The sequence below is a fragment of the Streptomyces sp. BBFR51 genome (genome assembly GCF_044591655.1).
Taxonomy (GTDB): domain Bacteria; phylum Actinomycetota; class Actinomycetes; order Streptomycetales; family Streptomycetaceae; genus Streptomyces.
In genome coordinates, this window is record NZ_CP172448.1 from 3633009 (window position 1) to 3689133 (window position 56125).

A 56125-nucleotide genomic window follows, 5' to 3' on the forward strand; every position below is an offset into this window, starting at 1 on the left:
GGCCAAGGCGCCAGCCGTGGCGCCGACGTCCACCTCGGCCCAGACCGTCAGCCCTCCACCTGTCCGCCGCGTCCCCGACCTGGCGGTCAGCGCATCGATGATCAACAGACCGCGCCCGCCTTCGCACTCCGCCCCGGACCCACCGGCCGACGCGCAGATCTCCGGCGTATCGCCGCTCCTGCCGTCGTCGGTCACGCCGTCTGATCAGGGACCGCTACACATGAACAAGAAGGTCGACCTCACCAACGCCTCCTGGGCCAAGGGCGGCCTGAGTGACGGAGGCGACAACTGCCTGGAGGTCGCCTTCGTCGACGGTGTAGTCGCCATGCGCGACTCCAACGACATCGGCGATCCCGACGCCCCCGCACTCATAGTCTCCGAGGCCGGCTACCGAGCCTTCGTCGGAGGCATCGGCAAGGGCCGGCGCAGCCTCCTGCTGCCGTAACACGTGCCGCTCGCGCAGAACCGCGGCGGTGAGGGCAACGAGTGCGTCGAGGTCGCTGCCCACAGCTCATGGGTAGGCGTACGCGACTCGAAGTCACCTTCCATCCGTCCTCGAAAGACCTCGGCCTGCGACGACGACTGGCAGCAACTCAACCGCCCGCAGCACCCGTCGGCGCAAAACCGGGGCTACCGGGTCACTCGTCCGGGGCCAAGGAAAGCAACCGTACCGGGCGCCCTTTCCAGTCCGCAGGACTGGTGGTCGCCACAACGGCGCCGTGCGGGCGCTCCTCCGACGGCTGGGCAACATGCTGCGTGTGCGGGAGCCCCCACCCGTCCGCACCGGTCAGGCTCAGCGCGGCGCTGAGGTCCAAGGAGAGGATGTCCACCGCCGGAAGCTGTGCGACGTGCTCAGCCAGCCCCGGATATCTCCGGTCGGCCTCCACCAGCGCGCACGCGGCCGCGTAGAGACGCGTCCCGGGGCTACTGGTGGCCTGGTAGACCAGGCGGGACACCAACGGATTGCCTCGCAGGGAGACCAGCGCGCCGGTGTCCAGCACGATGTGCAGATCGTTCACGCCGTCGTGGCCTCCGCGATACGACGAGCGAGGACCGCATCCGCCTCGGTATCGGGTACGGCAGGGTCGTATCCGGTCCACTCCTGGAGAACCTGCCGCGTGCGCTCGGCTTCCTCGGCCCGCTCGGCCGGGGTCCTGACCGTCTCCGCGAGCCGGTCGAGCCAGGCACGCAGACTCATCCCCTCGGCTTCGGCAACGGAGGCAAGTCGGTCGCGGGTCTCGGACCGGGCTCGGATGGTGGCGTCTGACATGCTCTGCCGCTCCATGTGTGTAGGGCTGTATCCAGGCTCCCCATTCTATCCGTGTACGCACACGTACACGTACACATCACCCATGGTCGGCATCAGAGACGGCCCGGGTCTCCTTTAGGCCACCAAACGGAAACATCCGTACCGCTGGTCACTCCCTGCGCTTAGAGTGCAACCACAACTGCTTCTGAACGCGTTCAAGAAGGCGGGCGGAAGGTCTGACGGGGAGGGGACTGCCGATGGGCAGGGGGGTGAAGGTCGCCGTCATAGGCGGGGTGTTCGCCGTGATGGTGGGCGGTGCCGGGTACGGCGCCTACAACGTGGTGTCGGCGCTGGACGACGGCGGGGGCTCGGGGTCGTCGGAGGCCAAGAGCGGGCCGCCGAGCGGGGACGAGGTCGAGGAGACGACGGAGAAGTTCTTCACGGCCTGGGAGAAGGGCGACGCGACGACGGCGGCGTCCTACACCAACAACGCCTCGATCGCCGGGACGTTGCTGACGGCCTACGCCGACGAGGCGCACATCACCGGCGTCGAGATCACGCCGGGCACCGCGGCCGGTACCGCCGTGCCGTTCACGGTGAAGGCGAAGGTGTCCTACGAGGGCACGACCAAGCCGCTGACGTACAAGAGCAAGCTGACGGTGGTGCGCGGTGAGAGCAGTGGGCGGGCGTTGGTGGACTGGGAGCCGTCCGTCGTCCACCCGGATCTGAAGGACGGGGACACCCTCGTCACCGCGGAGTCGGCGACCCCGCAGATCCAGGCCGTGGACCGGGACGGCGCCGTGCTGACGAAGGAGAAGTACCCCTCGCTCGGGCCGGTCCTCGCCAAACTCCGGGAGAAGTACGGCGACAAGGCGGGCGGCACCCCCGGCGTCGAACTGGCGGTCCGCCACACGGTCGGGGACGCTCCCGACACCCCGCTGCTGACCCTGACCGAGGGCGAGCCCGGGAAGCTGAAGACGACGCTCAGCGCGAGCGTGCAGGCGGCGGCCGAGAAGGGGGTGAAGCGGTACGGCGAGTCCTCCGTGGTCGCCGTGAAGCCGAGCACCGGTGAAGTCCTGGCCGTGGCGAACAACCGCGCGGACGGGTTCAACGCGGCCTTCCAGGGCACGGTCGCCCCCGGGTCCACCATGAAGATCATCACCGCGGCCATGCTCATCGACAACGGGGTGACCTCGATGAACGGCCCGGCACCCTGCCCCGAGACGGCGACCTGGCAGAGCCAGACCTTCCACAACATCACCACCATGAAGCCCAACATGAGCGCCACGCTCGCCAACACCTTCATGCGCTCCTGCAACACCGGCTTCATCAAGCTCATCGACGAGAAGCCGCTCACCGACTCCTCGTTGACCGAGGAGGCCCAGGAGCGCTTCGGGCTCGGGCAGAACAACTGGCAGACCGGCATCACCTCCTTCGACGGCAAGGTCCCCGCCGTGAGCGGCCCCGACCGCGCCGCCAACGCCATCGGCCAGGGCCAGGTCCAGATGAACCCGCTGAACATGGCCTCCGTGACGGCGACCGCCATCACCGGCGACTTCCGCCAGCCCTACCTGGTGCCGTTCGACCTGGACGACCGGAAACCGGCCACCGCCAAGGGGCTGCCGCAGGGCACCGTCGACCAGCTCAAGCAGATGATGCGGCTCACCGCCACCCAGGGCACGGCCGTGAACGCCATGTCCGGGCTCGGCGGCGACATCGGCGCCAAGACCGGGTCGGCGGAGGTCGACGGACAGACCACCTCCAACAGTTGGTTCACCGGCTTCCGGGACGACGTCGCGGCGGCGGCCATGACCGAGGAGGGCGGCCACGGCGGCGACGCGGCCGGGCCGATCGTCGCAGACGTGCTACGAGTCGGCGGCTGAGGCGGACCAGTGGCCATGGGTGGCCCTACTGTGGTCGCCGTTGCCTGAAGCATCCGACGCTGAAGGCACCGAAGGCACCAATGTCACCGAAGTCACCGAAGTCACCGAGGAACGGGACGCAGTGGGCAGCAGAAGGGGCGCCGCCGCCGAGCGACGCAGGACGAAACCCGCCGTGATCGGCAGTGTGGCCGCGGTGGTCGTGGCCGGTGCCGGGTTCGGTGCCTACGCGATGTACGGCGGCGACGCGGGCGGTGAGGACACCGCGCGGACGAAGTCCGCGGCGGCCGCGGAGAAGGTGAAGTCGGGCCCCCTGACGGCCGCCGAGGTCACCACCACGGCACAGCGGTTCCTGACCGCCTGGCAGAAGGGCGACGTCGCCGCCGCTGCCGCCGCGACCGACGACGCCGAGGCCGCGAAGGCGCTGCTCACCGGTTACGCCAAGGACGCCCGCGTCAAGGACGCCACCTTCACCGCGGGCACCCCGGCCGCGGAGAAGGTCCCGTTCTCCGTGAAGGCCACCGTCGCCTACGAGAAGGCGACCGAGCCGCTGGCGTACGACAGCGCGCTGACCGTCGTCCGCCGGGCCGGCGACGGCGAGCCCCGCGTCGACTGGCACGCGGCCGTCGTCCACCCGGACTTGGAGGACGGCGACAAGCTGGTCACCGGGGAGGCCGGCGACCCGCCGGTCAAGGCGCTGGACCGGGACGGCGCGGAGATCACCGCCGCGAAGTACCCGTCCCTCGGCACCGTCCTGGACGGCCTGCGCGACAAGTACGGCAAGAAGGCCGGCGGCACCCCGGGCGTCGAGCTGCGCGTGGTGCGCGGCAAGACGGCCGAGGACGCGAAGGGGGCCACGGACTCCGAGTCCGGCGCCGCCTCCGACAAGACGCTGCTGGAGTTGCGCGAGGGCACGCCCGGCACGCTGAAGACGACCCTGGACCCGGACCTCCAGGCCGCCGCCGAGAAGCAGGTGGACGGCAAGAAGGGGGCGTCGGTCGTGCTGCTGCGCGCTTCCACCGGCGAGGTCCTCGCCGCCGCCAACGGCGGGCACGGCTTCAACACCGCCTTCCAGGGCTCGCTGGCGCCCGGCTCCACGATGAAGGTCATCACCGCCTCGATGCTGCTCGAGAAGGACCTGGCGTCCGTGAACGAGAAGCACCCGTGCCCCAAGTACTTCACCCACGGCGGCTGGAAGTTCCAGAACGACGACAAGTTCGAGATCAAGGACGGCACCTTCAAGGCGAGCTTCGCCCGCTCCTGCAACACCGCCTTCATCAGCCAGGCCCCGAAGCTGAAGGACGACGACCTGACCCGGCAGGCCAAGGAGGTCTTCGGGCTGTCGATGAACAACTGGACGGTCGGCGTGCCCACCTTCGACGGCAGGGTGCCCGTGGAGAGCCAGGCCCAGATGGCCGCCGCCCTGATCGGTCAGGGCGGCGTGCGGATGAACCCGCTGAACATGGCGTCCGTGTCGGCGACCGTGAAGTCGGGCAGCTTCCACCAGCCGTACCTGGTCGCCCCGTCGGTCGACGGGCGGGCGCTCGCCACGGCCTCCCGCACGATGTCGGGCGAGACGCTCGGCGCGCTGCGCGAGCTGATGTCCTACACGGCGGCGTACGGCACCGCCGCGGAGGCGATGGCCGGCGTGAGCGGTGACGTCGGCGCGAAGACCGGCTCGGCGGAGGTCGACGGCCAGGAGAAGCCCAACGGCTGGTTCACGGCGTACCGGGGCGACCTGGCCGCGGCGGGCGTGGTCCAGCAGGGCGGGCACGGCGGCGACACCGCGGGCCCGATCGTCGCGGCGCTGCTGAAGGCCGGCGGCTGACACCCGGCGATCCGGATGTGCGCGGCCGGTGGTTCAGTGGGCCACCGGCTGCGCGGCCGACTTGTAGGTGCGGCGCAGGAACCGGATGAGCGCCTTGGTCTCGAACTGGACCACCGAGCAGCCCTGCGGGGAGTGGAACTCGACCACGGCCTGCACCCGCCCGCACGGCCACACCCGCACCTCGCCGCTCCCGGCGGGCGCGCGCAGGCCCTGTTCCAGCAGTGCGCGGTCGAAGGTCCACTCACGGGAGCCGGGCGCGCGGCCCCGTGCGGGCAGTGCGACGCACACCGCTCGCGGGTCGCGGTCGGGGTCGTAGCGCAGTACGACGGGTATCGCCCCGCCGTCGTCCTGGTCGGGAAGGTCCGCGTCCGTCAGGATGTGGGCTCGTACGTACTGTTCGACTACGGACATCGGATCGCCCCTTACGCTGTGCCACCCGTACGAAAGCTGTGCGTCCACCCCCACTCCAATGTCCCATATTTTCGCAATCACACCTTCTCGGGAGCGGGCTATCTCATCCGTGAGATAACGAGCACCTTGCTCTTGCGAGAGGTTCGCAACAAGCCTCTATCATCGAACGGTGCATGTACCTGACGGATTCATCAACGCCCCGACCTCCGCCGTGACCGGAGTCGTCGCCGCCGGCGCCATCGCGGTCAGCCTGCGCGGCGCGCGCCGCGAACTGGACGAGCGGACGGCTCCCCTGGCGGGGCTGGTGGCGGCGTTCATCTTCGCGGTGCAGATGCTGAACTTCCCGGTCGCGGCCGGGACCAGCGGACATCTGCTCGGCGGCGCCCTCGCCGCCATCCTCGTGGGGCCCTTCACCGGGGTCCTCTGCGTCTCCGTCGTCCTGCTCATGCAGGGCATCCTCTTCGCCGACGGCGGCCTCACCGCGCTCGGCGTGAACATCACCGACATGGCGATCGTGACCACGGTCGTCGCCTACGCCCTCTTCCGGGGCCTGGTGAAGGTCCTGCCGCGCACCCGCCGCTCGGTCACCGTCGCCTCCTTCGTCGCCGCGCTCGTCTCCGTCCCGGCCGCCGCCCTCGCCTTCACGCTCCTGTACTGGATCGGCGGCACCACCGACGTCTCCATCGGCAAGGTCGCCACCGCGATGATCGGCGTGCACGTGCTGATCGGCATCGGCGAGGCCGCGATCACCGCGCTGACCGTCGGCGCCGTCATCGCCGTACGCCCGGACCTGGTGTACGGGGCGCGCGGGCTCCAGCAGCGGCTCAAGCTGCGGGTGAACGGCGAACTCGTCGACGCACCCGACGCACCCGGCGCCCCCGGCGCCGAGCCGTCCCCCGCCCCCGCGCCCGTCGCCGCCCGCTCGCACCGCAAGGTGTGGATCACCGGCCTCGTCGCCTCCCTGGTCCTCGCCGGCTTCGTCAGCTTCTACGCCTCCGCCAACCCCGACGGCCTGGAGAAGGTCGCCACCGACAAGGGCATCGACAAGAAGGCCGAGGAGCACGCGAACGCCGACTCCCCGCTCGCCGACTACGGCGTCGAGGACATCACCAACGCCCGCCTCTCCGGAGGCCTCGCGGGAGTGATCGGCGTCGGCGTCACCGTCGTCGCGGGCAGCGCCGTGTTCTGGGCGGTGCGCAGGCGCCGCGGCGAGGACGCCTCCCCGACCAACACGGAAACGACCGTCTGACGTGGGCGCCGGACACGCCCACCGGCTCTACCGGCACGGGCACTCCCCCGTGCACGGTCTGCCGCCGCACACCAAGCTCGCCGCGGTCTTCGCCTTCGTGGTCGTCGTGGTGTCCACGCCGCGCGAGGCGATGTGGGCCTTCGGGCTCTACGCGCTGCTGCTCGGCGCGGTGGCGTACGCGGCCCGTGTCCCGGCACCCTTCCTGCTCAAGCGGCTGCTGATCGAGGTGCCGTTCGTCGCGTTCGCGGTGCTCATGCCGTTCGTGGCGGAGGGCGAGCGGGTCGACGTCCTCGGCATGTCCCTGAGCGTCAACGGCCTGTGGGGCGCCTGGAACGTCCTGGCCAAGGGCACCCTGGGCGTCGCCGCCTCCGTGCTCCTGGCCTCCACGACCGAGCTGCGCGAACTCCTCCTCGGTCTCCAGCGGCTGAAGCTGCCCCCGCTGCTGGTCCAGATCGCGTCGTTCATGATCCGGTACGGGGACGTGATCGCGGACGAGATGCGGCGGATGCGGATCGCCCGGGAGTCGCGCGGGTTCGAGGCGAAGGGCGTACGGCACTGGGGCGTGCTCGCCAAGTCGGCCGGGGCGCTGTTCATCCGCTCCTACGAGCGCGGCGAGCGCGTCCACCTGGCCATGGTCAGCCGCGGGTACGCCGGTTCGATGCCGGTGATCGACGAGGTGACCGCGGACCGGGCGCAGTGGTCGTACGCGCTGGCCCTCCCGTGTGCGGCGCTGGTCGTGTGTCTGCTGGGATGGACGCTGTGACCGACCACCCTGTGACCAGCAGCCCCGTGACCGACGCACCCGCCTCCCTCGACGTCTCCGGCCTCGCCTTCGCCTACCCCGACGGGCACCAGGCCCTGTTCGGCGTGGACTTCTCCGTCGCGCGCGGCGAGCGGGTCGCGCTGCTCGGTCCGAACGGTGCGGGCAAGACGACCCTGGTCCTGCACCTCAACGGCATCCTGACCGGCGGCACCGGCACGGTGACGGTCGCCGGGCTGCCCGTGGACAAGCGGAACATGGCGGAGATCAGGCGCCGGGTCGGCATCGTCTTCCAGGACCCCGACGACCAGCTCTTCATGCCGACCGTGCGCGAGGACGTGGCGTTCGGACCGGCGGCGGCCGGGGTGAAAGGGGCGGAGCTGGAGGCCTGCGTGGACCGGGCGCTCACGCTGGTCGGCATGGCGGAGTTCAAGGACCGGCCCCCGCACCACCTCTCCTTCGGCCAGCGGCGCCGGGTGGCGGTGGCGACCGTGCTCGCCATGGAGCCGGAGATCCTGGTCCTGGACGAGCCCTCCTCCAACCTCGACCCGGCCTCCCGACGCGAACTCGCCGACATCCTGCGCGACCTGGACGTCACGGTGCTGATGGTCACCCACGACCTGCCCTACGCCCTGGAGCTGTGCCCCCGCGCCCTGATCCTCAGCGACGGCGTGATCGCGGCGGACGGCCCGACGGCGGAGCTGCTGTCGGACGACGCGCTGATGCGCGCCCACCGCCTGGAACTGCCCTTCGGCTTCGACCCGCGCTCCGTGCGGGCGAGCGGCTGACGACCGGCTGCGGAATCGCGGGCGGTCGGTGGCGGTTGCACCCACTGTCACTGGCGATCGGAAGGGACGTACGAAAAGTGGACGCGGACGTGGACGTGCACGGCACGGTGGCCGAGGGCTTCGAGCCGGTGAGGGACGCGTTCGCACGGAACTTCACCGTGCTCGGCGAGCGGGGCGCGGCCGTCGCCGTCTACCGGGACGGGCGCAAGGTCGTCGACCTGTGGGGCGGCACCAGGAACGTCGATGACACGGCCGGCACCGAGCCGTGGCGCCGGGGCACCGCCCAGGTGGTCCGCTCGGCGACCAAGGGCGTCGCCGCCGCCGTACCGCTGCTGCTGCACCGGCGCGGGGAGCTGGACCTGGACGCGCCGGTGGGCGAGTACTGGCCGGAGTTCAAGGCGCGCGGCAAGGAGCGGGTGCTGGTCCGGCACGTGCTGAACCACCGGGCCGGGCTGCCGGTCCTGGACCGTCCGCTCACCCCCGAGGAGGCCCTCGACCCGCTGCGGGGCCCCGCCGCGGTCGCGGCCCAGGCGCCCGTCTGGGAGCCGGGCACCGACCACGGCTACCACGCGCTGACGTACGGCTGGCTGCTCGACGAGCTGGTACGCCGGGTGACGGGCGGGCGGGGCGCCGGGGAGTGGATCGCGGAGGAGATCGCCCGGCCGCTGGGCCTGGACCTGTGGGTGGGGCTGCCCGCGGCGGAGGAGGCGGCGGGCCGGGCCGGTCGCGTCGGACGCATCGAGGACCCCGAGCCGTCGGGACCGGCGAACGGGCCGCGCCTGCGCCCCAAGCGGTCGGTCACCGAGGCGTACGAGAACCCGGACTCCCTCACCCGCCGGGCCTTCGCCGCGATCACGCCGTTCCCCGACCAGAACGACCCGGTGTACCGCGCGGCCGCCCTCCCGGCCGCCAACGGCATCGCGACGGCCGACGGGCTGGCCCGCTTCTACGCGGCGCTGATCGGCGAGGTCGACGGGGTGACGCGAAGCGTGCGGCTGTTCGACCCGGCGACCATGGAACGGGCCCGTGCCGAGGAGTCCGCGGGGCCGGACCGGATCCTCGTCGTGGGCACCCGCTTCGGCCTCGGCTACATGCTGCACGGCAGCGCGTCCCCGTTCCTGGCCCCCGGCTCCTTCGGCCACCCGGGCCGCGGCGGCTCCCTCGGCTTCGCCGACCCGGAGTCCGGGATCGCCCTCGGCTATGTCACCAACGGCTTCCGCAAGACCGTGACGGCGGACCCGCGGGCGCAGGCGCTGGTGCGGGCGGTACGGGCGTCGCTGGGCCGGACCGGCCGCTCAGACGTTGATGGGGTGTGAGGTCCTCCCCGACGCCGCGTCGATCTCGTCGTGCGCCTTGGTGAGCAGCAGCATCGCCAGCTCGTTCAAGGCGCGCGCCCCCGCGACCTCCTCACCGACCCGTGGCTGCTGTGAGTCGACCCGGTGCCGGCTGGCGTGGCCGTGCGCGCGGACCTCGCTGCCGTCGGGGAGCCGCACCATCGCGGCCGCCCGCGTGTGCTGGTCGTCCTCCGTGAACTCCAGCTCGACATGCCATCCCACTGCGGTGTGCATCATGACGATCACCTCCGGAAACACCTGCTTCCAGGGTGCGCCCGGCGGCCGTCGTACGCACCATCGCGGCACGGCGGCGTGGGCGCGGCGGCGTCCCGGCTATCCCGTGTGCAGCATCAGCCCGATCCCGACGACCAGGAGGCCGGCCGCCGCGATGCGGGGCGCGCCGAACCGTTCCTTGAAGAAGAGGGCCCCTATCGCGGCGCCGACCAGGATGGAGGACTCGCGCAGGGCGGCGATGGGCGCGAGTTCGGCGCGGGTCTGCGCCCACAGGACCAACGCGTACGCGGTGACGGACAGCGCCGCGCCCAGCAGCCCGAGCCGGGCGTGCGGCCGCAGCAGCGCCCAGGCCGTCCCCGCGCGGTGGCGGTACAGGAAGTACGCCGGGAGGACCGTCCCCTGCACCGCCATCAGCCAGGCGATGTAGCCGAGGGAGGACCCGGAGGCGCGTACGCCGAGGCCGTCGACGACCGTGTACGCCGCGATGGTCACGCCGGTCGCCAGGGCGGCGCCGATGGCCGTCCAGTCGGGCCGGCGCCCGCGCAGTCCCCACAGGGCGACGCCGGTCAGTCCCGCGCAGGACACCAGGATGCCCCCGGTGGCCCAGCCGTCCGGCACCTCGTTCGCGAACACGGCGGCCAGGACGGTGACCAGCAGCGGCGCGCTGCCGCGGGCGATCGGGTAGGCCTGGCCGAAGTCGCCCAGCCGGAAGGACCGCATCAGCAGCGCGTAGTACGCGACGTGAATGGCGGCGGAGACCAGGAGATACGGCCATGCCCCGGACGCCGGGAACGCCGTGAAGGGCAGCAGCGCGAGCCCGATGAGCATCCCGCCGCCCGAGATCAGCGCGAACCCGGTCAGCTTGTCGGTGATCCGGTGGGCGATGGCGTTCCAGCTGGCGTGGGTGACCGCCGCGAGCAGGACGGCGGCGGTGACCAGGGGGGTCACTCGGAGCGCTCGCGCACGTCCACGAGGGTGGCGCCGGCGGTGGCGACGAGGTCCTTGGGCTCCATCGGGAAGACGGCGTACGGGGTGCCGGCGGCGGCCCAGACGACCTCGTGGGCGAGCAGGGACCGGTCGGCGAGCACCCGGGTCCTGCTCCGGTGTCCGAAGGGCGGCACCCCGCCGATCGCGTAGCCGGTCGTCTCCCGTACGACGTCGGCCTTGGCCCGCGTGACCTTCCCGGCGCCGAGTTCCTCCCGGACCCGGTCCAGGTCGACGCGGGAGGCGCCGTCCATGAGGACGAGTACGGGCACGCCGTCGGCGGCGAAGATCAGCGACTTGCAGATCTGGCTCAGCTCGCACCCGATCGCGGCGGCGGCCTCGGCGGCGGTGCGCGTGGCCTCGGGGAAGCGGCGGGCCCGTCCGGCCAGGTCACCGAGCCCGAGTTCGCTCAGGGCCGCGGCGAAACGGGGATGGGCGGCGGAGGCCTCGGAGGCGTCGTCGGTCGTCGTCATGGAGGGCACCGTAGCGGTACGTGTAGCCCGCATGCGACCCGGTTACGGGGCCCGCGCACAGGGCCTCGCACAGAGGAAAGCCGGTGAGGGCAGCCCCGTCCCCACGGAACCCTCACCGGCTGGTCTGTTGTCCTCCGGTCAGGAGGTGCGTCAGGCGCGGTGCGTCAGGCGCGCGCCAGCTCGCGGTCCTCGTCGGGGTCGGCGCCCCGCTCGTCGGCCGTGCGCAGCCCCTCGCCCTCGACGTCCACGTTGGGCAGGGCGCGGTCCAGCCACTTCGGCAGCCACCACGCCTTCTTGCCGAGCAGGGCGAGGACCGCCGGGACGATGGCCATGCGGACGACGAAGGCGTCGAAGAAGACGGCGATGGCGAGGCCGAAGCCGATCATCTTGACCATCGACTCGCTGGAGCCGATGAAGCCCGCGAAGACCGCCATCATGATCACCGCGGCGGCCGTGACGACCCGCGCGCCGTGCTTGAAGCCGGTGACGATCGCCTGGTGGGGCTTCTCGCCGTGGACGTAGGCCTCCCGCATGCGGGTGACCAGGAAGACCTCGTAGTCCATGGCCAGGCCGAAGACCACGCCGACCATGAAGATCGGCATCATCGACATGACCGGGCCGGTCTCCTCGACGCCCATCAGGCCGGACAGCCAGCCCCACTGGAAGACCGCGACGACCGCGCCGAGCGCCGCCATGACGGAGAGCAGGAAGCCGAGGGCCGCCTTCAGCGGGACCAGGATAGAGCGGAAGACCACGATGAGCAGGAGGAAGGCCAGGCCGACGACCAGGACCAGGTACGGCACCAGCGCGTCGTTCAGCTTCTCGCTGACGTCGATGTTCATCGCCGTCGAGCCGGTCACCAGGGTCTCCGCGCCGGTGTCGGCCTTGATGTCGCCGCCCGCGTCGCGGATGGAGTGCACCAGGTCCTCGGTCTGCACGGAGGACGGCTTGGAGTCGGGGATCACGGTGATCGTCGCGGTGTCGCCGCCCTTGTTGGGTGCGGGCGGGGCTACCGCCACGACGCCGTCGAGGTCCTTGATCTGCTTCTCGACGTCGGTGAAGGCGTCCTTCGGGGCGTCGCTGCCCTTGGCGTCCACCACGACCATCAGCGGGCCGTTGAAGCCGGGGCCGAAGCCGTCCGACAGGAGGTCGTAGGCGCGGCGCTGGGTCGTGGACGTCGGCTGGGAGCCGTCGTCGGGCAGGCCCAGTTCCAGGGAGGACGCGGGGATCGCGGCGGCGCCGAGGCCGATGACGCCCAGGAGGAGGACGGCGAGGGGGCGGCGGACGACGAAGCTCGCCCAGCGGGTGCCCAGGTTGGCCTTGGGCTGTCCCTGCCCCTGCCCCCGTGGCTTCTCCTGCGCCTGCGGCTTCTGCGCGCCCTTGCGGGAGCGGCCGAGGAGCTTGCCCTTCGCGCCGGCGGGCTTGACCCTGCGCCCGGCGTAGCCGAGCAGTGCGGGGATCATCGTCAGGGCGATCAGGACCGCGACGGCGACGGTGCCGGCCGCCGCGATGCCCATCTTGGTGAGCATCGGGATGTTGACGACCGCGAGGCCCACCAGGGCGATGACCACCGTGAGGCCGGCGAAGACGACCGCGGAGCCCGCGGTGCCGACCGCCCGTCCGGCGGCATCTTCGCGCTCGCGTCCCTCGGCGAGTTCGGCGCGGTAGCGGGAGACGATGAACAGGGCGTAGTCGATGCCGACCGCGAGGCCGATCATCATGGCCAGGATGGACGTGGTCGAGCCCAGTTCGAGCGCGCTCGCCAACGCGGTGATCGAGGAGACGCCGATGCCCACCCCGATCAGGGCGGTGAGCAGGGGCAGTCCGGCCGAGACCAGCGAGCCGAAGGTGATGACGAGGACGACGGCGGCGACCGCGATGCCGATGATCTCGGTGGCGCCGGTCTCCGGGACGGCCTGGAGCGCGTCACCGCCCACCTCGACGGTCAGCCCGGCGTCGCGCGCCTGCTGGGCCGCGTCCTCCAGGGCGTCCTTGGTGGACTCCTCCAGCTCCATGCCGGAGACGTCGTACTTCACCGACGCGTAGGCGATCGTGCCGTCCTTGCTGACGGCGTCGCCCGTGTACGGGTCGGCGACCGAGGCGACCTCGGAGCCGTCCGCCAGTTCGTCGACGGTCTTCTCGACGGTCGCCTTGTTCCCGGCGTCCGTCATCTTCTCGCCGGACGGTGCCTTGAAGACGACGCGTGCGGTCGCCCCGTCGGCACTCTGGCCCGGGAAGCGCTGTTCCAGCAGGTCGAAGGCCTTCTGGGCCTCCGTACCGGGGATGGAGAAGGAGGAGTTGCCGGCGGGCGGGGCGCTGGCCGCGCCGACGCCGGCGAGCGTCAGCAGGGCCACCCAGATCAGGGCGACGAAATGCCGTCGGCGAAAGGCGAGCCGGCCGAGTTTGTAGAGGAACGTGGCCACGGGGGCGTACTCCCGGTCAGGTCGTGGGAATTTCAGGGCAGGGGTGATCGGCCCGACGACGTTGGGGGTACCGCCCACGCCCTTAAGGCAGTGGGGGAGGTGACGTCAGATGGGGCTCAGGTGGGGCTCAGGTGGGGCGTGGGGATGTCAGTTGGTGGAGGCGCCGAGTGCGGGGAGGATCACGGCGTCGATGTAGGACGTGAGGAACGCCCGGGTCGGTGGCTGATCGTCCAGCAGCGTGCGGGTGGCGAAACCGCCGACCATCATGTGCACGAGGAAGTCCAGCGCCGGACAGTCCGCTCTGATCTCACCGCGGTCGACGGCGCGTTGCAGCACTCGCTGGAACTCCACCATCTCCGGTTCGATGAGCTGTTCCCGGAACGCCTGGCGAAGGTCCGGGTTCTGGTGCAGCGCCATGGCGACGCCCCGCATCAGCGCGGAGTTCTGCTCCATGGTGCAGTCGTCCTCACGCGCCATCAGGGCGTGCAGGTCACCGCGGAGCGAGCCGGTGTCGACGTCGCCGATCTCGCCCGGCTTGTTGTGCCGCATGGCCTTGACGACCAGATCCGGCTTGCCGCCCCACTGGCGGTAGAGCGTCGCCTTGCTGGACCGCGTGCGGGCGGCCACGGCGTCCATCGTGAGGGCGTCGTAGCCGACTTCGCGGAGCAGGTCGAGCACGGCCTCGTAGAGCTCGGCCTCGCGCTCGGGAGTGATCCGACTGCGGCGCGCGGTGGCGGCCTCCGTCATCTCGCTCACTCCTCTTCGTCCCACTCAGTCAGAACGACATCGTTTCGTACAAGACGAATGTACCCCACCCCCTAGCGAAACGAAACGGTTTCGTTCGTGTTCTGGGTCACGGTTGTCGGTTACGCATAAGTTGCCGGGGTCCGGGCCCCGGCAAAGCATGGGGCGGGTGAGTTATCTGCGCCTTCCGCACCTCAGTGGCGACCAGCTGTGCTTCGTGGCCGAGGACGACCTCTGGCTCGCCTCCCTCGACGGTCCGGGCCGGGCCTGGCGGCTCACCGTCGACCGCACCAAGGCAGGCCACCCGCGCTTCTGCCCCGACGGCCGCCACATCGCGTACACCAGCTGGCGCAGTCTGGTGCCGGAGGTCCACCTCGTGCCGGTGGACGGCGGCCCCGGCCGGCAGCTCACCCACTGGGGCGGCTTCGACACCCGGGTCTGCGGCTGGTCGCCGCCCGACGCCGACGGCACCACCGCCGTCCTCGCCGTCGCCTCGCACGGCGAGCCCTTCTCCCACCTCACCTGGGCCTACAAGGTCACCCCCGACGGCGACCCCGGCCGCAAGCTGCCCTGGGGGCCGGTCACCGACATCCAGGCGGCCGACCTCGACGGGGAGCGCAGGACACTTCTCCTCACCGGCACCCCGCCGCACGAGCCCGCCGCCTGGAAGCGCTACCGGGGCGGTGCCACGGGCCGGCTCTGGCTGCACGGCGAGCGGCTCCTTCCCGACCTCGGCGGACACCTCGCCGCCCCCATGTTCGTCGGCGAGCGGATCGCCTTCCTCTCCGACCACGAGGGCGTCGGCAACCTCTACTCCTGCGCCCACGACGGCTCCGACCTGCGCCGCCACACCGACCACGACGCGTTCTACGCCCGCAACGCCGCGAGCGACGGCGGCCGGGTGGTGTACCAGTGCGCGGGCGACCTGTGGATCGTGGACGACCTCGCCTCCGGCTCGGCGCCGCGCCGGCTGGACGTGCGGCTGAGCGGTCCACGCGCGGGACGGCGTACGTACCAGGTGCCCGCCGCGCAGCACGTGGGCGGCATCTCGGTCGACGAGACCGGCCGCGCGAGCGCCGTCGTCGTACGCGGCAGCCTGTACTGGCTCACCCATCGCGACGGCCCGGCCCGCACTCTCGCCGACACCCCGGGCGTCCGCGTGCGGCTGCCCGAGATGCTCGGGGCCGGCGGGCGGATCGCGTACGTGACGGACGCGGAGGGCGAGGACGCCGTCGAGATCTCCCACCTGCCCCGCGCGACCGGACGCCGCGCGGCCCGCCGGCTGGCCTCCGGACGCCTCGGCCGCGTCCTGGAGCTGGTCTCGGACCCGGCGGGCGACCGCCTCGCCGTCGCCTCGCACGACGGTCGGCTGCTGATCCTCGACGTGACGGAGGAGGACACGGAGGCCGCCCTGGCACTGGACCCGGAGGGTGCGGGGGGCGACGAAGACGCCGGTGACACCCGGACGACAGGAGACGTCGAAGACACCGGCAGCGCCGCAGGCGAGGTCACCGAGTTGATCCGGTCGGTCAACGGGCCCGTGCGCGACCTCGCCTTCTCCCCCGACGGGACCTGGCTCACCTGGTCGCACCCCGGCATCGGACGCTCCCTGCGGCAGATCAAGATGGCCCGGATCGACGGGCCGGAGGGCACACTCGTCGTCGACGTCACCAACGGCCGCTTCGAGGACGAGAACCCGGTGTTCACCAGGGACGGCCGCTACCTCGCCTTCCTGTCCTGGCGCGGTTTCGACCCGGTGTACGACGTGCACACCGGGGACCTGTCGTTCCCGCTGGGCTGCCGCCCCTACCTGGTGCCGCTGTCCTCGGCGACCCCCTCCCCCTTCGCGCTCAACCCCGAGGGCCGCCCCGCGGCCGGCGGCCTGGACCCGCTCGAGGACGAGCCCGGCGACGGCGGCGCGGTGACCGTCGAGGTCGAGGGTCTGGAGAACCGGGTGACGCCGTTCCCGGTCACCGCCTCCAAGTACTCGGCGCTGTGTCCGGTCGCGGGCGGCGGCCTGGTCTGGCTGCGCTGGCCGATCTCGGGCGCCCTCGGCGAGACCTTCGCGAACCCGGCGGATCCGAGCGAGCGGCCCACGCTGGAGCACTTCAACCTCGCCAAGGCCAAGAAGTCCGAACTCGTCGACCACCTGGACTGGTTCCGGGTCAGCGGCGACGGCAGCCGCCTGGTCGTGCTCGACGAGGGCGACCTGCGCGCCGTACCGGCGACGGAGGTGGGCGACGGCGACTCGACCACCTGGATCGACCTGCGGCGCATCCTGCACGAGGTCGACCCGGCCGCCGAGTGGCGCCAGGCGTACGACGAGGCGGGCCGCCTGACCCGCGCCTACTTCTGGGACCCCGGCATGTGCGGCATCGACTGGGACGCGGTACTGGACCAGTACCGCCCCCTGGTCGAACGGGTCGCCTCCCCCGACGAGTTCGCCGACCTGCTGCGCGAGGTGCTCGGCGAACTCGGCACCTCGCACGCCTACGTCACCGCCGCCCGGCGCAACGAGGGCCCGGCGCACTACCAGCGCTGGCAGGGCCTGCTCGGCGCCAACTTCGCCTGCCGCGACGGACAGTGGCTGGTCCGGCGCATCCTGCCGGGCGACTCCTCCGACTCGAAGGCCCGCTCCCCGCTGGCCGGCACGGGCATCCGCGACGGGGCCGTACTGACCCACGTCGACGGCCGCCCGGTCGATCCGGTGGCGGGCCCGTCGCCGCTGCTCGCGGGCGCGGGCGGCACGACGGTGGAGCTGACCTTCGCGCCGTGCGAGGGCGCCCGGGGACCGTCCCGCAGGGTCGCCGTCGTCCCGCTCGTGGACGAACGGCCGCTGCGCTACCAGGACTGGGTGGCCAAACGCCGCGAGGTCGTACGGGAGTTGAGCGGCGGCCGGTGCGGCTACCTGCACATCCCCGACATGGGCGGCTCCGGCTGGGCGCAGTTCAACCGCGACCTGCGCATGGAGGTGTCCCGGCCCGCGCTCATCGTGGACGTGCGCGGCAACGCGGGCGGGCACATCAGCGAACTCGTCGTCGAGACGCTGACCCGCACCATCCTGGGCTGGGACCTCACCCGCGACGCCCAGCCGGTGTCGTACGCCTCCAACGCGCCGCGCGGTCCGGTCGTCGCGGTCGCCGACGAGGCGACGTCCTCCGACGGCGACATGATCACGGCCGCGTTCAAGCTGCTGCGCCTCGGCCCGGTGGTCGGGCAGCGCACCTGGGGCGGCGTGGTCGGCATGACCGGCCGGCACCGCCTCGGCGACGGCACGGTGATCACGGTGCCGATGAACGCGGCCTGGTTCGACGCGTACGGCTGGTCCGTGGAGAACTACGGCGTCGCCCCCGACGTCGAGGCGCTGCGCACGCCGCTCGACTGGGCCGAGGGCCGCTACCCGGTCCTTGACGAGGCGGTCCGGCTGGCGTTGGAGCTGCTGGAGATCAACCCGCCCGCCACGCCCCCCGGTTACGACGCCGTACCGGACCGGTCCCGCCCGCCGCTGCCGCCCCGGGCATGAGAAAGGGCGCCCGCCGTGCGAACGGTGGGCGCCCCTTCAGTTCTTCAGCGGCGGCGCGTCAGGCGTCGAAGCTCTCCTCGAAGCGCTCGTCCGCGTCCCGGCGGCGCGAGGACGGGTCCCGCTCGTCCGCCTCCCGACGACGCGAGGACGGGTCGGCCTCGTCCTCGTCGCGACGACGGTCGCGGTTCTGGAACTGGTCCTTGCCCTGCTCGGCACGCTGCTTGCCCTGCTGCTGCATGCGCTCGGCCTTGTCCTGGAACTGGTCCTTCATACCCATGTGGGTTCACTCCTGTGGTGATCGGGCCCGACCGGATCGGCCGGGCTCGATCAGATTCACATGAGCCGTGACCGTGCGCATGTCGATCACTTACGGACTGTAGTCGTGCTGGTCCGGCCCTGTTCGTCGGCCGCTCCGCCGGCGCCGACCAGGCCGATGCGCAGGCCGTTGAGCCGGTCCCCGAAGCGCCGCATCTCGCGCTGCCCGACGGTGCCGATGACGGCCGGCAGATACCCGCGCACGCCCTGCATGCCGCGCAGCCACCGCTGCCCGTAGACGTGGGCGGAGCGGCGCTCGATGCCCTCCACGAGCCGGTCGACCGCCGGGCCCAGCGGATAGGTCTTGTTGGCGGGCCAGGGCAGCCGCTGCCGCAGTTCCCGCATGACGTCGTCCTGGTCGGCGCCGCGCACCATGTCGGTGTCGGTCCACGACAGATAGCCCACGCCGACCTTCACGCCGCGGTGGCCGACCTCGCCGCGCAGGCTGTGCGCGTACGCCTCGACGCCGGACTTGGAGGCGCAGTAGGCGGTCATCATCGGCGCGGGGGTGATGGCGGCCAGCGACGCGATCTGGAGCAGGTAGCCGCGGCTCTCCAGCAGCGCCGGCAGGAAGGCGCGGGCGGTCACCGCCGACCCGATCAGGTTGACCTCGATCACCCGCCGCCAGGAGCCGGGGTCGGAGTCGACGAAGGGGCCGCCGCTGGCGACGCCCGCGTTGGCGACGACGATGTCGATCCGGCCGAAGCGCTCCTTGACCTCGGCCGCCACCCGGGCCATCGCCTCGTGGTCGGTGACGTCGGCGTGCCAGTGCTCGCTCTCGCTGTGCAACCGGGCGGAGACCTGCTTGAGTTCGTCGGGTTCCAGGCCGACCAGCGCGACCTTCACCCCGCGCGCGGACAGCTTGCGGGCCAGCAGTTCCCCCACGCCCCGCGCGGCTCCGGTGACGACGGCGACCCGCCCTTCCAGGCTCACCCTGCTCATGCGCTCTCCTCGGCGTGTACGGCACGCTCGTCGCGTGCGCTGGATATGTGGGCGGCGGCGAGGGCCCGTATCTTCCCGGTGACCAGCTCCGGCGCCTCCACCGGCGTCATGTGTCCGACGCCCGGGAGTTCCGTCAGGCCCACGCAGTGGGGCAGTGCGGCGGCCAGCGCGCGGGCCTGCACCGGCGGGGTCAGCCGGTCCGCCGTGCCGACCACGACCTCCACCGGCATCCGCAGCTCCCGTACGCCGTGGTCGAGGTCGAGCAGGTCGAGCACGTGCGACCAGCCGTGGCGCACCCGGCGCGGGCAGGCGTGCACGATCCGGGCGCAGGCCTCGATCATGTGCGGGCCCGAACCAGCGCCCATCGTCCCGTACTTGAGGACCCGGCGCGCGAGAGGCGTGACCGGTCCGAGGGGTGCACGGGAGCCGAGGACCCGCCGGGTCAGCCAGGTGCGTACCCGGCTCTCCCGCAGGGGCACCACGGTGGCGGAGGCGACCAGCCGCGAACTGCCCGTGCTGCACAGCAGAACGGCCGCCACGTGCTCGCGCACCGCGGGCCGGCTCGCGGCGGCCATCAACGTCATCCCGCCCATGGAGTGCCCGGCGACCACGGCCCGTTCGCCCGGCGCCAGCGTGGCCCGCAATACGGCTTCGAGGTCGTCGGCGAGCGGCTCGGTGCCGTAGGCCGGGTTCGCCGGGCTGCGGCCGTGGCCGCGCTGGTCGTAGGCGACGACCCGGTGATCGGTGGCCAGTTCGCGGATCTGCGCCGCCCAGAAGGCGGTCGAGCAGCACCAGCCGTGCGAGAGGACGACCGCGGGCGCGTTCTCGGGGCCGTGTACCTCCACGTGAACGCGGGCGCCGTCGGCGGCGGTGACGGTCAGCTCGTGGGCGGGGACGGGCGGGGCGTAGGGCCCGTCGGCGACGTGCAGCAGGCGGCTCACGCGCTCACCTCGGCGTCCGCGTCCGCGTTCGCGCCGGTGGCCTTCGCCGGGGTGGGGGCCGGGCGCAGCACCTCGTACTCCGCGAGGTCCACGCGCCGTGTCGCGCGCCGGAACTCGGACGTGGTGCCGGGCCAGACGGTGGTGTTGCGGCCGGCCGCGTCCAGGTACCAGCTGGTGCAGCCGCCGGTGTTCCACACCGTGCGCTTCATGCGTTCCTGCACCCGGTGGTTCCAGTTGCGCACGGCGGCCGGGCGGGCGTCCAGGGCGGTGCGGCCGCCGAGGACGTTCAGCTGGCGCAGGTAGTCCGCCATGTAGTTCAGCTGGGACTCGATCATCAGGATCATGGACGAGTTCCCGAGGCCGGTGTTGGGCCCGATGACCGTCATGAAGTTCGGGAAGCCGGCCGCCGAGCCGCCCCGCAACGCCTCCATGCCGCCCTTCCATGCCTCGGCGAGGGTCCGCCCGTCCGCGCCCACGACGCGCTCGGCGATGGGCATGTCGGTGACGTGGAAACCGGTGCCGAAGATGATCGCGTCTGCCTCGGCCTCGGTGCCGTCGGCCGCGACGAGCGTCGAGCCGCGCACCTCGCTGAGCCCGCTGGCGACCACGTCCACATTGGGCTCGGCGAGCGCGGGGTAATAGGTGCTCGACAGCAGGATCCGCTTGCAGCCGATGCGGTAGTCGGGGGTGAGCTTGGCGCGCAGGGCCGGGTCCTTGATCGCGGCGCCCATGTTGCGCTTGGCGATCTGCTCGACGAAGCCCAGTTCGTTCGGGTGCTTGGTGAACGCCTGCACCTGGAGCTCCCGGATGCCCCACAGCACCCCGCGGCGCAGCTTGGTGGTGACGGGCAGCGCCCGGTGCAGGGCGCGCTCGGCGCCGCTGATCGCCCGGTCCATGCGGGGCATCACCCAGGCCGGGGTGCGCTGGAAGAGGGTGAGGCGAGCGGCCTCGGGCTGCACGGCCGGCACGATCTGGATCGCGGAGGCGCCGGTGCCGATCACGGCGACGCGCTTGCCCGCGAGGTCCTGGCCGTGGTCCCAGCGGGCCGAGTGGAAGACCTTGCCGGGGAAGGAGTCGAGCCCCGGGATGTCCGGGACCTTGGGGTCGGACAGCGGCCCGGTCGCGGACACGACGACGTCGGCGGTGAGGCTGCCGCGTACGGTCTCGATCTCCCAGCGCAGCTGCTCGGTGTCCCACGCCATCCGCTTCACCTCCGAGTCGAAGCGGAGGTGGGGGCGCAGCCCGAAGGTGTCGGTGACGTGCTCCAGGTAGGCGCGGATGTGCTCCTGCCCGGAGAAGGTGCGCGGCCACTCGGGGTTGGGCGCGAAGGAGAAGGAGTACAGGTGGGAGGGCACGTCGCAGGCGCAGCCGGGGTAGCTGTTGTCCCGCCACGTGCCGCCCACGCTCCCGGCCCGCTCCAGGACGACGAAGTCGGTGATCCCCTCGCGGCGCAGCCGCACGGCGGCCCCGAGACCGCCGAAGCCGGACCCGATCACCGCCACCCGTACGTGTTCGTGAACCTGCTCGTGCTCGGCCATCCCGGAGCCTCCACGCTTGGCTGGACCATCTGGAACCGTCTGGAACCATGCCAGTGAACACTGGCGCAATGGGAGGGTAGAACAGCTTCGTACTCACGGGTAGGGGGCACGCGAAGGAAAGTTACCGACGGTACGACTTAAGGTCGGTCACGTGACCGAGAAGCGCGAATACCGCATGGAGGAACTGGCCCGGCTGGCCGGCATCACGGTGCGCACCCTGCGCTTCTACCGCGAACGCAAACTGATCCCGCCGCCCCGCCGCGAGGGCCGCATCGCCTGGTACGACGACCACCACCTGGCCCGCCTGCGCACCATCGCCGCCCTCCTGGAACGCGGCCACACCCTGAGCGGCATCGCGGAACTGGCCGACGCCTTCGACCACGGCCGCGACGTCGGCGACCTGCTCGGCCTCGGCGAACCCACCGAGGAGACCCCGGTCCGCCTCACCCCCGAGGAACTCGCCGCCCGCTTCGAGGGCGAGGTCACCCCGGACAACCTGGCCGCCGCGATGGACCTCGGCTACCTCGGCACCGACGGCGACGAACTCGTCCACATCAGCCACCGTCTGCTGGAGGTCTCCTCCGCCCTGGTCCGCGAGGGCATCCCGCTCGGCGAGGTCCTCCGGGCCGGCGCCCGCGTCCGCGAACACGCCGACGCCCTCGCCGACCTCTTCGCCGACCTGATCCTGCGCCACGCCCCCGAACAGGAACTCCACCGCCTGCGCCCGCTGGCCCGCAGCGTGGTGGAGGCGGAACTGTCCCTGGCGCTGGACCGGCGGACACGGAAGCGGGCGGACTAGGACCGGGCGGGGCCTCAGCGGTCGTAGACCACCGTGACCGGCGCGTGGTCGGACCAGCGCTCGGCGTGGGTGGCGGCCCGCTCGACATGGCCCTTGAGAGCCTTGGCGGCCAGGCCCGGGGTGGCGGCGTGGAGGTCGATCCTCCATCCACTGTCGTTGTCGAAGGCCCGCCCCCGGTAGGACCACCACGAGTACGGTCCCTCGACGTCCGGATGCAGCGCGCGCACCACATCCACGTACCCGCCGTCGGCCGGGTCGAGGACGCGGCCGAGCCACTCCCGCTCCTCCGGCAGGAACCCGGAGTTCTTCTTGTTGGCGCGCCAGTTCTTCAGGTCGGCCTCGCGGTGGGCGATGTTCCAGTCGCCGCAGACGACGACCTCGCGCCCGTCGGCGGCGGCGCGCTCGCGCAGTTCCTTGAGGTGGGCGAGGAACTCGCCCATGAAGCGGACCTTCTCGTCCTGGCGCTCGGTGCCGACCTCGCCCGAGGGCAGGTAGAGGGAGGCGACCGTCACACCGGGCAGGTCGGCCTCGACGTAGCGGCCGCTGGTGTCGAACTCCGTGGAGCCGAAGCCGACCTGGACGCGGTCGGGTTCGCGGCGGGTGTAGAGGGAGACGCCGGCGCGGCCCTTGGCGGCGGCGGGGGCGTGCGTGACGTGCCAGCCGTCGGGCGTGCGGACGTGTTCCGGCAGCTGGTGGGGTTCGGCCCGCACCTCCTGGAGGCACAGCACGTCGGCGGAGGTGTCGGCGAGCCACTCCACGAAGCCCTTCTTCGCGGCGGCGCGCAGACCGTTCACATTCACGGAGGTCACGGTGAGCACCAGGGCACGATACCGGCACACTGGATGTCGTCCCGCTCCGGATTACGCATCCCTATACGGTAGGAAGAATGAACATACGCCGGGTCCCCTTCGACCACCCCGACGCCGTGAAGCTCAACAACGAGGTCCAGGCCGAGTACGACGTCCGCTACGGCGACGGCGGCGACGCCACGTACCTGGACCCGGCGCACTTCGCGCCGCCGGGCGGCCTGTACCTGATCGCGTACGACGAGAACGACGTCCCGGTCGCCTCCGGCGGCTGGCGCAGCCAGGACGCCAACGACGAGGGCAATCTCGACGGGGACGCGGAGCTCAAGCGGATGTTCGTGGTCGAGCAGGTGCGCGGACGCGGGCTGGCCCGCCGCATTCTGGCCGCCCTGGAGGAGGACGCCCGTGCGGCGGGCCGCACCCGGATGGTGCTGGAGACCGGCACCAAGCAGCCGGAGGCGGTGGCCCTGTACACCTCGAGCGGCTACGAGCCGTGCGGGAAGTTCGGCTACTACCGCTTCCACGAGGAGAGCCTCTGCTACGCGAAGGCTCTCCAGGTCCCGTAGAAGTCCCGTAGGAGTGCCGTAGGAGTGTCCCGCGGGTCGCCCTGCCGTGCCGTCAGGCCGCGCCGCCCGTCCTGCGGCGACGCGAGGCGACGAACAGGACGCCGCCCGCGGCGAGCGCCAGTGCCGCACCGGCCGAGACGAGCAGTGCCGTGGAGCCGGTGGAGGCCAGCAGGCCGCCCTCGCCTCCCTGGGGCGACTGGCCGCCGGACGTGCCGCCGCCGGTGGTGGTGCCGGTGGTCCCGGCGGTGGAGGTGCCGCCGGTGGTGCCGCCGGTCGTGTCCGAGCCGCCGGTCGTAGAGGTACCGCCCGTGGTCTGCGAACCGCCGGTGGTGCCGGAACCGCCCGTGGAGTCCGAGCCGCCGGTGGCGCCGCCCGTGTCGCCCGGCGTCTCCTCGTCACCCGTGCCGTTCAGCACGATCCAGCCGGTGTCGTTGGAGGGGTCGCCCTCCCAGGGGTTGTCGAACTCCGGCAGGGCGATCTTGCCCTTGGCGCCCTCGACGACCTTGTCGATGCGCAGCTTGAAGGGGAAGCTGCGCTCGTCGTCCTCCAGGAAGGGGGTGTCGGCGAAGCAGCGGTACTCGGACGAGCTCTCGCCGTTCAGGGGGCGGCAGGGGCTCTCGACCACGCTGGCGCCCTCGGGGATCTGCACGGTGAAGCCGAGCGGCTCGCCGCCCGCACGCAGCGATCCGATCCACGCGGGCCCGTGGTTGCTCAGGCCGACGTCGACGGTGACCGTCTCACCCTGCTCCCCCGCGACGCGCGCGCCGGTGAGGTCGAGGTCGTAGGTGTTCTGCGTGGGCAGGTCGATCTCGGCGTACTTGGAGTAGTCGCTCACGTGGCCGCTCTCGACCGGCTCCAGCGTGAGCGTCCTGCCGGAACCCTGCCGGTAGTCGGCGCTCGCCCGCAGCTCGCCGACCTCCTTGGCGCCGACGGCGTCGAAGCCGTAGCTGAAGATGTCGCCGAGCGCGAAGTCCGCGGTCTTCACCTTGAGCGGCTCGCTCAGCTTGTAGGCCAGGCCCGGCCAGAAGTCGCCCTCGAAGGTGCACAGGGCGACCTGGCGGTAGCGGATCAGGTTGTCCTTGTTCTCCTCCGCGTACGAGCAGTTGTCGTACGAGTCGGGGAAGGACAGGCCGCGGGTGCCGGAGAAGCGGAGCACGACGCCGTCGGCGGACATGCTGCCGGTGTTGCGGAAGCCGAGCGGGGCGTCGTAGGTGTCGCCGGCCCTGAAGCCCTCGGGTTCGGCGGGGAGCTTCTTCTTCAGCAGCTCCGGGCCGCCGACGAGCACGTCGACGGTGTGCGTGTTGAACTCCAGGCCCTCGCCCTCACCGGTCACCTCGATCTTGCCGTAGTCACCGGCCCCGGCGGAGTCCAGCAGGTCGAGCCGGACGTCCCAGGACGGGTTGAGGATGTAGCCGGGGTAGAGGCTGCTCTCCTCGCAGACCGCGACGAGGCCGTCCACGTCGCACGACTGCGGCAGGCCGACCTTGGCGAAGCCCTTCAGCGCGGTGGCGTCGATGGTGACCTTGTAGCCGCTGTTGGGGATCGGCTCCGGGTCCGTGTCGCTGTCCGGGTCGTACTCCCCCGGGCCGGTGAGCCCGAGTTCGATCTGTGGCTCCCCGGGTTCGCCCTCGGCCCCGTCGAGCGCCAGGTCCACCTTGTCCGGACCGGTGATCGTGACGGGCAGCGGTCCCTGACCGTCCGCCGCGTGCGCGACGCCGGCCAGTCCTCCCGCGGCGAGCCCTGCTGCGGCCACCGCGGCCAGAGCCGCTCGCGCCCACGGCGAGCGCAGGGAGCTAGGTCTCATGGTGTGTTTCTTCCGTTCCCCAGACGACAAGGAGGTGCCACTGCATGGCACCGTGCACAGGTGACCCACTGGAAACGCCAAAGGTTGCCCGGCGCGTGATCACGGATGCGTCTCGTCATCACGGATGCGTCTCGACCGCACGGGCCGGTCTGTCCGGTGAAATCCGGGAAACGACGAAGGTCCCGTCCGATCGTGACGATCGGACGGGACCTTCGACAATGTGCGTGGACCTGTGGGGATTTGAACCCCAGACCCCCTCGATGCGAACGAGGTGCGCTACCAGACTGCGCCACAGGCCCTTGCAACGAGTGAAACTTTAGCACCCCGACCGGCCTGCTCAAAAATCCCTTACGGGGCCGGTCGGCGCCGGGGCCGGGGCCGGGGCCGGGGCCGGGGCCGGGGCCGGGGCGAAGGCGCCGCCGGTGGCGGCTACTCGTTCGCCGCGCGGGGACGCTCGCCGTCGTCGTACTGGTCGAAGAGCGGTGTGCGGCCCCGCTCCCGGGCCCGGCGGGCGGAGGCGGCGCGGCGGGCGTCGCTGCGGGCCGGGGGCTCGGGACGCTCCTCGGCGTGTTCGGCCGGGCGGTCCCGGTCCGTGCCGGGGGCCTGGGCGGCGTCCGCCTGCTCGGAGGTGACGGCGCTGGAGCGTGCCGAGCTCCACGCGTCCGGGGCCGTGAGGTCCACGTCGGGGGTGGCGCGGGGGGCGACCGGTGCGGTCACGTAGGTGGGCAGGGGCACCGGCACCGGGTCCCAGCTGTCGCCGTGCCGGCCGCCCCGGCGTTCGCGCTGCTGGTCGACCCACTCGGCGTGGTCGGTCTGCTCGACCAGCGCCCGCCGGTCCGCGGCGAGCGCCGACATTCCGGCGTCGGGCTCCGCCTCGGGTCCGTCGTCCGGCTCCTCGGCGTCGAGGTCGCCGACGCTGCCGGCGGGGGCGGCGGGCGTACGCCGGCGCGGGCGGGGGTCGCGGTCGCGCAGTCGCTGTGCGGCGACCTCGGCCTGGCGGCGGTCCATCTGGAAGGTGAACCGGTGGCGCTCCTGCGAGCGCAGGTAGACGATGTAGGCGCTGAGCAGCACGGCGGGCACCCCGGGTGCCCACAGGAACGCGAGTCCGCCGACCGCCGCGACGACCGAGCCGAGCGTGAAGGCCAGGAACAGCATCACGGTCGTGCGCCGGCGGCGTGCCAGCACCCTGGTGCGCCGGGCCCGGGCCGCGGCCGACGCCGAGACGGGTGCGCGCCGGGCCTGTGGAACCCGCCCGCGCGCCGGTGCCGCGCCGGAGGCGGCGGGGCGGCCGGACTCCGGGGAGTGCGCGGGTCTCGGGGCGGGGGCGTGCCCCTTCTTGTCCGTCCGAGGACGTGCCGGTTCGGGCCGCTCCGCGGGGTGTTGCGGGGCGGCCGGCCGGGTGTGCCGTCGGGTTCTGGACACGGCGAAGGCCCGGACGTCCACCGAGTCGGTGACGGCGCCCGGGGCGTCGGTGTCGGACTCCGCCTCGTCGGCGGAGCGCGACCGCAGGTCCTTGGCGTACCGGCGCTCCATGCCCGCCCGTCCGGACAGGAGCCGGATGGCGGTGCTGAAGCGTTCCGTCGGACGGGCCTCGTTCAGCTCGTCCTGCCTACGGAGCCACATCGGCACCAAGTAGGCGGCCCAGGCCCCGACGATGACTGCGTAGATGAGGCCGCTGCTGCTCACGTCTCACACGGTAGAGGGGTTTGCGTGAGGCCATCCGCCAATTGAGCCGGTGTGTCGCACGATCTGGCTGATATTTCGAACTTTTTTTGTGACCGATGCGATCAGAGGACTGTCAGGCTCGCGAAATTATCCGTTTCGGGATGGTCGAGGCTCGATCAATTTCGAACGTTTATTCAATTCTCGGCGTCCCGGCGGTCCCGGTGTTCCCGGCGTTCGGCGTGCTCCGGTCCCGTGACCGGTGCCAGCGCCGCAGCAAACCCTCCGGAACCTCTTCCGCGGTGAGCGCGAAGACGAGATGGTCCCGCCAGGCTCCGTCGATGTGCAGATAACGCGGCCTGAGCCCCTCCTCGCGGAATCCGAGTTTCTCCACGACCCGGCGACTGGGCGCGTTCTCGGGGCGAATGCAGACCTCGACGCGATGCAGTCCGACGGTGCGGAAACAGTGATCCACGGCCATCGCCACGGCTGTCGGCATCACCCCGCGGCCGGCCACCGCCTCGTCCACCCAGTAGCCCACGTGTCCGGAGCACATCGAGCCCCAGGTGATGCCGGCCACCGTCAACTGCCCCACCAGCCGCCCCTGGTACTCGATGACGAACGGCAGCATGCGGCCCGCGTGGGCCTCGGACCTCAGGTGCCGCACCATCTGCCGATAGGTCGGCCGGTGCGTGATCGGGCCGCCGGGCCCGGGCGGCGGAATGGTGGCCTCCCACGGGCGCAGCCAGTCCCGGTTGCGCCGGTTGACCTCGCGCCAGGCCCGCTGGTCGCGCAGCTTTATCGGCCTGAGGGAGATGTCGCCGTCCGCCAGTTCAGCAGGCCAGGAGGGGCTGTTCAGCTCGCACCCCCACCGCTGGCGGGTCTGGGGTGGTCGCCGCCGCGCAGCTGGTCCACGGCGTGTTTCAGCAGCGGCTCCAGTACGGCGAGGCCGTCCTTCACCCCGCCGGAGGAGCCCGGCAGGTTGACGATCAGTGTCCCCCGTGCCACTCCAGCCAGTCCCCGGGAGAGCGCCGCGGTCGGCACCTTGTCCCGGCCGTGGGCCCGGATCGCCTCCGCGATGCCCGGGACCTCGTAGTCGATCACCGCCCGGGTCGCCTCGGGGGTGCGGTCGGTGGGCGAGACGCCGGTGCCGCCGGTGGTGACGATCACGTCGTAGCCCGCCTCGGCGCCCGCACGCAGGGCCGCCTCCACCGGGTCGCCGTCCGGGACGACCCGCGGGCCGTCGACGGCGAAGCCGAAGCGGCGCAGGCCCTCGGCGATCAGCGGGCCGCCCTTGTCCTCGTAGACCCCGGCGGCGGCCCGGTTGGACGCCGTGACCACCAGCGCGCCGTACGGCGCGAGGAGGGCGCCTCCCGCCGAGGCGTCCGGTGTCGTCATGACCGGCTCCAGTCGCCCGACTTGCCGCCCGTCTTCTCCTCCACCCGCACGTCCGTGATGACCGCTCCCTTGTCGACCGCCTTGACCATGTCGACCACGGTGAGCGCGGCGACGGAGACCGCGGTGAGCGCCTCCATCTCGACACCCGTGCGATCCGTCGTCTTCACCGTGGCGATGATCTCCACGGCGTCGTCCGCGACCGACAGTTCCAGTTTCACACCGGAGACCGACAACGGGTGACACAACGGGATCAGGTCGGGGGTGCGTTTGGCGCCCATGATGCCCGCGATCCGCGCGGTGGCCAGCGCGTCGCCCTTGGGAACGCCCTCGCCGCGCAGCAGTTCCACCACGCGGGGCGCGACGAGGACGCGTCCGCTCGCGCGGGCGGTGCGTGCGGTCACGTCCTTGGCGGACACGTCGACCATCCGGGCGGCGCCCGCCTCGTCGATGTGCGTCAGCCGGTCCTGAGGGTCCTGCCGGTCCTGTCCGCTCCTGGGCGGTCGGTCCTGCGTACTCATGCTCGTGTGGCGCTCCCGGTCCGGGCCCGGCGCGGTGCGGCGCGTGGGCCTGCTGTGCGCGACACGGTACCGCCAACGAGGCGGGGTCAGCCGAGCAGGACCACCTCGACGTCGGCGCCGGGTTCGACGGACTCGGTGTCCTCGGGGACGACGATCAGCGCGTCGGCGTGCGCGAGGGCGGCCACGAGGTGGGAGCCCGAACCGCCGACCGGGGTGACCGAACCGTCGGCGTAGGTGCCGCGCAGGAACTGCCGGCGGCCCTTCGGCGAGGTCAGTGCCTTGTCCGCGGTCAGGGACGCGGTGGTCGTCGGACGGTGCACGTCCGGCAGGCCCATGAGGGCGCGGATCGCGGGGCGGACGAACAACTCGAAGGAGACGTACGACGACACCGGGTTGCCGGGCAGCGCGAGCAGCGGGGTGTGGTCGGGGCCGATGGAGCCGAAGCCCTGGGGCTTGCCGGGCTGCATGGCGAGCTTGCGGAAGTCCACGCCGCTGCCCGGCTCGTCCTCGTCGCCGACGTGCGCCAGCGCCTCCTTGACCACGTCGTACGCCCCGACGCTCACCCCGCCGGTGGTGACCATCAGGTCGGCGCGCACCAGTTGGTCCTCGATGGTGGCCCGCAGGTTCTCGGCGTCGTCGGCGACGGCGCCCACGCGGTAGGCGATGGCACCGGCGTCGCGGGCGGCCGCGGTGAGGGCGAAGCTGTTGGAGTCGTAGATCTGACCGGACGCCAGCTGCTCGTCGGGCTGGACGAGTTCGCTGCCGGTGGAGAGCACCACCACGCGCGGGCGCGGGCGCACCCGTACCGTGCCCCGGCCGATCGCGGCGAGCAGGCCGATCTGCGGCGGGCCGAGGACGGTGCCGGCCTCCAGGGCGCGGTCGCCGGAGCGGACGTCGCTGCCCTTCGCGCGCACGTGCGCGCGTGCCTCCGCCGGCCGGTACACGTGGACGTGGCCCTCGGCGCCCTCGGGGGCCAGGCTGCGGGCGCGCATTCCCGAGACCGGGCCCTCGCCGAGCCCGCCGTCGGTCCACTCGACGGGGACGACGGTCTCGGCGCCGGGCGGGAGCGGGGCGCCGGTCATGATGCGGGCGGCCTGTCCGGGGCCCACGGACGGCGGGTCGGCCTGTCCGGCGGCGACGTCCCCGACGACCTCCAGGACGGCGGGGAACTCCTCGCTGGCGCCCGCGACATCGGTGACCCGCACCGCGTAGCCGTCCATGGAGCTGTTGTCGAACGGCGGCAGGGAGAGCGGCACCGTGATGTCGTCGACCAGGACGCACCCCTGGGCGTCGAGCAGGTTCAGCTCGATGGGGTCCAGGGGGCGGACGGTGGCGAGGACGTCGTCCAGGTGTTCCTGCACCGACCACAGCCGGTCCGGACCGAAGTCCGCGCCGGCGTGGTCGTGGCCGGTGTCACGGTGTGCGCTGCTGCTCAACGGCGTTACATCTCCTCGGCTACGTAACTGCGAAGCCAGGTCCGGAAGTCCGGGCCCAGGTCTTCACGTTCGCATGCGAGTCGGACAATGGCACGCAGGTAGTCGCCGCGGTCACCGGTGTCATAGCGGCGGCCCTTGAAGACGACGCCGTGCACCGGGCCGCCCACGGACTCGTCCTCGGCGAGCTGCTGGAGGGCGTCGGTCAGCTGGATCTCGCCGCCGCGGCCGGGCTCGGTCCTGCGGAGTATGTCGAAGATGTGCGGGTCGAGGACGTAGCGGCCGATGATGGCGTAGTTGGACGGGGCGTCGGCCGGGTCCGGCTTCTCGACCAGTCCGCCGACCTTGACGACGTCGCTGTCCTCGGTGGTCTCCACGGCCGCGCAGCCGTAGAGGTGGATCTGCTCCGGCGCGACCTCCATGAGGGCGATCACGCTGCCGCCGTACTGCTCCTGGACGTCGATCATGCGCTGGAGCAGCGGGTCGCGCGGGTCGATCAGGTCGTCGCCGAGCAGGACCGCGAAGGGCTCGTGGCCGACGTGCGGGGCGGCGCACAGTACGGCGTGGCCGAGGCCCCTGGGGTCGCCCTGGCGGACGTAGTGGATCATTGCGAGGTCGCTGGACTCCTGGACCTTGGCCAGGCGGCCCGCGTCGCCCTTCTTCTGGAGGGCGGACTCGAGTTCGTAGTTGCGGTCGAAGTGGTCTTCCAGGGGGCGCTTGTTGCGGCCCGTGACCATGAGGACGTCGCCGAGGCCCGCGGCCACGGCCTCTTCGACCACGTACTGGATCGCCGGCTTGTCGACGACCGGCAGCATCTCCTTGGGAGTGGCTTTGGTGGCCGGCAGGAACCTGGTACCAAGCCCGGCTGCGGGGATGACAGCCTTGCTGATCCTGGGGTGGGACTGAGTCATGCGCGCCACCATATCCGGTGCCTATAGGGAGAATCTGTGACTCGGGATCATTGACGCTCATATGAGCGCATTAGCGCGGTACGGGAGTGACCAGTGCCTCACATCGACCCTGCGGACGAACCTGACAAGCGGACGTTGCGGCGGGATTTCCTCGCGGCGAGGAGCAGGTTGACGGCGGATGACGTGCGGGTATCGGCGCACGCGCTGGCCGGGCGGGCGCTCGGACTGCCGGAGGTGGCGGGGGCGCACGCCGTGGCGGCGTACGTCTCCGTGGGCGCCGAACCGGGCACTCTCGCACTGCTCGACGCGCTGCGCGCGCGGGGCGTGCGCGTCCTGTTGCCCGCCCTGCTGCCGGACAACGACCTGGACTGGGGCGAGTACGCCGGAGAGGGCTCCCTCGCGCGCGTGCGGCACGGCGGGCGGATGGACCTCTTCGAGCCCGCCGGTGAGCGTCTGGGCCCGGACGCGGTGACGGAGGCCGACGTCGTGCTGCTGCCGGGGGTGGCGGTGGACGGGCGCGGACTGCGGCTGGGCCGCGGCGGCGGATCGTACGACCGGGTGCTCGCGCGTCTGGAGCGGGCGGGCGCGCGTCCCGCGCTGCTGGTGCTGCTGTACGACGGGGAGGTCGTCGCGCACGTCCCCGCCGAGCCGCACGACCGGCCGGTGGACGCGGTGGTGACGCCGTCGGGGGTGCGCAGGTTCCGCTGACGTTCACCTTCGGGGCATGCGAAACGGCCTCCACGCGCGCGTGGAGGCCGTTCGCGTCAGCGGGTGCCCGGCGGCTAGGGCTTGAGCACCAGCGTGTCGCTCGTGCTCTCGTCGACCGCCTTCTTCGAGAAGGACCACGGCAGCAGTTCGCCGTCGGCCCACTTGTCGGTCTGGTCCGTGTAGTGGGCGCTGTAGGCGTGCCCGGAGGCGCCGGTGAGGTTGATCCACCGGGACTTGTCGAGGTCGCCGAGGTTGACCACCATCCGCATGGACGGCACCCAGATCACCCCGTAGCCGCCGGCCGCGTTCCAGCCGGAGGCGTTGACCGCCGCCTCGCCGCCGCTGAGCTTCCAGGGGCCGCGGTTGAGGGCGTACTTCAGGAAGCCGGGGCCGTCGGTGCCCAGGGTCTGGTTGTTCAGGAACAGGCGGTGCAGCCGGCCCCAGTTCCAGGTGTCGATGTCCTTGCCGAGCTTGGCGGTCAGCTCCCAGCGGGCGTCGATCATGGCGCGCTTGAACAGGTCGTCGCGGTTGTGGTCGGCGCCCTTGCGGGTGCCGGAGGCCGGCGTCGTCCACCAGTCGCTCTTCGGGTCCTCCATCAGGGTGCGGACCACCTCGAACCAGCGGTCGCCGCCGTCCGGCTGCGCCTGGTCGGCGTCCCGCTGGCCGCACTCGCGGACCTTGTTGGTCTCGTCCGCGGGGCCGGTGGTGTTGACCGGGTCGACCCACAGGCACTGGCCCTCGACCCGCAGCTCCTTGGGCAGCTTGTTGCCGAAGGCGAGCTTGAGGATGTTGCGCCACACCGCGTTGAAGTAGGCGGCGGCCGCCGAGTCGGCGTCCTGGGTGTAGTCCCAGCCCTCCAGCAGCTTCTGCGCCTCGCGGACGTCCTTGTCGGCGACGTCGATCTTCAGCAGCTGGGGCACGATCAGCTTGGCCATCTCGCTGCTGTTGTCCAGCTGCATCTGGCGCATGTCGTCCGTGGAGATCTTGCCGCCGTCCTTGATCTTCTGCTCGATCAGGGAGGTGATGCGCTGGCTGCGGGTGCCGTAGCCCCAGTCAGTGGTCAGCGTGTACGGGTACTTGTCCTCGTCGACGACGGCCTGGTTCGCGGTCACGATGTAGCCGCGCTCCGGGTCGTACTCGTAGGGCAGCTCGTCCTGGTCGATGTACTCGCCGGTCCAGCGGTACTTGGCGCTCCAGCCCGGCGCCGGGACCGAACCGTCGTGGCCCTTGGCGCGCACCGGGATCCTGCCGGGCAGCGTGTAGCCGATGTGCTCGCTGTCGGCGTAGACGAGGTTCTGCGAGGGCACGTCGAACTTCGTCGCGGCCTCGCGGAAGTCGTCCCAGTTCTGCGCCCGGTCGATGGCGAAGACGGCGTCCATGGTGGTGCCCGCCTCCAGCGCCGTCCAGCGCAGGGCGACGCCGTAGCCGTCACCGCGGTCGGGGGCCGCGCTGTCGACGGAGGCCTTCTTGCCGGTCTTCACCAGCTCGTCGTCGCGGTCGGACAGCAGGGGGCCGTTGTTGGTCTCCCGGACGACGATCTGCTTGGAGTCGCCACCGGCCACCTTTATGGTCTCCCGGCGCGTCTCGAAGGGGACCACCTTGCCGTCGTACTGGTAGCCCTCGCCGGTGATCTTCTCCAGGTAGAGGTCGGTGACGTCGGCGCCGGAGTTGGTCAGGCCCCAGGCGATCTCCTGGTTGTGGCCGATGACCACGCCGGGCATGCCCGCGAAGGTGTAACCGGCGACGTCGTACTGGCACTTATCGGAGACGGTGCGGCAGTGCAGGCCCATCTGGTACCAGACGGACGGCAGGGACGGCGACAGGTGCGGGTCGTTGGCCAGCAGCGGCTTGCCGGTGATGGTGTGCTCGCCGGACACGACCCAGGAGTTGGAGCCGATGCCGTTGCCGTTCACGCCGACGGCGGTGGGGACGTCGTCCAGGACGTCCTGGAGACCCGCCAGTTGGCCCTCGAGGGCGCTGCCGGAGCCCGTACCCGTCCCTGTGCCCGTTCCGGTTCCGCTGCCCGAGTCGTCGCCGCCGCCCGACGCACCGCCGCCGTCGAACGTCTGGGTGACCTCGTCGTACTGGCCCTCCTGGACGATCGCCTTGTTCCGGTCGTACGGGTACGCCGGGTAGAGGTCGGCGATCTGCTTGGGGCCGAGGCGGCTGGTCATCAGGGCGCGGTCGATCTCGTCCTGCATGTTGCCGCGCAGGTCCCAGGCCATCGCCTTCAGCCAGGCCACCGAGTCGACCGGGGTCCACTCCTGCGGCTTGTAGTCGTTGGTGAACCCGAGAGCGGCGTACTCCAGGGAGATGTCCGCGCCGTCCTTGCCCTTCAGGTAGGCGTTGACGCCCTTCGCGTACGCCTGGAGGTACTTCTTCGTGGAGTCCGACAGCTTCTCGTCGTACTCCTCCCGCGCCACCCGGTGCCAGCCCAGGGTGCGCAGGAATTCGTCGTTCTCGACCTGGCCCTTGCCGAACATCTCCGACAGGCGCCCGGCCGTCATGTGACGGCGTACGTCCATCTCGTAGAACCGGTCCTGCGCCTGGACGTAGCCCTGCGCCATGAACAGGTCCTCGTCGGTGGAGGCGTAGACCTGCGGGATGCCGTAGCCGTCGCGCTTGACGTCGACCGGGCCCGACAGGCCGTCCAGCGTGATCGAGCCCTTGGTCTGCGGGAAGGACGCGCGGACGGTGCTGATCGACCAGTACGCCCCGTAGGCGAGGCCGCCGATGATGGCCAGGACCAGCACGAGGACGAGCAGCCGGCCCTTGCGCCCCTTCTTCCTGCCGGACGTGCCGGGCTGCTGACCCGTAGAGGCGGTTTTGGTGGGGGGCATCGCTGTCCTTGCTGTCCTAACACGAGCGGCAGGGGCGGGCTGTGCTTCGTACTGAGCGCCTGAGCGCTGGAGCAACTGTAGGCGCAGGCCCGGCTCTCCCTTGACGCGGAGTCGGGTACCGGGACGCACGAGCGTTCGATCTTGCCAAGCCGAGCGTCAAGAAAGCGTCAAGAGTTAGGTAAGGTAACGAAGTAGTTGCCCGCAGGGCGCGGCTGCTTCGTGTGCCATGGGGGTGCGCCGCGCGCAGCCCGAGCGGGTGCGCTCGCCCGCACTGTGATCCGTGCTGTGCGCCAGGGAAGGGAACGGCCGCTGACTGTCCACCACCTCAACCAGCTCCTGCTCGTCTGCGCTCTGGTCCTGCTCATCGCCGTGGCGGCGGTCCGCATCTCCTCGCGCAGCGGGCTCCCCAGCCTGCTCGTCTACCTGGCCATCGGCATCGCCATGGGCCAGGACGGCATCGGCGACATCAAGTTCGACAACGCCGAACTGGTCCAGGTCATCGGCTACGCGGCCCTCGTCGTGATCCTCGCCGAGGGCGGCCTCGGCACGAAGTGGAAGGAGGCGAAACCGGCCCTGCCGGCCGCCTCCGCGCTGGCCCTGGCCGGCGTCGCGGTGAGCGTCGGCGTGACCGCGGCGGGCGCGCACTACCTGACCGGTCTCGAGTGGCGGCAGGCTCTGATCGTCGGTGCGGTGGTCTCCTCGACGGACGCCGCGGCCGTCTTCTCCGTGCTGCGCCGGATCCCGCTGCCCAAGCGCATAACGGGCACGCTCGAGGCCGAATCCGGCTTCAACGACGCCCCCGTGGTCATCCTCGTCGTCGCCTTCTCCACGGCCGGCCCGATCGAGCACTGGTACGTGCTGCTCGGCGAGATCGCCCTGGAGCTGGCCATCGGCGCCGCCATCGGACTCGCGGTGGGCTGGCTGGGGTCGTGGGGACTGAAGCACGTGGCGCTGCCCGCCTCCGGCCTCTACCCCATCGCCGTCATGTCGATGGCCGTCACGGCCTACGCGGCCGGCGCGATGGCCCACGGCAGCGGATTCCTCGCCGTCTACCTCGCCTCGATGGTCATGGGCAACGCGCGGCTGCCGCACTGGCCCGCCACCCGAGGGTTCGCCGACGGGCTCGGCTGGCTCGCCCAGATCGGCATGTTCGTCCTGCTCGGCCTGCTCGTCACCCCGCACGAACTGGGCGACGACATCCTGCCGGCCCTGGTCATCGGCCTGGTGCTCACCATGGTGGCGCGCCCGCTGAGCGTCGTGCTGTGCCTGGTGCCCTTCCGGGTGCCGTGGCAGGAACAGGCCCTGATGTCGTGGGCCGGACTGCGCGGCGCGGTGCCCATCGTCCTGGCGACGATCCCCATGGTGCAGGGCGTCGACGGCAGCCGCCGGATCTTCAACATCGTCTTCGTCCTGGTCGTCGTCTACACCCTGGTCCAGGGACCGACGCTGCCCTGGCTGGCCGGCAAGCTGCGCCTGGGCAAGGGGGACGAGGCCGCCGACCTCGGCATCGAGTCGGCGCCCCTGGAGCGGCTGCGCGGGCACCTGCTGTCCGTGACGATCCCCGAGGGCTCGAAGATGCACGGCGTCGAGATCAGTGAACTGCGGCTGCCGACCGGTTCCGCCGTCACGCTGGTCGTCCGCGACGGAACGTCCTTCGTGCCGCTGCCGTCGACGGGACTGCGGCGCGGGGACGAACTCCTCGTGGTCGCCACGGACCCGGTCCGCGACGCCGCCGAGGCACGGCTGCGCGCGGTCGGTCACGGCGGCAAGCTGGCCGGCTGGCTGGGCACCGCAGACAACGGGGGCACCCGCGGCACCGGCGGCAATCGCAGGTGAGCGTATGAGGGGTGCCCCCTTTCACAGGTGGTGACCGTCCCGGCCCCTGTACGATGAAGGCGGCACCTGATCGAACCAACTCTGTCTGAAGCAGAGCTGGCGCGACCGTATGGCGGCCGGAACGCCCCCTCATCGACACGGGCCCGGCATCTACCGCAGTCCGCGCAAGAGGACAGCTCTCGGCGCTCCCGCACGGCGACAGCCGCGAGGCGGACCGCGCCACCAGGCGGCAGAAAGGCACGGGCCGTGGCATCCACGGTCACTCCCGCACGCCCCGGATACGGGCAACTGCTGCGCACCTGCGGCGCCTGGACGTTCCTGCTCCCCGGCTTCGCGGCACGCCAGCCGTTCGCCATGCTGACGCTCTCCATCGTGCTGCTCGTGCAGCACACCACCGGCTCCTACGGCGTCGCGGGCGCCGCGGCGGCCGTCACCGGCGTCTCCATGGCCCTGTTCGCCCCCTACAGCGGCCGGCTCGCCGACCGCTACGGGCAGCGCACCGTCCTGCTGCCGGGCGTGCTCGTGCACGCGGCGTCCGGTGTCGCGCTGACCGCTCTCGCGCTCGCCGACGCGCCCCTGTGGGCGCTGTTCGTGGCGGCGGTGCCCACCGGGGCCTCGGTTCCGCAGGTCGGGCCCATGGTCCGGGCCCGCTGGGCCGCGAAGCTCAAGGACTCCCCGCTGATGAGCACGGCGGCCGCCTTCGAGTCCGTCACCGATGAGCTGACCTTCGTTCTCGGCCCCCTGGTGGCGACCGCCCTGTGCACGGCCGTCGACCCCGCGGCGGGCCTGCTCACGGAGGCCGCGCTCACCCTGGTGGGCGGCCTGCTGTTCGCCGCTCAGAAGAGCACCCAGCCGAAGGTCGGCGGCGCCGACGGCGCCCACGCGCGCGTGGAGCACGTTTCCGCGCTGCGTGTCCCCGGGGTGCGCGTCCTGATCGTCGTCTTCCTGGGCATCGGTTCCGTCTTCGGCGGCATGCAGGTGTCGCTGGCGGCGTTCACCGAGTCGATCGGCGAGCCCGGTCTGAACGGCGTCCTGTACGGCGTCTTCGCCGCGGGCAACATGATCTCCGGCCTGGCCTGCGGCGCCATCGCCTGGAAGGTGGCCCCGCAGCGGCGCCTCCTGGTCGGCTACACCGCCCTCGCGCTGACCGCGTCCGGTCTGTGGGCCGCGCACTCCGTGCTCGTGCTGGCCGGTCTCGGCCTGCTCGTCGGCATGTGCGTCGCGCCCGCCATCGTCACCGGCTACACCCTCGTCGAGGACCTGGTGCGGCCGGGCGCCCGTACCGAGGCCTTCACCTGGCTGACCGGCGCCGTCGCGCTCGGCCAGGCGGTGGCCGTGACCGTCGCCGGACAGCTGGAGGACCGGCTGCGGGACGGCGCCGGATTCCTGGTGCCGATGGGCGGCACGGTGCTCGCGCTGGCGGTCCTGGTGGCGCTGCGGTCGCGGCTGGCGACCCGGCCCCGGGCCCGTACGGTGGCACGTGGCGTCGGTCACCGCGCGCCCGCCACAGTGGACTGATCCCTCGGAATACGTCACTATGGACCGTCGTTAGCACTCATCGAGTGAGAGTGCCAGGAGGAAGACAAGTGCCGACGTACCAGTACCAGTGCACCGAGTGCGGCGAGGGCCTCGAGGCGGTGCAGAAGTTCACCGACGACGCCCTCACCGAGTGCCCGAACTGCCAGGGCCGCCTGAAGAAGGTGTTCTCGGCGGTCGGCATCGTCTTCAAGGGCTCCGGCTTCTACCGCAACGACAGCCGCGGCAGCTCGTCGAGCAGCTCGCCGGCGTCGGCCTCGGGCTCGGGCTCGTCCTCCGGCTCCGGCTCGTCCTCCGCGAAGCCGGCGTCGTCCTCGTCTTCGTCCTCCTCGGACTCGAAGTCGGGTTCGGGCTCGGGCTCGTCGTCCTCGGGCTCCGGCAGCTCGTCCGCCGGCACCACCGCCGCCTAGGACCGCTCTTCTTACGAGACCCTGTCGTCGTCCGACGACGGGGTCCTCGGCGTTTCGCGGGGCGGCTAGGGTGCGGGCATGGCGAACAAGGTGAATGCCGAGATCGGCGTGATCGGCGGCTCCGGTTTCTACTCGTTCCTCGACGACGTGACCGAGGTCCCGGTGGACACCCCGTACGGGCCGCCCAGCGACTCCCTCTTCCTCGGCGAGGTCGCCGGCCGGCGGGTCGCGTTCCTCCCCCGGCACGGTCGCGGCCACCATCTGCCGCCGCACCGGATCAACTACCGCGCCAACCTGTGGGCGCTGCGCTCGGTCGGCGTGCGCCAGGTACTCGGCCCGTGCGCGGTCGGCGGCCTGCGCCCCGAGTACGGGCCGGGCACGCTGCTGGTGCCGGACCAGTTCGTCGACCGTACGAGGTCCCGGCCGTCCACGTACTTCGACGGGCTGCCGCTGCCCGACGGCACGGTGCCCAACGTGGTGCACGTGTCGCTGGCCGACCCGTACTGCCCCACCGGACGGGCCGCCGCGCTGAAGGCGGCCCGGGGACGGGACTGGGAGCCGGTGGACGGCGGCACCCTGGTCGTGGTCGAGGGGCCGCGCTTCGGGACCCGGGCGGAGTCCCTGTGGCACCGGGCGCAGGGCTGGTCGGTGGTGGGCATGACCGGCCATCCGGAGGCGGCACTCGCCCGTGAACTGGAGCTCTGCTACACCTCGCTGACCCTGGTGACCGACCTCGACGCGGGTGCGGAGAGCGGCGAGGGCGTCTCGCACGAGGAAGTGCTGCGGGTGTTCGCGGCGAACGTGGACCGGCTGCGGGGCGTCCTGTTCGACGCGGTGGCCGCGCTGCCGGCGGCCGGCGAGCGGGACTGCCCGTGCGGGGCGGCGCTGGGCGGGATGGATCCGGGGATCGCGCTGCCGTAGCGGTGGCGGGGGTACAGGCGGTGCCGGGGGCGGTGCGTGCGGCGTGCGGCGTGCGGCGTGCGGCGTGCGGCGTCGGAGCGACCCGTTCCGGTGAGGGAGTTGTCCACAACCGGTCGGTGGTCCACGGGCTCCCGCGGACCTCGGCGAAAAGCCTCATCGTGGGAGCGCAAGCCGATCCCTCGTCGCAGGTGGTGGTCCCCGTGTCCCGTTCCGCTCTCCCCTCCCCCTCACTCCCCTACTCGTTCTCCTCCCCTCTTCCGCCCGGCACCGACGCGCCGCCCACCTGCGAGGTGCCGCACTTCGCCCCGGTGCGGGTGCGCGGCGGACGTCACCGGCTGCACCGGCTCGCGCGGCACCGGCGTCGGGCCCTGGCCGTCGGCCTCGCCGTGACCGCCGCCGCGCTGGTGGCGGCGGGCCCGCATCCGGGCGCCGGCGGGCAGGACACACGGCGGGCCCGTGGACACCCGGTGGCCGATCCGGTGCCCGAGCGGCACGGCACGCGGCTTGTCGCGGCGCCGGTGCGGATCGCCGACGCGGCCACGGTGCGACTGCTCAGGCCGGGCGACCGGGTCGACGTCGTCGCGACCGGGGACGGCGGCGCGACGGACGCCTCCGTGATCGCGCGCGGGGTGCGGGTGACGAAGGTGCCCGAGCCAGTGGAGGGAGCGGCGGCGGACGGGGCTCTGGTGGTGGTCTCGGTGCCCCGCGCCACCGCTCACCGGCTGGTCGGCGCCGGTACCACGGCACGCTTGGCGGTGACCCTGTGCTGAGCCCGTCAAGTCGCTCGTTCGAGGGATCGGATTGGACAGGACGGCCCAACGCTGTCGTAGGTTGCGAAGCGTTTGGTTCCTACACCTGTTCAAGCGAGGAGTGCTCCCACCGTGAGCGAGAAGAACGAGCCGAGCGTCTGGCAGGGCTTCAAGGCCTTCCTGATGCGCGGAAACGTCATCGACCTGGCGGTGGCGGTCGTCATCGGCGCCGCCTTCACCAAGATCGTCAACTCGGTGGTGGACGGGGTCATCAACCCCCTCGTCGGGGCGTTCGGCACAAAGAGCCTGGACAGTTACAGCTCCTGCCTGAAGGGCCCGTGCACCGGGACCGGCGACACCGCGACGGGCGTGCGGATCCTGTGGGGGTCGGTGCTGGGCGCCACCCTCACGTTCCTGATCACCGCGGCCGTCGTCTACTTCCTGATGGTGCTGCCCATGTCGAAGTACCTGGCCCGGCAGGAGGCCCGCCGCAAGGCGAAGGAGAACGCCGAGGAGGTCATCGAGATCTCCGAGCTGGAGGTGCTCAAGGAGATCCGCGACGCGCTGATCGCGCAGCGCGGCTCGGGCCACGACCGCACGTAGCGAGAGCGGAAGCGGCCGGGAGACGGGCGAAGGCCCGCACGGCTCACAGGTGGTGCGGCGGCTTCTCGTCGAGGAAGCGCTTGAGGTCGGCCGCGCTGTCGCCCTCGGGCCGCTCGCCCCAGCCGCGGTCGGTGTCGTCCGAGGTCTGCTGGTCCAGCGGGTCGTCGAAGACCAGCGCCGGCCTGGGCGCGCGGGGCTCGGGTTCGGGGGTGGTTCTCATGGTTCAAGGGTACGGCCCGCCCTGCGGACGACCGCCCCCGTGGACGACCGCCCCGTGGACGGCGTCGTCCGCTCCGCCCGGCTCCGTCCCGTCGGACAGGGGGGTCCGCAAGCATGTCCGCGCCGTCTCTGCTGTGCTGGGAGCCATGATGTCCAGTCCCTCCTCCGCGAGCGCGCCCTCCGGGCCGCCCGACGGCCACCCCCCGGTACGCCGGCTGAAGGCCCGCCACCGGCACGAGCAGCACCGCGTCGCCACGCCGCTGGAGCTCTTCTTCGACCTGTGTTTCGTCGTCGCCATCGCCCAGGCAGGCGTCCAACTGGTGCACGCCGTCGCCGAGGGGCATGCCGGCGAGGGCATCCTCAACTACGTGATGGTCTTCTTCGCCATCTGGTGGGCGTGGATGAACTTCACCTGGTTCGCCTCGGCGTACGACAACGACGACGTGCTCTACCGGGTCGTGACACTGGTGCAGATCGCCGGGGTGCTGGTCCTCGCGGCCGGGGTCTCCCGGGCCTTCGAGGACCACGACTGGGTGGCCGTCGTGATCGGCTACGTGATCATGCGGGTCGCCATGTCGGCGCAGTGGCTCAGGGCGGGGCGGTCCGCGGCGCAGCCGGAGAGCGCCATGGCCCGGAGATACGCCGGTGGCGTGCTGCTCTGCCAGGTCGGCTGGCTGGGGCTGCTGTTCCTGCCCGAGGCCGGCCGCGGCTGGCTGTTCCTCGTGATGGTGGTGCTGGAGCTGTCCGTGCCGACGTTCGCCGAGCGCACGCACCCGTCGTCCTGGCATCCGCACCACATCTCCGAGCGGTACGGGCTGCTCACGATCATCGTGCTCGGCGAGACCATCGCCGCGGCCACGGTCGCGGTGAAGTCCGGCATCGAGGAGAACGACGCGCTGGGCGAGGTGCTTCCCATCGCGGCCGGCGGGCTGCTGATCGTCTTCGCCGCCTGGTGGATCTACTTCGTGGTCCCCGTCCACAGCTATCTGCGGTCCAGCAGACAGTCCTTCCTGTGGGGTTACGGCCACTACGTGGTGTTCGCCTCGGCGGCTGCGATCGGGGCTGGGCTGGAGGTGGCGGTGGAGCAGGCCGTGGGCAAGGCGCACATCTCGACGCTCGCGGCGTCCGCCGCGGTGACCCTGCCGACGGCGCTGTTCCTGCTCACGGTGTGGGCGCTGCACGCACGGCACTTCAAGGTGGGCATCGCCGAGCAACTGGTGATGCCGACGGCCGCGCTGCTGGTGCTCGGCTGCACCTTCCTCGGTGCCGAGGCGGTGCTCGTGGCGGGGATCGTCCTCGCGCTGGCCGTGGCGGCCGGGGTGGTACTGACGGCGCGTCGGACGGAACGGGAACGGCACCCGGCGACACCGGCCGCCTGAGCCACGCCCCCTGAGCCACGCCCCCTTGAGCCATGTCCTACTGAGCCACGCCCCACGCCTGCGTCCCCCACGACGCACCCGGCGCCAAGGGTGACTGCCGCGCCGCCACACCCCGAGCCCCGGCGCCTGGACGAGACTGGCGGCATGACAGTTGACGCATTGACGGATGTCGCCGGTGTGCTGGTGGGGCATGAGACACGCGCCGGGGACGGGTGGCTCACGGGGACGACGGTGGTGCTCGCGCCGGAGGGCGGGGCGGTGGCCGGCGTGGACGTGCGCGGAGGCGGACCCGGCACCAAGGAGACCGACGCCCTCGATCCGCGCAACCTGGTGCAGAGGGTCCAGGCGGTGGTGCTGACCGGGGGCAGCGCCTACGGACTCGACGCGGCGTCGGGGGTGATGGCCTGGCTGGAGGAGCGGAGGCGCGGGGTGCGCGTCGGCCCGGACCCCGCGCACGTGGTGCCGGTGGTGCCCGCGGCCTGCGTCTTCGACCTGGGGCGCGGGGGCGACTTCCGGGCCAGGCCGGACGCGGCGACCGGACGGGCGGCGGTCGAGGCGGCCCACGCGAGCACGCCGGGCGCCGGGGTCGCCGAGGGGTGCGTCGGGGCGGGCACGGGAGCCGTGGTCGGCACCCTGAAGGGCGGGGTCGGCACCGCGAGCACCGTGCTGGACTCGGGGATCACGGTGGCGGCGCTGGTGGTGGCCAACGCGGCGGGGTCGGTGACGGACCCGGAGACGGGGGTGCTGTACGGGGAGTTGTTCCGGGGCGGTCGGGTCGAGTACCCGGCGTCGGACGTCCACGAGGCCGCGGGCCGGCGGCTGGCCGAGGTCGCGGCGGCGAACGCGTCGCCACCGCTGAACACCACGCTCGCCGTGGTCGCCACCGACGCGGACCTGTCCAAGGCCGAGGCGCAGAAGTTGGCCGGCACGGCGCACGACGGCATCGCGCGTGCCGTACGGCCGGTGCATCTGCTCAGCGACGGTGACACGGTGTTCGCCCTGGCGACCGGGGAGCGCCCGCTCGACGCGGGGCAGCCGCTCGCGCTGAACGAGGTGCTGGCGGCGGGCGCGGACGTGGTGACGCGCGCGATCGTGCGCGCGGTCCGGGCCGCCGAGCCGGTGGCGGGTCCGGGCGGGTCCTGGCCGTCGTACGGAGAGCTGTACGGAGGCCAGCACGGGGAGCAGCACGGGGAGCTGTACGGAGGGCCGTCCAGGGCCGGTTGACCCGTCCGTGTTGCGATTGTCCGGGTTGTGTCACGTGTCGGCGTTCCGGGCGGCCGGCGGGAACCCCGTGGGCCGCCGATCACCTCTACACGGCTGAAGCGAACACCGCACAACACCCGAACCTGGAGCAGCCCGTGACAACGCCGGACATAGCCACGCGGCGCGTACTGGGGGCCTGTGCCGCCCTGGTGGTCGGCGCCCTCACCCTCACCGCCTGCGGCGGAAGCGCCAGCGCCGACGACAAGAAGGACGGCAAGGACGGCGCCGGGTCCGCCGACACCTCGGTCGCGAAGCTCGTGATCTCGGCCAAGGACGGGGCGTCCGGCGCCTCGATCAACACGACCGGCGTGAAGGTCAGCGACGGCACGCTGACCGACGTGAAGATGACCGTGGCGGAGACGGGCGCCGCCGTGCCGGGCGCGGTGTCGGGCGACGGCGGCAGCTGGAAGCCGAAGGAGCAGCTGGAGCGCGGCACGAAGTACCGGATCGCGGCGCGGGCGAAGGACGCGAACGGCCGCACGGCCGCCGCCGACTCGGTCTTCACCACCGTCTCCTCGGCCAACAGCTTCGTCGGCACGTACACCCCGGACGGCGGCAGCACTGTGGGCGTGGGGATGCCGGTGTCGTTCACGTTCGACAAGGCGATCGGCGACAAGAAGAGCGTGCAGTCGCACATCTCGGTCACCTCCAGCAGCGGGCAGGAGGTGGTCGGGCACTGGTTCGGCGCGCAGCGGCTCGACTTCCGGCCGGAGGAGTACTGGAAGGCCGGCTCCAAGGTCACGATGAAGATCGACCTGGACGGGGTGGAGGGCGCGAACGGCGTCTACGGCGTGCAGAAGAAGACCGTGACCTTCACCGTGGGACGGGCGCAGGTCTCCACGGTGGACGCGAACACGCAGACCATGACGGTCGTGCGCGACGGCGAGACGCTCAAGTCGGTCCCGATCTCGGCGGGCAGCCCGGACAACCCGACGTACAACGGGCAGATGGTGATCTCGGAGAAGTTCGAGCAGACGCACATGGACGGTTCGACCGTCGGGTTCGGCGGCGAGTACGACATCCCGGACGTGCCCCACGCGATGCGGCTGAGCCAGTCCGGGACGTTCATCCACGGCAACTACTGGTACAACCCGGGCAGTCCGCCGTTCGGTGCCCAGGGCACCAGTCACGGCTGTGTCGGGCTGCAGGACTCCCAGGGCGGGCAGGGCGACACCCCGGGCAAGTGGTTCTACGACAACTCGCTCGTCGGGGACGTCGTGATCGTCAAGAACTCCCCGGACGACACGATCGCGCCGGACAACGGACTCAACGGCTGGAACATGGCGTGGAGCGAGTGGATCGCCACAAGCGCCGTCTAACCCGCCTCTGAGCAGCGGATTTTGACGGGACCTCGGGTCGCGCGGGAACTTTTCGCGCGGCCCGCGCGTTTTTCGTGCGTACGTTTTCTCGGTTCCCGGACATGATGTCCGAGCGAGGGGCTACGGTATGCACCCACAAGGTGACATGCAGCAACGCCGGGAGAAACCTTGAGCGTTCCGTACGAGACGGCAGCGTACGAACCACCCGAGTCGCCCGAGTCTCCGGAGGAGCACCTCATGCGACTGCTCGGTCGCGCCCTGAACTCGTTCGAGCTGCCCGACGACACGATACGGCTGCTGGACTGCGCGCTGGCGCACGACGGTTCACTGCACTCCGCGCACCACAGCGCGGGGCTGCACCGCGAGACGTACCGGCACACCTGGCTGCTCGCCGACGGCTCGGCGCTCACGCTCTGGGAGCTCGTCCACAACACCGCCCCGGGCAGCGAACCGCAGCACGAGGTGTACGTCGACGAGGAGGAGCTGCGCACCGCCACCTCCCGGATGGCGCTGCCGGCCGACACCCCCGACTTCGAACTGCCGGTGCAGGTGCAGTTGTCCCCCGTCCCCGCCCCGCGCCACGCCTACGTCCCCGACGCCTCGGCGGACCACGCCCGCCGGGTGCTGCGCCGCGCGGAGAACACGGACCGGCCCGGCGCCGACCTCGCCGCCCTGCTGGCGACGGCGTCCGCGCATCAGATCACCCAGGCCTTCGGCGGCCCCGGCCGCGCGGGCCGTGCCCGGATCGGCTTCTCCCTCTACGAGCACGCCTTCCTGCTGCACGACGGCGTGGAGGTCTCCCTCTGGGAGGTCGAGCACACGGCCACGCCCGACGGACGGCACATGTGCGAGGTCTACGACAGCGAGGACACGGCCCGCCGGGCGATGGAGCGGCGCGCGGCGCAGGTCTCCCCGTAGAGCGCCGGACCGGGCCCCCTTGCGGAAAGGAGGACCCGGCCAGGACTTCGTGACGCCCGACGCCCCTACGCGGACACCGGGTGCTTCGCCCCCGGTGTCGGTGCCGACGGGTCCGCGCCGTCGGGTCCCTGGGCCGCCGCTCCCGTCACCGGCTTGCGCAGCCCTTTGAGGACGATCACCAGGGCCGTGGTGACACAGACGCCGGCCGCGATGGCGACCAGGTAGAGCAGCGGGTTGCCGATCAGCGGGACCACGAAGACGCCGCCGTGCGGGGCGCGCAGCGTGGCGCCGAAGGCCATCGAGAGGGCGCCGGTGACCGCGCCGCCCACCATCGAGGACGGGATGACGCGCAGCGGGTCGGCCGCCGCGAACGGGATGGCGCCCTCGGAGATGAAGGAGGCGCCCAGGACCCAGGCGGCCTTGCCGTTCTCGCGCTCGGCGGCGTTGAAGAGCCGGCCGCGCACGGTGGTGGCCAGGGCCATCGCCAGCGGCGGGACCATGCCGGCCGCCATGACCGCCGCCATGATCTTCATCGCCGAGTCGCTGGGACTGGCGACCGCGATGCCCGCGGTGGCGAAGGTGTAGGCGACCTTGTTGACCGGGCCGCCGAGGTCGAAGCACATCATCAGGCCGAGCAGCGCGCCGAGCAGGACCGCGTTGGCGCCGGTCAGCCCGTTGAGCCAGTCGGTCATCGCGGACTGCGCGGACGCGATGGGCTTGCCGATCACCACGAACATCAGGAACCCGACGATCGCCGCCGAGATCAGCGGGATCACCACCACCGGCATGATGCCGCGCAGCGCCTTCGGTATGCGGATCCGCTGGATCGCCATCACCACGGCACCGGAGATCAGACCGGCCGCCAGGCCGCCGAGGAAACCGGCGTTGATGGTCAGCGCGATCGAGCCGCCGACGAAGCCGGGGACCAGGCCCGGCCGGTCGGCCATCCCGTAGGCGATGTAGCCGGCCAGCACCGGGACGAGGAAGGCGAAGGCCACGCCGCCGATCTGGAACAGCAGCGCACCCCAGCTGTCCGCCTGGGTCCACACGAAGTGGTCCATCACGGACGGCGCCTTGTTGATCTCGTAGCCGCCGATCGCGAAGCCCAGGGCGATCAGCAGACCGCCCGCGGCGACGAACGGGACCATGTAACTGACGCCGGACATCAGCCACTTGCGCAGCCTGGTGCCGTACCCGTCGCCGGACTCGCCGCCGCGCTCCACGGGCGTCGCGCCCCCGGCGGAGGCCGCCGTGACCTCGCCGCGGGCCGCCTTCGCGCGGACCTCGCCGATCAGCTCGGCGGGCCGGTTGATGCCCGCCTTGACCCCGGTGTCGACGGTGGGCTTCCCGGCGAAGCGGTCCTTCTCGCGCACGGGCAGGTCATGGGCGAAGATCACGCCGTCGGCCGCCGCGACGACCGCCGGGTCGAGCCGGGTGAACCCGGCCGAGCCCTGGGTCTCGACGACCAGCTCGACGCCCGCCTCGCGGCCCGCGTTCTCCAGCGACTCGGCCGCCATGTAGGTGTGCGCGATGCCGGTGGGACAGGAGGTGACGGCGACGATCCGGAACGGACGCGCGGGCTCGTCGGGGCCGTCGGGCTCGTCGGGACCGTCGCCGCTGCCCGTGGCGGCGTCGGTGGAGGCCGCCACCGACGCCGCCACGGAGCCCTCGTCGGCCGCACCGGAGTCCTCGTCGGCCTCCTCCCCGCGGATCAGCGCGGCCGCGGCCGCCGCGTCGCCCACGGAGCGCAGCGCGCCGGTGAACTCGGCGTTCATCAGCTGCCGGGCCAGTGCGGAGAGGATCGTCAGGTGGGCGTCGTCGGCGCCCGCCGGAGCGGCGATCAGGAAGATCAGGTCGGCCGGGCCGTCCGCCGCCCCGAAGTCGACGCCGGCCGCGCTGCGCCCGAAGGCGAGCGTCGGCTCGGTGACGTGCTCGCTGCGGCAGTGCGGGATGCCGATGCCGCCGTCGAGGCCGGTCGGCATCTGCGCCTCACGGGCCGCCACGTCGGCGAGGAAGCCCTCCAGGTCGGTCACCCGGCCCAGGGCCACCATCCGCTCCGCGAGGGCACGCGCCGCCGCTTCCTTGGTGTCGGCGGACAGGTCGAGGTCGACCAGATCCGCGGTGATCATGTCGCTCATCGCGGGCTCCTTAGCTCGCGTATCGCCCGGTCCGTGGGGTGAGGGGCGGGGGCGGGGAGGGGGACGGGGGCACTGCGGTGGGGGCTGGGGGCACTGCGGTGGGGGCTGGGGGCCCTGCGGTGAGGGCTGGGGACGGTCCCGGGGAGAGAACCGTGAGCGGGGCCGTGGAGGGAGCCGCGGTCGAGACCGGAGGTCATGACGCCGGCTCCCTCAGTACGCGGTCCACCGGCACCTCGGCCGTCACCGTCACCGCGGCCGGGTCCAGGTCGTACGGCGTCGGCATCACGCTGCCGGGCAGCTGGACGGCGGCGGCACCGTGCGCGACGGCGGAGGCGAGGGCGCGCGGACCCGCCCCGCCGGCGACGAGGAAACCGGCGAGGGAGGAGTCCCCGGCGCCGACGTTGCTGCGTACGGCGTCCACGCGGGCGCTGCCGAACCAGGTGCCCGCGTCGTCCACGAGCAGCTGCCCGTCGGCGCCCAGGCTGGCGAGCACGGCCCTGGCGCCCAGCTCCCGCAGTTCCTCGGCGGCCTTCACGGCGTCGCCGACCGTGGCCAGGGGACGCCCGACGGCCTCCGCCAGCTCCTCGGCGTTCGGCTTGACCACGTCGGGCCGCTCGCGCAGCGCCTGGAGCAGCGCGGGCCCGGAGGTGTCCAGGGCGATGCGGACACCGGCGGTGTGCGCCCGGGCGACCAGGTCAGCGTACCAGGACGGGGGCAGCGAGCGGGGCAGGCTGCCGCAGCAGGCGATCCAGTCCGCGCCGGACGACTGCCGCCGTACCGTCTCCAGGAGCAGTTCCCGTTCGGCCGCGGAGAGTTCGGGGCCCGGAGCGTTGATCTTCGTCAGGACGCCGTCGGCCTCGGCGAGCGCGATGTTGGAGCGGGTGGCCCCGGCGATCGGCACCGGCGCGACCTCGATGCCCTGCGCGTCGAGCAGGTCGGCGACGAGTGCGCCGGGCGCTCCGCCGAGCGGCAGCACCGCGACGGTGCGCTGCCCGGCCGCCGTCACCGCGCGCGAGACGTTCACACCCTTGCCGCCCGGGTCGACCCGCTCGCCGGTGGCGCGGACGACCTCGCCGCGGTCGAGGGAGGGGACCTCGTAGGTGCGGTCGAGCGACGGGTTGGGGGTGACGGTGAGGATCATGCGCGTACTACTTCCGTGCCGGCGCGCTGGATGGCGTTGGCGTCTTCGGGGGTCAGCCCGCTGTCGGTGATCAGCAGGTCCACGTCGCTCAGGGCGCCGAAGCGGGCGAACTGCTCCTGGGCGTACTTGGAGGAGTCGGCGAGCAGCACCACGCGCCGGGCGGCGGTCAGGGCGGCCCGCTTGACGGCGGCCTCGGCGAGGTCGGGGGTGGTCAGGCCGTGCTCCACGGAGAAGCCGTTGGCCGCCACCACGGCCACGTCGGCGCGGATCTCGCCGTACGCGCGCAGCGCCCAGGCGTCGACGGCGGCGCGGGTGCGGTGCCGTACGCGCCCGCCGACCAGGTGGAGCTGGATGCCGGGGTGGTCGGCGAGGCGGGCCGCGATGGGCAGGCTGTGGGTGACGACGGTCAGCGAGGTCTCCGACGGGATCGCCGCGGCCATGCGGGCCACGGTGGAGCCGGCGTCGAGGATCATCGTGCCCTCGGACGGCAGCTCCGCGAGGGCGGCCTTGGCGATCCGGTCCTTCTCGTCGGCGGCCGTGGACTCGCGTTCGGCGAGGTCCGGTTCGAAGTCGAGCCGCCCGGCGGGGATCGCGCCGCCGTGCACCCGGCGGAGCAGCCCGGCGCGGTCGAGGGCCTTGAGGTCGCGGCGGATTGTCTCCGCCGTCACCTGGAACTCCTCGGCCAGCGACACCACGTCCACCCGGCCGCCGTCCCGGGCGAGCCGGAGGATCTCCTGCTGCCGCTCCGGTGCGTACATGACCGTTCACCTCCGACCCGAATGCCCGAACCTGTGGTTTCTCTCGGAGGCTACGCCCGGTTTTCCGGAATGTAAACAGCAACCAGAAACAGTCGGAATCAAGCAGACATGAACGGGCATCAAGCACGTCCGCGACTACGGCCGCCGATACGGCTACGGCCGTGGCCACGGCCGGTCCATGCAGCACGCGAAGGGGGCGGGTCCGGCACCGAAGTGCCGGACCCGCCCCCGCCGCGCAACGCCATGTCCGCGACCGCGATCTCAGACCAGCGCCGGCTCCTTCTCCTGCGCCGGGTCCTGGTCCGGGTCCTGGTCCTGGCCCCCTTCCACGTGCTGGGCGGGCCGCTTGGGCAGCGCGAACATCAGCAGGAAGATGACCGCCATCACCGCCGCCACCCAGCCCAGCGCGTTCTGGAAGGCGTCCGCGTAGGCCGGGCCGATGCGGGCGGGGGTGAGGTGATCGCTCATGGTGCCGAAGAAGACCACCGACACCAGCCCGAGACCGAGCGCGTTGCCCATCTGCTGCACGGTGTTGATGAGCCCGGACGCGGCCCCGGCGTGCTCGCGCGGCACCTGGGAGAGCACCGCGTCCGTCAGCGGGGCGACGATCAGCCCCATCCCGACGCCCATCACGACCAGCGGCAGCGCCATCTGCCAGGACGTGATGGCGAGCCCGTAGCGCCCGGACTCCCAGATGTAGAGGAGCACTCCGGCCGCCATCACCAGCGCGCCCGCCTGGAGCACCTTGCGCCCGAAGCGCGGGACCAGCGCCTGCACCGACACCCCGGCGGCCGCGGAGACGGCGATCGAGAACGGTACGCCGGTCAGCCCGGCCCGCAGCGGGCTCCAGCCGAGCCCGACCTGCATGTACAGCGTCCACACCAGGAAGAAGACGCCGAGTGCGACCCCGAAGACCGTCTGCACGGCGATCCCGGCCGCAAAGCTCTTCACCTTGAACAGCGACAGCTCCACCAGCGGCGAACCGTCCCGCGCGCTCTTGCGCCGCTCGTAGGCCACCAGCACCGCGAGGACCACGAGCGAGCCGGCCATCGAGAGGTACCCCCACAGCGGCCAGCCCAGCTCGCGGCCCCGGGTCAGCGGGTAGACCAGCATCAGCAGACCGAGGGTGACCAGGGCGACCCCGACCAGGTCCAGCCTGAGGGCGCGCGGCGCCTTCGACTCGGTGATGAAGCGGCTGCCGAGGACGAGACCGGCGATGCCGACCGGCAGGTTGATGAGGAAGATGGGCCGCCATTCGAGCCCGAAGAGGTTCCACTCGGTCAGCAGGGCGCCCAGCAGCGGGCCGGAGACGGCACCCAGGCCGACGATCGCGCCGAACAGCCCGAACACCTTGCCGCGTTCGTGCGCCGGGAAGGTGGCGTGCACGATCGACAGCACCTGGGGCACCATCAGCGCCGCCATGCCGCCCTGGAGTATGCGGGAGGCGACCAGCATCTCCGGGTTGGCCGCGAGGCCGCACAACGCCGACGCCACGGTGAAGCCGCCGATGCCGACGAGGAAGATCCGCTTGCGGCCGTGGATGTCCCCGAGCCGCCCGCCGGTGATGAGGCCGGCCGCGAAGGCGAGGGCGTAACCGGCGGTGATCCACTGGATCTGGCTGAAGGAGGCGCCCTCGTCCCGCTGGATCGAGGGGATGGCGATGTTGACGATGGTGACGTCGACCAGGTCCATGAACGCCGCGGTCATCACGATCGCGAGGGCGAACCAGCGACGGCGGTCGCCCGCGTCGGCCGCCGCGGCCGGGACGGGAGCCGGGTCCGGGGTGTGCGTGAAGGTCATGAGAGGAATCTAGGAGGCCAATAGGTCGGATCGTGTCCTAGATGTGCGGCATCCTCGTCGGCATGACGACGGACACTCCGGCCCGGCTGCTGACGCTCCTCTCCCTCCTCCAGACGCCCCGCGAATGGCCCGGCGGCGAGCTGGCCGGCCGGCTCGGGGTCTCCCGGCGCACGGTCCGGCGGGACATCGACCGCCTGCGCGAGCTGGGCTACCCGGTGCAGGCGACGATGGGCTCCGACGGCGGCTACCGGCTGGTGGCCGGCAAGGCGATGCCGCCGCTCGTCCTCGACGACGAGGAGGCGGTGGCCATCGCGGTCGGGCTGCGGGCCGGGGCCGGGCACGCGGTGGCGGGCCTGGACGAGGCGTCGGTGCGGGCGCTGGCCAAGCTGGAGCAGGTGCTGCCGTCGCGGCTGCGGCACCGCGTCACCACGCTCCAGTCCGCGACCACGCCGCTGACCAGCGGGGACGGTCCGAGCATCGCCCCCGAGACGCTGACCGTGATGGCCTCGACGGTGGCCGGACGGGAGCGGCTGCGGTTCGCCTACCGCGCGGGGGACGGCACCGAGTCGCGGCGCGTGACGGAGCCGTACCGGCTGGTGTCGACGGGGCGCCGCTGGTACCTGGTCGCCTACGACCTCGACCGGGACGACTGGCGGACCTTCCGGGTCGACCGGGTGAGCGAACCCTTCGCCACGGGGGCGCGGTTCGCACCGCGGGAACTGCCGACCGGGGACGCGGCCGAATATCTGCGGCGCTCCATCCAGCGCCGGAACGACTCCTACGAAATGGTGGTCGTCTTCCACGCGCCCGCCGAGACCGTCACGGCGCTGTTGCCGCCCTGGATGGGAACGCCGGAGACGGTGGACGGCGGCGCGTCGTGCGTGGTGCGGGCGACCGCCTCCGACCCGGTGGAGTGGATGGCCGTCCGGCTGGCGACGGCCGGGGTGGACTTCCGGGTCCGGGAACCGGCCGAACTGGTGGAGTGCGTACGGGAACTGGGGGCGCGGCTGGGCCGGGCGGCGCGGGACGACTGACCGGCCCGCGCCGCCGGCCCTCCCTCAGCCCTGTTCCTCCTCGTGCCGGCCGTCCTCCCAGGTGAACCCGCGCAGCACCGCCAGGTTCAGCAGCGCCTGGTCCAGGGGGCTGCGGGCGCCCTGGGAGGAAGACGCCCAGTACTCCGCCGCGACCCGCACGGCCGCACTCGCCACGGCGCCCGCGAAGTGCAGCCGGGGAGAGGCGGCCAGTCGTGCGGCAACGTTGTCGTCACCGCCGGACATCCGCGCGGCCAGCGCCTCCACGAGCGCCCGCTCGGTGGAGTGGCACACCTCCGCCCACACCTTGCGCAGCGCCGGGCTGCTCTCGGCGAGGCGGATGAGGGTGCGGGCCCACTCCCAGGAGGGCGCCGAGACCCCGACGCCCGGCGTCAGGGTGTGCCGCACGGCGTGTTCCAGTGCCTCGGGCGGGGACAGTTCGGCCGGGGCCTCGCGCACCGCCCGCACCCAGCGCTCGGCGCCCAGGGCGTAGAGCGGGGCGACGGCCTCCTCCTTGGCGGCGAAATACCGGTAGAAGGTGCGCGGGGCGACACCCGCGGCCCTGGCGATGTCCTCGGCCCGGGTGGCCCGCAGGCCCTGGCCGACGAAGAGGCGGGCCGCCGCCCGGGCGATCTCCATCCGGGTCTCGGCCTTGCGCCGCTCGGTCAGGGAGACCGGCCCCGGTCCGGGGTCGGGAAATGCTGGGATGGTGCTGCTGCTCACTTCGGCAGGCTATGCCGCTGTGGCAGAATCTGCCATCCGGCGGGCCACCCCGGGGTTCAGGTTCGGGGTGCCCCGCCTCTTCGCTCTGCTCCGGCGTGCGTCCGGGCGCGCCCCCGCCGCGCGAGAGCCGGACCGTGGACGACTCCGGACCGTGGACGACCCGAACCGCGGACGACTCCGGACCGCGGAAGAAGCCGGAATGCGGAAGGAGCCGGGCTGCGGCGCCCCGGGGGGAGGGGCGCCGAGCCCGGCTCGGGAAGTCCCGGCGCCGGGGGGAGTGCGTCGGGACGTGGTCCAAAAGGGTGCGGTGGGGCCGGTCGTGTACCGGGAGTGCCGGGCCGCGACAGACGGGCCCGGAGTTCTTTTGCCCGGCCCCCGCGGGTTGAAGCAGCGTTGTACGGCCATGTTTGCGCGGGGTTCGGCCACCGGCGTACGCCCCATCCGCCACGTCACGCCCCCGCGTCACGCGCCGGCCGGTCCGGTGGACCGGTCGTCCTGCCGCGACCGTACTCCCGCTGCCGCGTTACGCCGCTGCCTCGAAGCCGGTGTCGCGGGCCAGCTTCTTCAGCTCCAGCAGCGCGTGCTTCTCGATCTGGCGGATGCGCTCACGCGTGAGGCCGTGTTCCTTGCCGACCTCGGTCAGCGTGCGCTCGCGGCCGTCGTCGATGCCGTACCGCATCTTGATGATGGACGCGGTGCGCGGGTCGAGGCGGCCGATGAGGTCGTCCAGCTCCTCGCTGCGCAGCAGGGTCAGCACCGACTGCTCGGGCGAGACGGCCGAGGTGTCCTCCAGCAGGTCGCCGAACTGCGTCTCGCCCTGGTCGTCCACCGACATGTTCAGCGAGACCGGGTCGCGGGCCCAGTCGAGCACGTCGGTGACGCGCTCCGGCGTCGAGCCCAGCTCGGCCGCGATCTCGGTGGGCTCCGGCTCGCGGCCGTGCTCGCGGTTGAACTCGCGCTGCACGCGCCGGATCCGGCCCAGCTCCTCCACCAGGTGGACGGGCAGGCGGATGGTGCGCGACTGGTCGGCGATGGAACGGGTGATGGCCTGACGGATCCACCAGGTCGCGTACGTCGAGAACTTGAAGCCCTTGCGGTAGTCGAACTTCTCGACCGCGCGGACCAGGCCGGCGTTGCCCTCCTGGATCAGGTCGAGGAGCGGCAGACCGCTGCGCGGGTAGCGGCGGGCGACCGCGACGACCAGGCGCAGGTTGGAACGGATGAAGACGTCCTTCGCCCGCTCACCCTCGTCGATCAGGGCCTGGAGCTCCTCACGGGTGGCGTCCGCCCCGGTCTCCTCGTACCCTTCGAGGACCTGCCGCGCGAACACACCCGCCTCGATGGTCTGGGACAGCTCGACCTCCTTGGCGGCGTCGAGCAGGGGTGTCCTGGCGATCTCGTCGAGGTACATGCCGACCAGATCGCGGTCGGCGAGTTCTCCGCCGTTGGCGCGGACGCTGGTTGCCGCGCCGGAGGTCTCGCCGGTGGCGGACTTACGACGGGCGACGGCACGGGTTGCCATGCGTGCTCCCTTGCGATGGTGGTTCAGCGGGTGGTCCGGTGGACGCTCGGGCACGGTGTGAGGTTGTCTCCGGTCCCTCTCGGGACTCGCTTCCGGGACTCTCCTCGGGTGCCCTGCATCCGATGGAAACAACGACTGGAATCCGGACAGAATTCCCAACCCGCCCCTCGATTTTTCTGATCATGCAGTACCCTGTGCCGCCACACGAGGAGGGGCGATGCTGCCGGGAACTGCGGAGGTCCAGGTCAGACCGGGAGTCGAGGACGATCTCAAGGCCCTCACCGACCTCTACAACCACTACGTTCGTGAGACGCCCATCACGTTCGACACCGAGCCCTTCACTCCGGAAGAGCGCCGCCCTTGGCTGCTCTCCCACCCTGAAGACGGTCCGTACCGGCTGAGGGTTGCCACGGACGCGGACTCACAGGAGATTCTGGGGTACGCCACATCCAGCCCTTATCGCGCGAAGCCCGCCTACGGGACCTCGGTGGAGACCACCGTCTACGTCGCCCCGGGCGCGGGCGGCCGGGGCGTCGGCACGCTGCTCTACACGTCCCTCTTCGCGGCGCTGGCCGGCGAGGACCTGCACCGCGCCTACGCGGGCGTCGCCCAGCCCAACGAGGCGTCCGGCCGGCTCCACGCACGCTTCGGCTTCCGCCACGTCGGCACGTACCGCGAGGTGGGCCGCAAGTTCGGCCGGTACTGGGACGTGGCCTGGTACGAGAAGCCGCTGTAGGTCCGCGCGCGGCCGGCGGTCAGCGGCCGACAGCCAACGGCCGGCGCCCGGCGACCGGCGGT

At 72.1% G+C, this 56125-nt stretch carries 52 protein-coding genes, 1 tRNA gene and 1 pseudogene (1 of these 54 running past the window's edge); 24 read left to right on the top strand and 30 right to left on the bottom strand.

Annotated elements, in window-relative coordinates:
• The first annotated feature begins 220 nt into the window (after positions 1-220).
• Both ACGH7X_RS16410 and ACGH7X_RS16415 read left to right on the top strand, forming a co-directional pair.
• Complete coding sequence (locus ACGH7X_RS16410) at positions 221-445, top strand: DUF397 domain-containing protein (protein ID WP_399886051.1); 225 nt, start codon at positions 221-223, stop codon at positions 443-445.
• Between the two features lie 3 nt (positions 446-448).
• Positions 449-535: pseudogene (locus ACGH7X_RS16415) on the top strand (DUF397 domain-containing protein); the annotation flags it as partial.
• A gap of 103 nt (positions 536-638) precedes the next feature.
• Here ACGH7X_RS16415 and ACGH7X_RS16420 read toward each other — a convergent pair.
• Positions 639-1019: a hypothetical protein gene (locus tag ACGH7X_RS16420; RefSeq protein WP_399886052.1), complete on the bottom strand. Its 381-nt coding sequence runs from the start codon at positions 1017-1019 to the stop codon at positions 639-641.
• The gene (locus ACGH7X_RS16425; protein ID WP_399886053.1) at positions 1016-1270 is read right to left on the bottom strand and encodes a hypothetical protein; all 255 of its coding nucleotides are present in this window, start codon (positions 1268-1270) and stop codon (positions 1016-1018) included. The genes ACGH7X_RS16420 and ACGH7X_RS16425 overlap by 4 nt, the downstream gene beginning before the upstream one ends.
• Positions 1271-1506: 236 nt before the next feature.
• On the opposite strand from ACGH7X_RS16425, the gene ACGH7X_RS16430 reads away from it, so the two are divergent.
• A complete protein-coding gene (locus ACGH7X_RS16430; RefSeq protein WP_399886054.1) occupies positions 1507-3132 on the top strand; it encodes a penicillin-binding transpeptidase domain-containing protein in 1626 nt (541 codons plus the stop codon).
• 121 nt (positions 3133-3253) lie between these two features.
• On the top strand, positions 3254-4957 hold the full coding sequence (locus ACGH7X_RS16435) for a penicillin-binding transpeptidase domain-containing protein (protein WP_399897065.1): 1704 nt from the start codon (positions 3254-3256) through the stop codon (positions 4955-4957).
• Positions 4958-4990: 33 nt separating this feature from the next.
• Here the strand turns inward: ACGH7X_RS16435 and ACGH7X_RS16440 are convergent, their stop codons facing one another.
• Positions 4991-5368, bottom strand: a complete 378-nt coding sequence (locus ACGH7X_RS16440) for an SsgA family sporulation/cell division regulator (RefSeq protein ID WP_399886055.1) — start codon at positions 5366-5368, stop codon at positions 4991-4993.
• Between the two features lie 169 nt (positions 5369-5537).
• Here ACGH7X_RS16440 and ACGH7X_RS16445 point away from each other — a divergent pair, with 169 nt between their 5' ends.
• The 4 genes from ACGH7X_RS16445 to ACGH7X_RS16460 all read left to right on the top strand — a co-directional run bounded on the left by ACGH7X_RS16445 (position 5538) and on the right by ACGH7X_RS16460 (position 9481).
• Complete coding sequence (locus ACGH7X_RS16445) at positions 5538-6617, top strand: energy-coupling factor ABC transporter permease (protein WP_399886056.1); 1080 nt, start codon at positions 5538-5540, stop codon at positions 6615-6617.
• Position 6618: 1 nt separating this feature from the next.
• Positions 6619-7380: a cobalt ECF transporter T component CbiQ gene (cbiQ, locus tag ACGH7X_RS16450; RefSeq protein WP_399886057.1), complete on the top strand. Its 762-nt coding sequence runs from the start codon at positions 6619-6621 to the stop codon at positions 7378-7380.
• Positions 7368-8165: an energy-coupling factor ABC transporter ATP-binding protein gene (locus ACGH7X_RS16455; RefSeq protein ID WP_399886058.1), complete on the top strand. Its 798-nt coding sequence runs from the start codon at positions 7368-7370 to the stop codon at positions 8163-8165. Before cbiQ ends, ACGH7X_RS16455 begins: the two co-directional genes overlap by 13 nt.
• Positions 8166-8254: 89 nt before the next feature.
• Positions 8255-9481 carry a serine hydrolase domain-containing protein gene (locus ACGH7X_RS16460; protein WP_399897068.1) on the top strand — a complete coding sequence of 409 codons (1227 nt, stop codon included), beginning with the start codon at positions 8255-8257 and terminating at the stop codon, positions 9479-9481.
• Here ACGH7X_RS16460 and ACGH7X_RS16465 read toward each other — a convergent pair.
• The 5 genes from ACGH7X_RS16465 to ACGH7X_RS16485 all read right to left on the bottom strand — a co-directional run bounded on the left by ACGH7X_RS16465 (position 9461) and on the right by ACGH7X_RS16485 (position 14360).
• Complete coding sequence (locus ACGH7X_RS16465) at positions 9461-9736, bottom strand: DUF1876 domain-containing protein (protein WP_399886059.1); 276 nt, start codon at positions 9734-9736, stop codon at positions 9461-9463. The two genes, ACGH7X_RS16460 and ACGH7X_RS16465, sit on opposite strands and share 21 nt — an antisense overlap.
• Positions 9737-9832: 96 nt before the next feature.
• Positions 9833-10681, bottom strand: a complete 849-nt coding sequence (locus ACGH7X_RS16470) for an EamA family transporter (RefSeq protein WP_399886060.1) — start codon at positions 10679-10681, stop codon at positions 9833-9835.
• A complete protein-coding gene (locus ACGH7X_RS16475) occupies positions 10678-11190 on the bottom strand; it encodes a YbaK/EbsC family protein (RefSeq protein ID WP_399886061.1) in 513 nt (170 codons plus the stop codon). Before ACGH7X_RS16475 ends, ACGH7X_RS16470 begins: the two co-directional genes overlap by 4 nt.
• 164 nt (positions 11191-11354) lie before the next feature.
• On the bottom strand, positions 11355-13613 hold the full coding sequence (locus tag ACGH7X_RS16480) for an MMPL family transporter (RefSeq protein WP_399886062.1): 2259 nt from the start codon (positions 13611-13613) through the stop codon (positions 11355-11357).
• Between the two features lie 147 nt (positions 13614-13760).
• A complete protein-coding gene (locus tag ACGH7X_RS16485) occupies positions 13761-14360 on the bottom strand; it encodes a TetR/AcrR family transcriptional regulator (RefSeq protein ID WP_399886063.1) in 600 nt (199 codons plus the stop codon).
• Between the two features lie 157 nt (positions 14361-14517).
• Between ACGH7X_RS16485 and ACGH7X_RS16490 the strand changes: the two genes are divergently transcribed.
• Positions 14518-17880, top strand: coding sequence for a S41 family peptidase (locus ACGH7X_RS16490; protein ID WP_399886064.1), 3363 nt, complete (start codon positions 14518-14520; stop codon positions 17878-17880).
• A gap of 58 nt (positions 17881-17938) precedes the next feature.
• On the opposite strand, the gene ACGH7X_RS16495 is transcribed toward ACGH7X_RS16490, so the two are convergent.
• The 4 genes from ACGH7X_RS16495 to ACGH7X_RS16510 form a co-directional block, all read right to left on the bottom strand.
• A complete protein-coding gene (locus ACGH7X_RS16495) occupies positions 17939-18157 on the bottom strand; it encodes a hypothetical protein (RefSeq protein ID WP_399886065.1) in 219 nt (72 codons plus the stop codon).
• A gap of 86 nt (positions 18158-18243) precedes the next feature.
• Complete coding sequence (locus ACGH7X_RS16500) at positions 18244-19137, bottom strand: SDR family oxidoreductase (protein WP_399886066.1); 894 nt, start codon at positions 19135-19137, stop codon at positions 18244-18246.
• A complete protein-coding gene (locus ACGH7X_RS16505; protein ID WP_399886067.1) occupies positions 19134-20078 on the bottom strand; it encodes an alpha/beta fold hydrolase in 945 nt (314 codons plus the stop codon). Before ACGH7X_RS16505 ends, ACGH7X_RS16500 begins: the two co-directional genes overlap by 4 nt.
• Positions 20075-21616, bottom strand: coding sequence for a flavin-containing monooxygenase (locus ACGH7X_RS16510; protein ID WP_399886068.1), 1542 nt, complete (start codon positions 21614-21616; stop codon positions 20075-20077). Before ACGH7X_RS16510 ends, ACGH7X_RS16505 begins: the two co-directional genes overlap by 4 nt.
• A gap of 151 nt (positions 21617-21767) precedes the next feature.
• Between ACGH7X_RS16510 and ACGH7X_RS16515 the strand changes: the two genes are divergently transcribed.
• A complete protein-coding gene (locus ACGH7X_RS16515; protein WP_399886069.1) occupies positions 21768-22415 on the top strand; it encodes a MerR family transcriptional regulator in 648 nt (215 codons plus the stop codon).
• A 14-nt stretch (positions 22416-22429) separates the two neighbouring features.
• Here the strand turns inward: ACGH7X_RS16515 and ACGH7X_RS16520 are convergent, their stop codons facing one another.
• A complete protein-coding gene (locus tag ACGH7X_RS16520) occupies positions 22430-23233 on the bottom strand; it encodes an exodeoxyribonuclease III (RefSeq protein ID WP_399886070.1) in 804 nt (267 codons plus the stop codon).
• Positions 23234-23301: 68 nt separating this feature from the next.
• Between ACGH7X_RS16520 and ACGH7X_RS16525 the strand changes: the two genes are divergently transcribed.
• Positions 23302-23787: a GNAT family N-acetyltransferase gene (locus ACGH7X_RS16525; RefSeq protein ID WP_399886071.1), complete on the top strand. Its 486-nt coding sequence runs from the start codon at positions 23302-23304 to the stop codon at positions 23785-23787.
• Between the two features lie 52 nt (positions 23788-23839).
• On the opposite strand, the gene ACGH7X_RS16530 is transcribed toward ACGH7X_RS16525, so the two are convergent.
• The 8 genes from ACGH7X_RS16530 to galU form a co-directional block, all read right to left on the bottom strand.
• Positions 23840-25591: a hypothetical protein gene (locus ACGH7X_RS16530; RefSeq protein WP_399886072.1), complete on the bottom strand. Its 1752-nt coding sequence runs from the start codon at positions 25589-25591 to the stop codon at positions 23840-23842.
• A gap of 225 nt (positions 25592-25816) precedes the next feature.
• Positions 25817-25890: transfer RNA gene (locus ACGH7X_RS16535), tRNA-Ala, on the bottom strand.
• A gap of 130 nt (positions 25891-26020) precedes the next feature.
• The gene (gene glpR, locus ACGH7X_RS16540) at positions 26021-27277 is read right to left on the bottom strand and encodes a gephyrin-like molybdotransferase receptor GlpR (protein WP_399886073.1); all 1257 of its coding nucleotides are present in this window, start codon (positions 27275-27277) and stop codon (positions 26021-26023) included.
• A gap of 169 nt (positions 27278-27446) precedes the next feature.
• Positions 27447-28112 (bottom strand): GNAT family N-acetyltransferase, encoded by a 666-nt coding sequence (locus tag ACGH7X_RS16545; protein ID WP_399897071.1) that lies wholly within the window; start codon positions 28110-28112, stop codon positions 27447-27449.
• Positions 28109-28651 (bottom strand): molybdenum cofactor biosynthesis protein B, encoded by a 543-nt coding sequence (locus ACGH7X_RS16550; protein WP_399886074.1) that lies wholly within the window; start codon positions 28649-28651, stop codon positions 28109-28111. The genes ACGH7X_RS16545 and ACGH7X_RS16550 overlap by 4 nt, the downstream gene beginning before the upstream one ends.
• Positions 28648-29169 carry a cyclic pyranopterin monophosphate synthase MoaC gene (gene moaC / locus ACGH7X_RS16555; protein ID WP_399886076.1) on the bottom strand — a complete coding sequence of 174 codons (522 nt, stop codon included), beginning with the start codon at positions 29167-29169 and terminating at the stop codon, positions 28648-28650. The genes ACGH7X_RS16550 and moaC overlap by 4 nt, the downstream gene beginning before the upstream one ends.
• Positions 29170-29255: 86 nt before the next feature.
• Positions 29256-30605: a gephyrin-like molybdotransferase Glp gene (gene glp, locus ACGH7X_RS16560; protein ID WP_399886078.1), complete on the bottom strand. Its 1350-nt coding sequence runs from the start codon at positions 30603-30605 to the stop codon at positions 29256-29258.
• 5 nt (positions 30606-30610) lie between these two features.
• Positions 30611-31513 carry a UTP--glucose-1-phosphate uridylyltransferase GalU gene (gene galU, locus ACGH7X_RS16565; protein WP_399886080.1) on the bottom strand — a complete coding sequence of 301 codons (903 nt, stop codon included), beginning with the start codon at positions 31511-31513 and terminating at the stop codon, positions 30611-30613.
• 93 nt (positions 31514-31606) lie between these two features.
• On the opposite strand from galU, the gene ACGH7X_RS16570 reads away from it, so the two are divergent.
• On the top strand, positions 31607-32221 hold the full coding sequence (locus ACGH7X_RS16570) for a 5-formyltetrahydrofolate cyclo-ligase (protein WP_399886082.1): 615 nt from the start codon (positions 31607-31609) through the stop codon (positions 32219-32221).
• A 74-nt stretch (positions 32222-32295) separates the two neighbouring features.
• On the opposite strand, the gene ACGH7X_RS16575 is transcribed toward ACGH7X_RS16570, so the two are convergent.
• Positions 32296-35061, bottom strand: a complete 2766-nt coding sequence (locus tag ACGH7X_RS16575) for a penicillin acylase family protein (RefSeq protein ID WP_399886084.1) — start codon at positions 35059-35061, stop codon at positions 32296-32298.
• Between the two features lie 285 nt (positions 35062-35346).
• Here ACGH7X_RS16575 and ACGH7X_RS16580 point away from each other — a divergent pair, with 285 nt between their 5' ends.
• The 6 genes from ACGH7X_RS16580 to mscL all read left to right on the top strand — a co-directional run bounded on the left by ACGH7X_RS16580 (position 35347) and on the right by mscL (position 41116).
• A complete protein-coding gene (locus tag ACGH7X_RS16580; RefSeq protein ID WP_399886086.1) occupies positions 35347-36897 on the top strand; it encodes a potassium/proton antiporter in 1551 nt (516 codons plus the stop codon).
• 246 nt (positions 36898-37143) lie between these two features.
• Positions 37144-38415: an MFS transporter gene (locus ACGH7X_RS16585; protein ID WP_399886088.1), complete on the top strand. Its 1272-nt coding sequence runs from the start codon at positions 37144-37146 to the stop codon at positions 38413-38415.
• A gap of 68 nt (positions 38416-38483) precedes the next feature.
• Entirely contained in the window at positions 38484-38843 is a 360-nt protein-coding gene (locus ACGH7X_RS16590) for an FmdB family zinc ribbon protein (RefSeq protein ID WP_399886090.1), read from the top strand.
• A gap of 78 nt (positions 38844-38921) precedes the next feature.
• Positions 38922-39764: an S-methyl-5'-thioadenosine phosphorylase gene (locus ACGH7X_RS16595; protein WP_399886092.1), complete on the top strand. Its 843-nt coding sequence runs from the start codon at positions 38922-38924 to the stop codon at positions 39762-39764.
• A gap of 290 nt (positions 39765-40054) precedes the next feature.
• A complete protein-coding gene (locus tag ACGH7X_RS16600) occupies positions 40055-40534 on the top strand; it encodes a hypothetical protein (protein ID WP_399897074.1) in 480 nt (159 codons plus the stop codon).
• Positions 40535-40645: 111 nt separating this feature from the next.
• Positions 40646-41116, top strand: a complete 471-nt coding sequence (mscL, locus tag ACGH7X_RS16605; RefSeq protein WP_399886094.1) for a large conductance mechanosensitive channel protein MscL — start codon at positions 40646-40648, stop codon at positions 41114-41116.
• Between the two features lie 43 nt (positions 41117-41159).
• Here the strand turns inward: mscL and ACGH7X_RS16610 are convergent, their stop codons facing one another.
• Positions 41160-41336, bottom strand: coding sequence for a hypothetical protein (locus ACGH7X_RS16610; RefSeq protein WP_399886096.1), 177 nt, complete (start codon positions 41334-41336; stop codon positions 41160-41162).
• A 148-nt stretch (positions 41337-41484) separates the two neighbouring features.
• On the opposite strand from ACGH7X_RS16610, the gene ACGH7X_RS16615 reads away from it, so the two are divergent.
• The 4 genes from ACGH7X_RS16615 (at position 41485) to ACGH7X_RS16630 (ending at position 46214) form a co-directional block, all read left to right on the top strand.
• Positions 41485-42714, top strand: coding sequence for a low temperature requirement protein A (locus ACGH7X_RS16615; protein ID WP_399897077.1), 1230 nt, complete (start codon positions 41485-41487; stop codon positions 42712-42714).
• 144 nt (positions 42715-42858) lie between these two features.
• Positions 42859-43938 (top strand): P1 family peptidase, encoded by a 1080-nt coding sequence (locus ACGH7X_RS16620; RefSeq protein ID WP_399886098.1) that lies wholly within the window; start codon positions 42859-42861, stop codon positions 43936-43938.
• A gap of 134 nt (positions 43939-44072) precedes the next feature.
• Positions 44073-45296, top strand: a complete 1224-nt coding sequence (locus ACGH7X_RS16625; RefSeq protein WP_399886100.1) for an Ig-like domain-containing protein — start codon at positions 44073-44075, stop codon at positions 45294-45296.
• 168 nt (positions 45297-45464) lie between these two features.
• The gene (locus ACGH7X_RS16630; protein WP_399886102.1) at positions 45465-46214 is read left to right on the top strand and encodes a DUF6227 family protein; all 750 of its coding nucleotides are present in this window, start codon (positions 45465-45467) and stop codon (positions 46212-46214) included.
• A gap of 65 nt (positions 46215-46279) precedes the next feature.
• Here ACGH7X_RS16630 and ACGH7X_RS16635 read toward each other — a convergent pair whose 3' ends face one another.
• From ACGH7X_RS16635 to ACGH7X_RS16650, 4 genes are all read right to left on the bottom strand, one after another.
• Positions 46280-48352 carry a fructose-specific PTS transporter subunit EIIC gene (locus ACGH7X_RS16635; protein ID WP_399886104.1) on the bottom strand — a complete coding sequence of 691 codons (2073 nt, stop codon included), beginning with the start codon at positions 48350-48352 and terminating at the stop codon, positions 46280-46282.
• Between the two features lie 193 nt (positions 48353-48545).
• The gene (gene pfkB / locus ACGH7X_RS16640) at positions 48546-49493 is read right to left on the bottom strand and encodes a 1-phosphofructokinase (RefSeq protein WP_399886107.1); all 948 of its coding nucleotides are present in this window, start codon (positions 49491-49493) and stop codon (positions 48546-48548) included.
• On the bottom strand, positions 49490-50251 hold the full coding sequence (locus ACGH7X_RS16645) for a DeoR/GlpR family DNA-binding transcription regulator (RefSeq protein ID WP_399886109.1): 762 nt from the start codon (positions 50249-50251) through the stop codon (positions 49490-49492). Before ACGH7X_RS16645 ends, pfkB begins: the two co-directional genes overlap by 4 nt.
• A gap of 261 nt (positions 50252-50512) precedes the next feature.
• Positions 50513-52051 carry an MFS transporter gene (locus tag ACGH7X_RS16650; protein WP_399886111.1) on the bottom strand — a complete coding sequence of 513 codons (1539 nt, stop codon included), beginning with the start codon at positions 52049-52051 and terminating at the stop codon, positions 50513-50515.
• A 62-nt stretch (positions 52052-52113) separates the two neighbouring features.
• On the opposite strand from ACGH7X_RS16650, the gene ACGH7X_RS16655 reads away from it, so the two are divergent.
• Entirely contained in the window at positions 52114-53085 is a 972-nt protein-coding gene (locus tag ACGH7X_RS16655; RefSeq protein ID WP_399886112.1) for a helix-turn-helix transcriptional regulator, read from the top strand.
• 24 nt (positions 53086-53109) lie between these two features.
• On the opposite strand, the gene ACGH7X_RS16660 is transcribed toward ACGH7X_RS16655, so the two are convergent.
• Together ACGH7X_RS16660 and ACGH7X_RS16665 are read right to left on the bottom strand one after the other, a co-directional pair.
• Entirely contained in the window at positions 53110-53721 is a 612-nt protein-coding gene (locus ACGH7X_RS16660) for a TetR/AcrR family transcriptional regulator (RefSeq protein ID WP_399897080.1), read from the bottom strand.
• Between the two features lie 607 nt (positions 53722-54328).
• Positions 54329-55327 (bottom strand): RNA polymerase sigma factor RpoD/SigA, encoded by a 999-nt coding sequence (locus ACGH7X_RS16665; protein ID WP_399886114.1) that lies wholly within the window; start codon positions 55325-55327, stop codon positions 54329-54331.
• Between the two features lie 220 nt (positions 55328-55547).
• Here ACGH7X_RS16665 and ACGH7X_RS16670 point away from each other — a divergent pair, with 220 nt between their 5' ends.
• Positions 55548-56063 carry a GNAT family N-acetyltransferase gene (locus ACGH7X_RS16670; protein WP_399897083.1) on the top strand — a complete coding sequence of 172 codons (516 nt, stop codon included), beginning with the start codon at positions 55548-55550 and terminating at the stop codon, positions 56061-56063.
• A 61-nt stretch (positions 56064-56124) separates the two neighbouring features.
• On the opposite strand, the gene ACGH7X_RS16675 is transcribed toward ACGH7X_RS16670, so the two are convergent.
• Position 56125 carries a 1-nt sliver of a dioxygenase gene (locus ACGH7X_RS16675; RefSeq protein ID WP_399886116.1) on the bottom strand. The gene runs 785 nt beyond the window's last position, so a 1-nt sliver of its 786-nt coding sequence is all that appears in the window; the start codon falls outside the window, past its right edge — the gene reads right to left on this strand; its stop codon straddles the right edge of the window (only 1 of its three bases is visible, at position 56125).

What these genes read in the sequence shown, in the direction of transcription:
- pfkB (WP_399886107.1), bottom strand. Translation starts at nt 49,493, where the DNA reads ATGATCCTCACCGTCACCCCCAACCCGTCGCTCGACCGCACCTACGAG.
- ACGH7X_RS16610 (WP_399886096.1), bottom strand. Translation starts at nt 41,336, where the DNA reads ATGAGAACCACCCCCGAACCCGAGCCCCGCGCGCCCAGGCCGGCGCTG.
- ACGH7X_RS16475 (WP_399886061.1), bottom strand. Translation starts at nt 11,190, where the DNA reads ATGACGACGACCGACGACGCCTCCGAGGCCTCCGCCGCCCATCCCCGT.
- ACGH7X_RS16635 (WP_399886104.1), bottom strand. Translation starts at nt 48,352, where the DNA reads ATGAGCGACATGATCACCGCGGATCTGGTCGACCTCGACCTGTCCGCC.
- galU (WP_399886080.1), bottom strand. Translation starts at nt 31,513, where the DNA reads ATGACTCAGTCCCACCCCAGGATCAGCAAGGCTGTCATCCCCGCAGCC.
- ACGH7X_RS16490 (WP_399886064.1), top strand. Translation starts at nt 14,518, where the DNA reads ATGGGGCGGGTGAGTTATCTGCGCCTTCCGCACCTCAGTGGCGACCAG.
- ACGH7X_RS16620 (WP_399886098.1), top strand. Translation starts at nt 42,859, where the DNA reads ATGACAGTTGACGCATTGACGGATGTCGCCGGTGTGCTGGTGGGGCAT.
- ACGH7X_RS16500 (WP_399886066.1), bottom strand. Translation starts at nt 19,137, where the DNA reads ATGAGCAGGGTGAGCCTGGAAGGGCGGGTCGCCGTCGTCACCGGAGCC.
- ACGH7X_RS16425 (WP_399886053.1), bottom strand. Translation starts at nt 1,270, where the DNA reads ATGTCAGACGCCACCATCCGAGCCCGGTCCGAGACCCGCGACCGACTT.
- ACGH7X_RS16530 (WP_399886072.1), bottom strand. Translation starts at nt 25,591, where the DNA reads ATGAGACCTAGCTCCCTGCGCTCGCCGTGGGCGCGAGCGGCTCTGGCC.
- ACGH7X_RS16410 (WP_399886051.1), top strand. Translation starts at nt 221, where the DNA reads ATGAACAAGAAGGTCGACCTCACCAACGCCTCCTGGGCCAAGGGCGGC.
- ACGH7X_RS16615 (WP_399897077.1), top strand. Translation starts at nt 41,485, where the DNA reads ATGTCCAGTCCCTCCTCCGCGAGCGCGCCCTCCGGGCCGCCCGACGGC.
- ACGH7X_RS16650 (WP_399886111.1), bottom strand. Translation starts at nt 52,051, where the DNA reads ATGACCTTCACGCACACCCCGGACCCGGCTCCCGTCCCGGCCGCGGCG.
- ACGH7X_RS16665 (WP_399886114.1), bottom strand. Translation starts at nt 55,327, where the DNA reads ATGGCAACCCGTGCCGTCGCCCGTCGTAAGTCCGCCACCGGCGAGACC.
- ACGH7X_RS16655 (WP_399886112.1), top strand. Translation starts at nt 52,114, where the DNA reads ATGACGACGGACACTCCGGCCCGGCTGCTGACGCTCCTCTCCCTCCTC.
- moaC (WP_399886076.1), bottom strand. Translation starts at nt 29,169, where the DNA reads ATGAGTACGCAGGACCGACCGCCCAGGAGCGGACAGGACCGGCAGGAC.
- ACGH7X_RS16575 (WP_399886084.1), bottom strand. Translation starts at nt 35,061, where the DNA reads ATGCCCCCCACCAAAACCGCCTCTACGGGTCAGCAGCCCGGCACGTCC.
- ACGH7X_RS16595 (WP_399886092.1), top strand. Translation starts at nt 38,922, where the DNA reads ATGGCGAACAAGGTGAATGCCGAGATCGGCGTGATCGGCGGCTCCGGT.
- ACGH7X_RS16660 (WP_399897080.1), bottom strand. Translation starts at nt 53,721, where the DNA reads ATGGAGATCGCCCGGGCGGCGGCCCGCCTCTTCGTCGGCCAGGGCCTG.
- ACGH7X_RS16455 (WP_399886058.1), top strand. Translation starts at nt 7,368, where the DNA reads ATGGACGCTGTGACCGACCACCCTGTGACCAGCAGCCCCGTGACCGAC.
- ACGH7X_RS16525 (WP_399886071.1), top strand. Translation starts at nt 23,302, where the DNA reads ATGAACATACGCCGGGTCCCCTTCGACCACCCCGACGCCGTGAAGCTC.
- ACGH7X_RS16430 (WP_399886054.1), top strand. Translation starts at nt 1,507, where the DNA reads ATGGGCAGGGGGGTGAAGGTCGCCGTCATAGGCGGGGTGTTCGCCGTG.
- ACGH7X_RS16510 (WP_399886068.1), bottom strand. Translation starts at nt 21,616, where the DNA reads ATGGCCGAGCACGAGCAGGTTCACGAACACGTACGGGTGGCGGTGATC.
- ACGH7X_RS16440 (WP_399886055.1), bottom strand. Translation starts at nt 5,368, where the DNA reads ATGTCCGTAGTCGAACAGTACGTACGAGCCCACATCCTGACGGACGCG.
- ACGH7X_RS16465 (WP_399886059.1), bottom strand. Translation starts at nt 9,736, where the DNA reads ATGATGCACACCGCAGTGGGATGGCATGTCGAGCTGGAGTTCACGGAG.
- ACGH7X_RS16485 (WP_399886063.1), bottom strand. Translation starts at nt 14,360, where the DNA reads ATGACGGAGGCCGCCACCGCGCGCCGCAGTCGGATCACTCCCGAGCGC.
- ACGH7X_RS16495 (WP_399886065.1), bottom strand. Translation starts at nt 18,157, where the DNA reads ATGGGTATGAAGGACCAGTTCCAGGACAAGGCCGAGCGCATGCAGCAG.
- ACGH7X_RS16645 (WP_399886109.1), bottom strand. Translation starts at nt 50,251, where the DNA reads ATGTACGCACCGGAGCGGCAGCAGGAGATCCTCCGGCTCGCCCGGGAC.
- ACGH7X_RS16550 (WP_399886074.1), bottom strand. Translation starts at nt 28,651, where the DNA reads ATGACGACACCGGACGCCTCGGCGGGAGGCGCCCTCCTCGCGCCGTAC.